Source organism: Streptomyces sp. NPDC005438 (genome assembly GCF_040606315.1).
Lineage (GTDB): Bacteria > Actinomycetota > Actinomycetes > Streptomycetales > Streptomycetaceae > Streptomyces.
The window spans coordinates 57,672-100,616 of sequence record NZ_JBEXEP010000016.1; the positions used below are offsets into that span (position 1 = coordinate 57,672).

Genomic DNA, 42,945 nt, shown 5'->3' on the forward strand with positions numbered 1-42,945 from the left:
CTGGACCCGGGGGAGCGCGCCCGTACCCTCGCCGCGCTGATCCAGACCGACCCCGAGGGGCGGGCGCTGGTCGCGGAACTGGTGCGCCGGTCGGGGCTGGACCCGGCCGAGTGGCTCCGCCAGCTGTTCTCCGCCCTGCTGCCGCCGCTGCTGCACTTCCTCTACCGCTACGGCACGGTCTTCTCCCCCCACGGGGAGAACGCGATCGTGGTCTTCGACCAGCACGACGTACCGACCAGGCTGGCCGTCAAGGACTTCGTGGACGACGTGAACGTCAGCGCGGATCCGGTGCCCGAGCAGCAGTCCATGCCCCAGGAGGTACGGGAGGTCCTGCTGACGGAGCCCTCCGCCTTCCTGCCGCAGTTCATCCACTCCGGCCTGTTCATCGGCGTCTTCCGCTACCTCGCACCTCTGTACGAGGAGCAACTCGACCTGCCGGAACGCGAGTTCTGGGACCTGCTGCGGGCCGAGGTCCTCCGCTACCAGCAGCGGTTCCCCGAGCTGAAGGAGCGGTTCGAGACCTTCGACCTGCTGGCGCCCCGGATCGAGCGGCTCTGCCTCAACCGCAACCGGCTGCACCTGGACGGGTACCGCGACCGACCGGAGCGGCCCCACGCCGCCGTACACGGCACGGTGGACAACCCCCTGCACCACTCCTGACGGGGTCGTTGTCAGTGGCGGCACGTAGGGTCGCCGCATGAGCGAGACCGCCCTCACCGAGCTGCTGCACTCCGCCGTGACCGCCGTGGGCGGCACCGAACGGCCCGGACAGGTCGCCATGGCGGAGGCCGTGGCCGAGGCGATCGACGAGGGGAGACACCTGCTCGTCCAGGCGGGGACCGGCACCGGCAAGTCGCTGGGGTACCTGGTCCCCGCCCTCGCCCACGGGCTGGAGGGCACCGCGGGCCAGTCCGACGGCCGGGTGGTGATCGCCACCGCCACCCTCGCCCTCCAACGGCAGCTGGTCGAGCGCGACCTCCCGCGTACGGTCGCCGCGCTCCAGGAACCCCTGGGCAGCCGTGCCGAGTTCGCCATGCTCAAGGGCCGGTCCAACTACCTGTGCCTGCACCGCCTGCACGAGGGGACGCCGCAGGAGGAGGAGACCGGCCTGTTCGACGTCTTCGAGTCGGTGGACAGCGGGCCCACCAGCAAGCTCGGCAAGGACCTGCTGCGACTGCGGGACTGGGCGGACGAGACGGACACTGGTGACCGGGACGACCTGACCCCGGGGATTTCCGACCGCGCCTGGTCCCAGGTGTCGGTCTCCTCCCGCGAGTGCCTGGGGGCCAGCCGCTGTGCCTACGGAGCCGAGTGCTTCGCCGAGGCTGCCCGGGAGCGGGCCAAGCTCGCCCAGGTGATCGTCACCAACCACGCCCTGCTCGCCATCGACGCCATCGAGGGCGCCCCGGTGCTGCCCCCGCACGAGGTGCTGGTGGTGGACGAGGCCCACGAGCTGGTCTCCCGGGTCACCGGCGTCGCCACCGGCGAACTCACCCCGGGCGCGGTCAACCGCGCCGTGCGCCGGGCCGCCAAGCTGGCCGACGAGAAGGCGGCGGACTCGCTGATGACCGCCGCCGAGACCTTCGAGCGGCTGATGGAGCTGGCCCTGCCCGGCCGGCTGGAGGAGCTGCCCGACGACCTGGGGTACGCGCTGATGGCCCTCCGGGACTCCTGCCGCACCGTGATCACCGCCCTGGGCAACACCAAGGACCGCTCCGTGCAGGAGGAGGACGCGGTCCGCAGACAGGCCCTGGCCTCGGTGGAGAACGTGCACCAGGTCGCCGAACGGATCCTGGAGGGCGACGAGTTCGACGTGGTGTGGTACGAGCGGCACGACCGCTTCGGAGCCTCACTACGGGTCGCCCCGCTGTCCGTCTCCGGGCTGCTGAGGGAGAAGCTCTTCACCGAACGCGCGGTGGTCCTCACCTCCGCCACCCTCAAGCTGGGGGGCGACTTCAACGGGGTGGCCGCCTCCCTGGGGCTCGCTCCCGAGGGGCAGCGGGAGGAGGACGTCCCACCCTGGCGCGGCCTGGACGTCGGTTCCCCCTTCGACTACCGCAAGCAGGGCATCCTCTATGTGGCGGCCCACCTGGCCCCGCCCGGCCGCGAGGGGCAACGGGAGGACATGCTGGGGGAGTTGACCGAGCTGGTGGAGGCCGCCGGTGGCCGGACGCTGGGGCTGTTCTCCTCGATGCGGGGTGCCCAGTCCGCCGCCGAGGAACTCCGGGGCCGGCTGGACGTGCCGGTGCTGCTCCAGGGGGAGGAGACCCTGGGGGAGCTGATCAGACAGTTCCGGGACGACCCGGGTGCCTGTCTGTTCGGCACCCTGTCCCTGTGGCAGGGCGTGGACGTGCCGGGGCCCAGCTGCCAGCTGGTGGTGATGGACCGCATCCCCTTCCCCCGTCCCGACGACCCGCTGCGCAACGCGCGGCAGAAGGCGGTGGAGCAGGCCGGTGGCAACGGCTTCATGGCGGTGGCCGCCAGCCACGCGGCCCTGTTGATGGCGCAGGGGGCCGGGCGCCTGGTGCGGGCGACCGGCGACCGGGGAGTGGTGGCGGTCCTGGACTCCCGGCTCGCCCGGGCCAGGTACGGCAGCTTCCTCCGCGCCTCCATGCCGGACTTCTGGTACACCAGCGACCCCGCCCAGGTGCGCCGCTCCCTGGCGGCGATCGACGCGGCGGCCCGGGCCGAGTCGCGGTAGCGCTGGTCCACGCGGGGAGCCACCCACGGAGGGGCTCACGGAGTACGGGTCGCCCGGTGCCCGGAGTCGCCGGGCGACAGAGCACGGCCCCGGAACCGATGGTCGGTCCCGGGGCCGTCAGGGAGAGCCGGCGTGCTCAGATCCGCCGCAGCACGGCCACGACCTTGCCGAGGATGGTGGCCTCGTCGCCGGGGATCGGCTGGTACGCCGAGTTGTGCGGGAGCAGCCAGACGTGGCCGTCCTCCCGCTTGAAGCGCTTCACGGTGGCCTCGCCGTCGAGCATGGCGGCGACGATGTCACCGTTCTCGGCGACCGGCTGACGGCGGACGGTGACCCAGTCACCGTCACAGATCGCCGCCTCCACCATCGAGTCGCCGACCACCTTCAGCACGAACAGCTCGCCGTCGCCCACGAGTTGGCGGGGCAGGGGGAAGACGTCCTCCACCGACTCCTCCGCCAGGATCGGGCCACCGGCGGCGATCCGACCCACCAGGGGGACGTAGGAGGCGGAGGGCTGGCCGGAGGTGTCGGTCGGCACCTGGGTGCTGGGGGCGTCCGAGCCGCGTACCTCGTAGGCGCGGGGGCGGTGCGGGTCCCGACGCAGGAAGCCCTTGCGCTCCAGGGCCATCAGCTGGTGGGCCACCGATGAGGTGCTGGACAGCCCGACGGCCTGGCCGATCTCCCGCATGGACGGTGGGTATCCGCGTCGCTGCACGGAGTCGCGGATCACCTCGATCACCCTGCGCTGCCGCTCGGTGAGCCCCGAGCTGTCCGCGCGGATCCCCGGGGGGCGTCCGGGAAGGGAGCGGCCCGTACGGTCGCCGGCTCCGTCGGTCGCGGCGTCCGCCGTGGTGTCGTCCAGTGCCACCCCGCCGTCCTCTCGTCCTGTCGAAAGATGCGGATCAGCGGTGATGGTGGTGTCGGCGGTGGTGCTCATCGTGGCGGCCCCTCTCAAACGGTTCTCCCTAGGGGACAACGGTAGTTGCTTTCGAAAGGTTGCGCCAAACACACGTTCGAGTGAAAATCTCCGGTTCTCCTGGCTGAGGAGTAATGCGCGGTGTATTGGCCTTCCTGTAAAGGGAGTTGGGGTTCATGATCGCCTTTTCCGGGTGGCTTCGCGACTCCGGGTCGGCGGTGTCTACGCTCCGGTATGGCGGCGGTGTGGTGTGGGATGGACCCCGGTGGCGACCGCCCCTGTCGGGGCGGCACCAGATCTAGTGGTTAGGTTGGGGTCGGCCACCACAAGTTGTGGTCCCGCGGGCTCTCTTGGGCTCCGAGTCCCTTATGCTGGTGGTGACTTCGGGAGTGACGTCGTTCGACTCCTGGGGTTGGTGAGTCATGCTCGGCGAAGCGTCAGAAGGGTGGTTAGCGATGCACTGTCCCTTCTGTCGGCATCCCGACAGCCGGGTCGTCGACAGTCGCACGACCGACGACGGAAGCTCGATCCGTCGTCGTCGTCAGTGCCCGGACTGTTCGCGTCGTTTCACCACCATCGAGAACGCCTCACTGGTGGTGATCAAGCGCAGTGGTGTCACCGAGTCCTTCAGTCGGGACAAGGTGATCGCCGGCGTGCGCAAGGCCTGTCAGGGGCGTCCGGTCTCCGAGGACGCGCTCGCCCAGCTCGGCCAGCAGGTCGAGGAGGCGGTGCGTGCCAGTGGGGCCGCCGAGCTGTCCACCCACGATGTCGGCCTCGCGATACTGGGCCCGTTGCGGGATCTGGATCTGGTGGCCTATCTGAGGTTCGCCTCGGTCTACCGGGCCTTCGAGTCCCTGGAGGACTTCGAGGCCGCGGTCGCGGAGTTGCGTGCGCACCAGGCGGACCGGGGCCTCGCGCCCGACGGCGCCGGAGAGCCCGGGGCGGAGCCTCGGGCCGTAGCCGGAGAGTAGCCCGGCCAGTCAGAGTCGACGGCCGTGCTGGGTGCGTGACCGTCACGGATACACAACACACCTCGGGAAGAGTTTGGGGTGCTTGGGGCGTTATGCCCGCTAAGGGAGGCGGAATGACAGAGACGACGAGTGGCCCGGCACGTGGTGCGCGTGCCAAGGGCGGCGGTAAGGCGAACAAGGGCCTGCGGATCGAGCGCATCCACACCACCCCTGGGGTCCACCCCTACGACGAGGTGGTCTGGGAGCGGCGCGATGTCGTCATGACCAACTGGCGGGACGGCTCGGTCAACTTCGAGCAGCACGGCGTCGAGTTCCCCGAGTTCTGGTCGGTCAACGCCACCAACATCGTCACCAGCAAGTACTTCCGTGGTGCCGTCGGCACCCCCGAGCGGGAGCACAGCCTCAAGCAGCTGATCGACCGGGTGGTGAAGACCTACCGCCGGGCCGGCGAGGAGTACGGGTACTTCGCCGGGCCGGAGGACGCCGAGATCTTCGAGCACGAACTGGCCTACGCGGTGCTCCACCAGGTCTTCGCCTTCAACTCCCCGGTCTGGTTCAACGTCGGGACCCAGCAGCCCCAGCAGGTCTCGGCCTGCTTCATCCTCTCCGTCGACGACTCCATGGAGTCGATCCTCGACTGGTACAAGGAAGAGGGGATGATCTTCAAGGGCGGTTCCGGCGCCGGTCTGAACCTGTCCCGCATCCGCTCCTCCAAGGAACTGCTCTCCTCCGGTGGCAACGCCTCCGGTCCGGTGTCCTTCATGCGGGGTGCCGACGCCTCCGCCGGCACCATCAAGTCCGGTGGCGCCACCCGCCGCGCGGCCAAGATGGTCGTGCTGGACGTCGACCACCCGGACGTCGAGGCGTTCATCGACACCAAGGTCAAGGAGGAGGAGAAGATCCGCGCCCTGCGGGACGCGGGCTTCGACATGGACCTGGGTGGGGACGACATCACCTCCGTCCAGTACCAGAACGCCAACAACTCCGTGCGGGTCAACGACGAGTTCATGCGTGCCGTCGAGTCCAACGCGCGCTACGCCCTGCGGGCCCGCAAGACCGGCGAGGTCGTCGAGGAGGTGGAGGCCCGCGCCCTCTTCCGCAAGATGGCCGAGGCCGCCCACGCCTGCGCCGACCCCGGCATCCAGTACGACGACACCATCAACCGCTGGCACACCTCCCCCGAGAGCGGCCGGATCAGCGCCTCCAACCCGTGCAGCGAGTACATGCACCTGGACAACTCCTCGTGCAACCTGGCTTCGCTGAACCTGATGAAGTTCCTCCGCGACGACGACGAGGGCCACCAGTCCTTCGACGCCGTGGGCTTCACCAAGATCGTGGAGCTGGTCATCACCGCGATGGACATCTCCATCTGCTTCGCGGACTTCCCGACCCACAAGATCGGCGAGACCACCCGCGCCTTCCGCCAGTTGGGCATCGGCTACGCCAACCTCGGCGCCCTGCTGATGGCCACCGGCCACGCCTACGACAGTGACGGCGGCCGTGCCCTGGCGGGGGCCATCACCTCCCTGATGACCGGTACCTCCTACCGCCGCAGCGCGGAACTCGCCGCGGTGGTGGGCCCGTACGAAGGGTTCGCCCGGAACGCGGACGCCCACCGTCGGGTGATGACGCAGCACGCCGAGGCCAACGACGTGGCCCGACGGGCGGACGACCTGGACACCCCGGTGTGGGACGCGGCCACCAGGGAGTGGCGGGAGGTGCTGAAGCTCGGCAAGAAGGCGGGCTTCCGTAACGCCCAGGCCTCGGTGCTCGCCCCCACCGGAACCATCGGCCTGATGATGGACTGCGACACCACCGGCGTCGAACCCGACCTGGCCCTGGTCAAGTTCAAGAAGCTGGTCGGCGGCGGCTCGATGCAGATCGTCAACAACACCGTGCCCAAGGCCCTCAAGAGGCTCGGGTACCCGGCCGAGCAGGTCGAGGCGATCGTCGAGCACATCGCCGAGCAGGGCAACGTGGTGGACGCCCCCGGGCTGCGCCCCGAGCACTACGAGGTGTTCGACTGCGCCATGGGGGAGCGCTCCATCTCCCCGATGGGGCACGTGCGGATGATGGCCGCCGCCCAGCCCTTCCTGTCCGGGGCGATCTCCAAGACGGTCAACATGCCCGCCTCCAGCACCGTGGAGGACGTGGAGGAGATCTACCTCCAGGGCTGGAAGCTGGGCACCAAGGCGCTGGCCGTGTACGTGGAGAACAGCAAGGTCGGTCAGCCGCTGTCGGCCAAGCAGCGGGACAAGGACGCCAAGCAGGAGCCGGAGACGGTGGTCGAGTACCGCCCGGTCCGCCGGCGTCTGCCCAAGGGCCGGCCCGGGATCACCACCTCGTTCACCGTGGGTGGGGCCGAGGGGTACATGACCGCCAACTCCTACCCGGACGACGGGCTGGGAGAGGTCTTCCTGAAGATGTCCAAGCAGGGGTCGACCCTGGCCGGCATGATGGACGCCTTCTCCATCGCGGTCTCGGTGGGCCTGCAGTACGGCGTCCCGCTGGAGACCTACGTCTCGAAGTTCACCAACATGCGCTTCGAACCGGCCGGTATGACGGACGACCGTGACGTGCGGATGGCGCAGTCCATCGTGGACTACATCTTCCGCCGGCTGGCCCTGGACTTCCTGCCCTTCGAGACGCGTTCCGCCCTGGGCATCCACTCGGCCGAGGAACGTCAGCGTCACCTGGAGACCGGCTCCTACGAGCAGTCCGAGGACGAGGTGGACGTCGAGGGGCTGGCGCAGTCAGCTCCCCTTACCCCGGAGACCTCCGGGGAGTCCTCCGGCCAGGCCCACAACTCGACCGAACTGGCCGAGATGCAGCTGGGCTTGAGCGCGGACGCCCCGCTGTGCTTCTCCTGCGGCACCAAGATGCGCAGGGCCGGCAGTTGCTACCTGTGCGAGGGCTGCGGCTCCACCAGCGGTTGCAGCTGACACCCGTCTCCCGTCACACCGAGGGGCACCGACCCACTGGTCGGTGCCCCTCGGCACGTCAGTGCGCGGTGGAGGGGCCTCGTCCCACGCGTCGCGGCACGTGGGTACTACGGGAGGCCATGCCCCGGGTCCCGGCGTCGGTGGGTGAGGGGGACCGTATCCCGCGTGGTGCCGTTAACGGTGCGTCGCTTCTCGCGGCCATGAGTGGGTCGGGCCCTCGTGGCTCGGGGGCTGACGGTTCTCACCTGCCGGGTTCGGGGTGAGGCCCCTCCACGGGGTGCAGGCGGGCGAACTCGTCGGCGAGGAGGCCCATGAGGACGAGGTCACGGTGCCGACCGGCGAAGAACACGTGCTCGCGCAGCCGGCCCTCCTCGGTGAAACCGAGCTGACGGTGCAGCTTGAGTGACGCCTCGTTGTGAGCGAGGATCCGCGCCTCGCACTTGTGGTAGCGGCGCTCGGTGAACAGGAAGCGCAACAGCATCGCCACGGCCTCTGTCGCGTACCCCATACGCCGGTGATCAGCGGCGATGGTGACTCCGTACTCGAACCAGCCCGCCTGCGGGTCCGCCTGGTTCGAGCTGACGGCACCGACCGTCGCTCCGGTGTCGACGGCTTCGATCACCAACCGGAAGCGGTCGTCGTGGGATTCGGCGACAGCCTGTTCCCTCGCCCAGGCGCGGAAGCTCTCCGCGGAACGGGGCGGCTGCGGAAGGTCGCCCATGCCCTCCTCGTCCACGGCGAACTGCGCGAACGCGGTCCAGTCATCGGGTTCGACGCCGCGAAGGCGAACTCTCTTGCCGCTCCAGAACAGGGTCATCCCGTATTCGACCATGGGAGACAGGAGGACGGCGGGTCCCTTCACCCCCGGCTGGAGCCGCCTGCTCCTCCAACTGATCGTCACCGTGGTGCCCTTCGGTACGTCAGTGCGCGACGGCACTGTTGAGTACGGTGTCGACCGCGCGGGGCACGAAGTCCTCGTCCAGGGGCAGTTGCCGGAACACCACCAGGTGCAGCCACGCGACTCCGACGAGTGGGTCCACCACGAGGGTGGGGGCGACGTCGGTGGGCGAGTTCGCCTCGGGCCACCGCGCGGTCGAGGAGGGGCTGCCCCGCGCCAGCCGGTCCCGAAGGGCCGGCCTGGCGTTGGGTGACGGTGCCCAGCTGGGTGACGGCGATGTCGCGGGCCGGTGGGTGGTGAGCGGGCCCACCACGGAGTTCAGCGGCTCCTCCAGGCCGCCGCAGGTTGCCGGTGTCGGTGGGCGTGAGTTCCAGGGGGCCGCCGCTGATGAGCGCGGTGACCAGGAGGGCGCCCTTGGACGGTCACCACTGGGCCGGCCCGCGTTGGTGGTGGGGCTCTCCCTGGGCGGGTACGAGTCCCCCGCCCTGGCCGCGCGGCACCCGGACCAGGTCGCCGGGGTCGACGCCCCCGGTTGCGGCGCCCGTCCCCGTGGGCCCCTGGCCTTCGCCTACCGAGGAGCGGGGCGGCTCGCCTCCTGGAACCCCGAACGGGTCGACCGCCTGACCGCAGGCGCCTTCGCTCGGACCATGCCGCCCCAGGTGGCCCGCGCCCTGGTCGCCGGCGGGGTCAGCTGCGAGGTGGTCCCGCAGGTGGTGCGCGAGGCCCTCGTCAGGGACCCTGCTGGCCTCCCTTCGCGCGTACCCGGGCCGGTGTGGCTGGTCAACGGCACCTGGGACCCCTTCGGCACGGACGGTGCCCGTTTCCTCGCCGCCTGTCGGAACGGCTGGTCGATCGCCTGGCCTCGAAGTGGGCCCCCTGGGCCCCTCGCCCAGCCCGGCCGGCTGCCCCAGCTGGTCCGTGACGCGGCCACCGTCGTCTCGTCCGACACCGGTGGGTGGGCCCGGGGGTGGGTGACCCGTCGGCCGGGGCGGCCCCCGCGTGTCGTACTCCCAACCGGCCCTGGGGACGGGTGGGTTGGAGGTATCAAGAGACGGCGGATGTCACACCCGGTGGCCCTGTCCCGTCACATCGGTGAAGTCCCACCACATCTTGAGGGAGCGAGTACATGAGCGGTCTGATCCTGGTGACCGGAGGTACCGGAACTCTGGGCAGAGCTGTCGTACGGGAACTGCTGGAACGCGGAGAACGGGTGCGGGTACTCAGCCGCAACCCCCGACCCACCGGGGACGACCGCGACTGCGAGTGGGCCACCGGTGACCTGGACAGCGGTGTCGGCATCGAGGCGGCGGTCGCCGGAGCCGATGTCGTCGTCCACTGCGCCACCTCCTTCACCAAGGGTGACGAGGCGGGGGCGCGGCGGGTGATCGAGTGCGCGCGGCAGGCTGACCGGAAACCGCACCTGGTCTACATCTCCATCGTGGGCATCGACCGGGTGCCGATGCCCTACTACAAGATGAAGCGCCGTGTGGAGGAGCTGTTCGAGGAATCCGGGCTCGCCTGGACCATCCTGCGCACCACCCAGTTCCACAACCTGCTCGCCCGGATCACCCTCTCCCAGCGGTGGCTGCCCTTCGCCCTCGCCTTCCGGGCGCCGTTCCAGCCGATCGAGGTCGACGAAGTGGCCGCGCGGCTCGCCGAGTTGGCGGTGGCCGCGCCCGCCGGCAGGGTGGCGGACATGGGAGGCCCACAGGTGGTTTCCGGTTCGGAACTGGCCCGGCGGACGCTGCGTGCCGCCGGGCGTCGGCGTCTGGTCGTACCGCTGCGGCTTCCGGGGCGGGCCTTCCGGGCGGTGCGTGACGGTGCCCTGCTGGCGCCGGAGCAGACGCGGGGGAGCGGCACCTTCGAGGAGTTCCTCTCCGAGACCGTACGGGTCTGAGGGGAGGGGCGGCCCGCACCTTCGGGGGCCGGAACCTCCCCGTTCCGGCCCCGGTTGTCCGACGCTCGCCAGCCCGCTGGCCGGCCCTTGCCCTTACGATGGCGCGGTGCTGGTCAAGTGGATGCGCTGCACGGTGGCGGACAGGCGAGGGTTCGAGAGGGGTCAGCGGAAGTGGGCGGGGCTGCTGGGTGAGCCCGGGTTCCGGGGGCAGGGTGGTGGATGGAGCCGTGCCCGGCCCGGGGTGGCGCACATCTTCGGCTTCTGGGAGAGCCGCGCCTTCTACGACTCCTTCATGGCCCGCTCCCATGATCGTCTGGCCGCGTCCCAGGTCGGCACCTTCAAGGACCCCGAGGTCCGGCTGTTCGAGTACCGCTTCGACGTGAAGGTGGGCTTCCGGCCCACCTTCGCCGACGCCGACCTGCTGCGGGTGGCCCACTGCCAGGTCCGGCCGGATCGGGTCGAGCACTACATGCTGATGCAGGAGAAGGTCTGGAACCCGGCGATGGCCGGGTCCCCCGGGATGCTGCGCGGGGTCTTCGCCCAGGCGGGCAGCGAGGACGAGTTCCTGGTGCTGTCGATGTGGGACTCCCGGGCCGAACACGGCAAGTACCGCACCGAGCGCGTGGAGCGGCTGGCACTTCGGGCCCAGACCGGAGCGGACATCACCGGTATCGCCGGGGACGTGATCGACCTGGAGTCCCTCTGGACGGTCTGAGCCCCGCCGTCCTCGCTCCCGCCGCCCGGCTCGGCCGTCAGCGAGGGGCCGACCTAGGGTGGTGCCATGGCACGTCCCCGACGCATCGTTCTGATCCGACACGGCGAGTCGGAGGGCAACGTGGACGACACGGTGTACGAGAGAGTCCCCGACCACGCCCTCGCCCTCACCGAGCGCGGTCTGAAGCAGGCCCAGGAAGCCGGTGCGAGGTTGCGCGGCGACTTCCGGGACGAGCGCGTGTCGGCCTATGTCTCGCCGTACCGCCGCACCCACGAGACCTTCACCGCGCTGGGCCTGGATCCGTCCCTGGTACGGGTGCGGGAGGAACCCCGGCTGAGGGAGCAGGACTGGGGCAACTGGCAGGATCCGGCCGACGTGCGCCGGCAGAAGTCGCGGCGTGACGCCTACGGCCACTTCTTCTACCGCTTCGCCCAGGGCGAGTCGGGGGCGGACGTGTACGACCGGGTGGGGGCCTTCCTGGAGAGCCTCTGGCGCAGCTTCGAGTCCGCCGACCACCCGCCGAACGTGCTGTTGGTGACGCACGGATTGACCATGCGGCTGTTCTGTATGCGGTGGCTGCACTGGAGCGTCGCCGAGTTCGAGTCGCTGTCCAACCCGGACAACGGCTCCATCCATTCCCTGGTGTTGGGTACCGATGGGAAGTACCACCTGGACCGTCCCTTCGAGAAGTGGTGCACCCCCGAGTCGTACGGCGTCTGTTGAGGGGGTGCCGCTGTGGAGCGCGACGGCGAGGAGCCCCAACCGCTCGGACCGTGGGGCTCGTTGGCGCCCGGGGAAGCGGGTGTCGGGGACGAGGTGGAGGCGGCTAGGCTGGGCGCCGCCATGGCCTACGAACCCCCCACTCACCGCGTCGAACGTTCCCTGCGTGCCACCCTCGGGGCCAAGGTGGTCGCCGGGGTGGACGAGGTGGGGCGAGGCGCCTGGGCCGGCCCGGTCACGGTGTGCGCCGCGATCACCGGTCTGCGTCGCCCCCCGGAAGGGCTCACCGACTCCAAGCTGATCGCCCCCAAGCGCCGTGGGGAGTTGGCCGAGGTCCTCCGCGACTGGGTCACCTCACACGCCATCGGTCACTCCAGCCCCGAGGAGATCGACCAGATGGGCATGACCGCCGCGTTGAGGTTGGCCGCCAGCAGGGCGCTGACCCAACTCCCGGTTCGTCCAGACGCGGTGATACTGGACGGCAAGCACGACTACCTGGGGGCACCCTGGCGGGTGCGTACGGTCATCAAGGGCGACATCTCCTGTGTGGCGGTGGCGGCGGCCTCGGTGCTCGCCAAGGTGCACCGCGACAACCTGATGGCCGAACTCGGAGAAGGGCACCGGGAGTTCGCCTTCGACAGCAACGCCGGCTACCCCTCGCCCGTCCATCGTGCGGCCCTGCGCGAGCTGGGGCCCACGCCCTACCACCGGCTGTCCTGGAGCTACCTGGACGAGCTTCCCGCCTGGCGCCACCTCAAGCGTCAGCGGACCGTGGAGGCCCAGGAGAGCACCCTGTTCTGACCGGCCCCGGCGGGTGGCTTGGGACGGCCCCCCGCCTACATGGATGACCTTGGAGTTTGATAGACATCATCCATGCCTCTCAACCGCGAGGAGACCATGGCTCCGCAGGGGGCGCCAACCCCCGGCGTGGTGGCGGAAGTTCACCCAGAGCCCGAGGTCACGCGACCACAACCCGCCGTTCCCGGCCCTCGTCAGTCCAGCCCCGCCACACCCCGGCCGAAGTCGCCGGGTGAGGAAGCCGGTGGCTCCCCTTCCACCCAGATCCGTCTGGTCCCGGCCACCGATGACAGCGCCGTTGAAGTGGCGGACGAGACTGTCGACGGGCTGCTGGAAGGCGGCTGCGCGCCAGGTGAGGTCCTGGTGCTGACCACCGGCGAACCGCACCCCTGGGCACGGCACGAACTCTCCTTCGGCGAGCAGTCCTACTGGGCCCAACTCACCGAGGGCACGGACGTGTTCTGCGCCGCCGCCACCGACTCCCTGGCGGGAACCCGTCGGGACACGGTCGTGGTGGCCGTGAACGGTGGCACGGACGAGGAGGTCGCCGAGGCCCTGCCCCGGGCGATGGCGGCGGCCGAGCGGGAACTGGTGGTCTGCGGAGACCCCGGGCGGCTACGCACCCTCTTCTAGTACGCCCTCTCCCGGCGAAGCCTCCTCGGCACCCCCGCGGACCTCCCCGTTCTCCCGAGGCGGCGCCACGGCCAGGGGAGACAGTGGCCCCTCGCGTACCGAGGGGCGCCTGCCAGTCCTCCCCTCGCCGAGCACCTGCCAGCCGCCCTCGCCGAGGGTCACGTAGGCGCCGCAACGCAGCCCGTGAAGAGTGCAGGCGTCGCGCAGCCCCCACAACCACGCCCCGTCCTCCGGCGTCCACCCCAGGTCGCCGGCCCGCGCGCAGAGCAGGATCGCCGTGTGGCTGGGGGAGCGCCGCCGCAGGTCGTGCGGGATGACGCGGCGCAGTTGGTGGAGGAGGGCGTTGCGGTACACCCAGCCGTCGCACTCCAACTCCCCGTAGGAGAAGGAGGCGCTGGCCACCGGCCGCTGGTCCTGGCGCAGGACGGCCACCACCACGTCGCCCCCACGCGGGCGGTGCAGCGCGTGGAGTTCGGTGATGACCCTTCGCGGGTCCCGCAGCAGGGGGATCTCGGTGGACGCCCACTCCGCCGGCTCCAGGATGCGGCCACGGTGGGGGGATTCGGGGTGTGGGGGAGCGGCGAATTCGAAGGTCAACCGAACTCTCCCTTCGTACTACGGCTTCCATTCTCGCCGGGTGGCCAGGACGCGGCAACGGTGCCTCAGGGGCTGGAGGTGCTCCATGTCGTGGCCTGGGCGCCGGTTCCCGGACGGGGTGGACGGGACGCGGTGAGCGGTCGGAAGGGGGCAGAGGCGTGCGGAACGGGGTGGGATGAGGCATGGGCGTCATGTCACCACGGGAGACCGACATGCCGCTCCAGCCTGTGGACAGCCCGTTTCCGGTGTGATGATCGATCGCTCCTGTGGACAACGCGCAGCACGACATGGCGGTCATGAGGCACGGTTCCCGACATGAACCCACACCGTGCTGAAGAAGCACCCCGAACCGACGCCGTTCAACTCGAAGTCCACGGTCCTCGTCAACTCGCGGAGGTGCTGCCGTACCTCCTCGGCTACTACCCCGACGACTCACTGGTGCTGATCGCGGTGTACGACAGCGGTCGTCGCTTCGGCTGGCGGCTGCGGCTCGACATCCCCGACTCCCCCGAACGCTGGGACGAGGCCTCCCGCGAGGTCGCCGAGTGCCTGGCCGACGCGGGAAGCGCGGGGGAGCGGCCACCGGACGGCGCGGTGCTCTACTGCTGCCGGGAACCCAAGGGCGGCGGGACCGGACGTCAGGTCATGGAACGGTTGCGTCCGCTGGTCGATCACCTGCGTGTCAGCTGCGGCATGTTGGACGTGCCGATCTACGAGGCGGTGTGCCTGTCCCAGGGGCTTTGCTGGTCCTACACCTGCTCCGACCGGGAGTGCTGCCCTGCGGAGGGCGTTCCCCAGGGGCGCTCGGGCCACTCGGTGGTGGCCGCCGTCGCCGCTTCCGCCGGTGTGCGGGTACGCGGTTCCCTGAGGGAGTTGGAGGCGCGCCTCGCCCCGTTCCGGCACGAGCTGGTGGCCTCCCAGGAGCTGGCGCTGGTCCAGGCGCAGAACGCGTGGATGCGGAAGATGATCCCCGAGGGCGGTTCCGAGTCCGTCAAACAGGAGACGCTCGCCCTCGTCCGCGAACTGTTGGACCGCTTCCGCAGCAGCTCCCCCTGGAAGGACGAGGCGCGGTCAGCTCCCGAAGCGTCGCCCACCTCCGGGTCCCGGTACCGGGCGGACGACTCCTACGACGATGGCCTGCTCTCCTGCGAGGAGGCCGCACGCCTGATCGTCGGGTTGCAGGACCAGCCGGTTCGCGACGCGGCCGGCACCTGGGTCGGCCCCGGTGACGCCCCCGCCGCGCTGCGCCTCTGGCGGGCGCTGGCCCGCCGCTGTGTCGGGGGATTCACCTCGCACGCGCCGACCCTGCTGTCCCTCGCGGGGTGGGTGAGCTGGAACCTGGGGGACATTCCGGCCGCGCAGGTCGCCGTGCAGTACGCCCTGCGACGTGACCCCGGGCATCGGCTCGCGCGTCTCGTGCACCTCGCGTGCAACACCGGGGCGCCGCCCACCGCCGAGATGACCCTTCCCGCTCCTCGCGACGGTGCGGAAAGGGAGCGGTTGTGAGAAGGCGGGTCCGCGCCCCTCGACCGATGCCGGGCGCCGGCAACATCCGACGTCAGTGGCTGGGGCAGAGGCTGAAGATCCCCCTTCTTATCGTCAGGGAGACGACTATGATCACGCTATGCCCTACGATCCGTCGGCCTTTCCTCCGTTCGCTGTCACCGTCGACCTGGTGGTCCTTACCGTCCGCAAGCACGCGCTCTGCGCGCTCGTGGTGCGCAGAGGCGAACCACCCTTCGAGGGGCAGTGGGCTCTTCCCGGCGGCTTCGTCCGGGCTGACGAGGATCTGGAAGCTGCGGCGGGACGGGAGTTGGGGGAGGAGACGGGGCTTCGGAGTCAGGAGCCGGCGGACGACGCGGCCAGTGTTCGGGATCCCGGGGCGCACCTGGAGCAACTGGCGACCTACGGCACCCCTGACCGGGACCCCCGTATGCGGGTCGTCAGCGTCGCGCACCTGGTGCTGGCGCCCGACCTTCCCACGCCGACCCCTGGTGGGGACGCCAGGGGGGCGCGTTGGGCCTCGGTCACCTCGTTGCTGGCCTCGGAGGACCAGGGACCGGAGGACGTCGAGGTGGGGCCGCTGGCTTTCGACCACGACCGCATTCTGGCGGACGGTGTGGAACGGGCTCGCTCCAAGATCGAGTACTCCTCCCTGGCGACCGCGTTCTGCCCGCCGGAGTTCACCGTCGGCGAGCTGCGACGGGTCTACGAGGCGGTCTGGGGCGTGGCGCTCGACCCCCGCAACTTCCACCGCAAGGTCACCGGCACCCCGGGATTCCTCGTGCCCACCGGTGGTACGACGACCCGTCAGGGAGGTCGTCCCGCCCAACTGTTCCGGGCCGGTGGGGCAACGCTCCTCAACCCGCCGATGCTCCGCCCCGAGGTCTGACCGTCTCGGATCCGGCAGCAGTCGCCCTGCGCGCGCCGCACAGAAAATCGGACATATCGCGCTACCTTCGTCGAGTGCGTCCCCCAGGCGTTCCTCGGGAGAAGCGATGATCCAGGCCATTGGGCTGACCAGCGAGAGAGGTCGGCGGCGTGCCCGCCCCTCAGTGGAGGACCTTACTTTCGACGCCCGCCCGGGCCAGGTGACGGTTCTCCTCGGCCCCGACGGCGCGGGAAAGACCACCGCGCTCCGGCTCGTCCTGCAACTGCAGGCGGGCAGGGGAGTGGCCCTGATCCGGGGGCGCCCCCTACACCGGGTGCCCCACCCGGCCCGCGAGGTCGGGGTGCTGATGGGAGACGTCCCCGGACATCCGTGGCGTACGGTCGCCGGCCACCTGAGAATGCTGGCTGCCGCCGCGGGGGTGCCGGCCACCAGGGTGGACGCGGTGATGGACACGGTGGGCATCAGCGGTCTGGCCGACCTCCGGTTGGAGCGGCTCTCCCGTGGCATGGACCGTCGACTGGGCCTCGCGGCGGCCCTGTTGGGGGATCCGCACACCCTGGTGCTCGACGAACCGACGCGGGACCTGTCCCACCGGGAGGCCCGCTGGCTGCACGGTCTGCTGCGGGCGCACGCCGAGGACGGCGGCACCGTTCTGGTGACCTCACGGTGCGGAAAGGAGGCCGGTCGTTGCGGCGATCGCGTGGTCACCTTGGACCAGGGGCGACTCGTCGCCGACCAGGACGCGGAGGACTACCTCCGCACCCGGCTGCTTCCCCGTATCGCGGTGCGCTCGCCGCACGCGGAACGGTTGGCCGAGGTCATCAGAAGACAGGCCGTGACAGCTCCTCCTCGGCCCCCACAGCCGGCCGCGAAGGACGACCTTCAGGTGCGTGTGGTCCCCGAGGGAGGCGGGCGCCTGTCGATCTACGGCAGCAGCAGGGCCGCCGTGGGGGAACTCGCTCACCAGAACGGGATCATGGTCCACCAACTCGCCGACGAGACGGGAACCCAGGGGGACCGCAGTCCGGTGGGCCCGCTGCTCCGCGCGGACGGGCGCCCACCCGCTCGGGAGAAGCCAACGCCTTCCCGACCGTCCCGTACGAGGAGCGGCGAGGGTACCCAGCCCTCCACCGTTCGTCCGTCCCCCAAGTCCAGGGGAGCCGCCGAGGCTCCGGCCCGAAACGCCTCTCCACGGAGCGCTGACAAGGGCGGCGCGACCGCTGGCCCGTCACCCCGCAAGGCTCCGTCGGCCGGGCCCCGTTCCTCGTCGCTGCCCCCACACCTGCCGGTGGTCTCCCGGCCCGGACCGGTCTTCCCTGTCCGGTACGAGCTGCGGCGACTGTTCTCCGTCCCCACCGGGTGGGTGATCATGCTGCTCGCGGTGGGGCTCTCGGGGTTCACCGCCTTCGCGATGGCCTGGGTCCAGTCGGCCACCTCCGTCGAAGTGGCCTCCTCCAACGTCGAGTTGGTGATGGGCTGGCCGGACAGCTGGCTGTGCCCACTTCCTCCGGTGGCGCTGGCGGCGGGCGTGCTGGGTGCGTTGGCGTTCGGCGAGGAGTTCCGGTACCCGGCGCTTGCCCCGGCACAGGCACCGGTCCCGCGAAGACTGGGGCTGCTGATCGCCAAGCTGGCCGTTTCCGCCGGGATCTCCCTGCTGCTGTGCCTGGTGACGGCGGTCGCCAACATGCTCGCCCTGCGGTTGTTCTTCGGGCCGGAGTCCACGGTAATGCCCACGGGATGGGGGGTCGCCGCCACGGCGATAGCGGCACTCACCGTGGGGTGTGGCTGGGCCGGGGTGCTCGCGTCGGGCATCTTCCGTTCAGTCGGGATGGGAGTGCTGGCCGTTCTGGCGGTGCCGACCGTGGTGGCTCCGGCCGTACGGGGCCTGACCGACGGGCCGGGGGCTCGGGCGTTCGACGAGTTGCCCGATCGGTTGATGGAGTGGGCGCCGTTCCCCTCTGGAACGGATCCCTGGGTGGCCGTGGCGGTGCGGTTCCTGTCCCAACCCATGGGGCAGGCGATGGCGTTGTCGTTGACGGCGTTGCTGTGCCTCTACGCCCTCGTGGTCCTTCGGCGGGGGGTGGGTTGACCAGGGGTGACTGTTCTGGTGGCGGCCCCGCTTCCCCTTTTCGGCGCTCGGTGGCGGCCCACCCCGGACTGGTGATGGAAGGGTGTTCGCCGCCCTTTCGGAAGGTGGGCCAGGCGCCTCAGGCGCCCCGTCAAGGCCGAGATCATCGCCGATCACCCTTTCGTGTGCTTTTCACGAAAGCCCTCAAGGTGTTTGGCGGCAGGGCCGACAAAGGTGGCGTGACTACCCTTGCGCACCACTCCACGACGTCCAACGCTCGCTCCGACGCCTCCTCCGCTTCGGAGGAGCGCAACCGCTACTCGTATGGCGACCCCGCCGGGCCCCGCCCCGGCGGAGCCCTGGTCTGGGGAGGATCGGATACCGATCTGGGTCGCGCGGCCCGGCGTCCCTCGGGCAACCGAGGCCGGGGGCTGCACGGTCAACTCGTCCAGCAGCTCGGACAGATGATCGTCTCCGGGGACCTGGGGGCGGACCGTCCGTTGGTGCCGGAGGAGATCGGTCAGCGCTTCGAGGTGTCCCGCACCGTCGTGCGTGAGTCGCTGCGGGTGCTGGAGGCCAAGGGGCTGGTCAGTGCCCGCCCCAACGTCGGCACCAGGGTCCGTCCGGTCAGCGACTGGAACCTGCTGGACCCCGACATCATCGAGTGGCGCGCCTTCGGGCCCCAACGGGAGGACCAGCGGCGGGAGTTGATCGAACTCCGCCTCACCATCGAACCCCGGGCCGCCCGTCACGCGACCCGTCTGGCCAAGGAGGACGTACGGCAGCGGCTCGCCGAGATGGTCGACATCATGGGACAGGCCCTGGCCCACGGTGACGGGCTCACCTTCTCCCGGGCCGACGCGGAGTTCCACGGCGTACTGCTCCAGGCGGCCGGGAACCGGATGCTGGAGCACCTGTCGGGAATCGTCGCCTCCGCGCTCCAGGTGTCCGGTGGCGGTGACTGCGCCTGCGAGCACCCCAACGACGTCACCGTCGCTCTGCACGGGCGCATCGTCGAGGCGATGGGTGAGGGTGACGCGGCGGCGGCCGAGGAGGCGGCCCGTCAGCTCCTCCAGCCGCAGCGCGAGCCGGTCCCCGCTCAGCAGGGGGCGCCCACCGACCACGCCGTCCCCTCTCCTCGGGAGCACTGAGAGCCGGGCCGCTGTCGAAGCGCCCCCATGGTCGCTGCTGTCCGGTGACTGATGGGGGCGTTCGCTTTCCCCGAAGCCCCCGTGGCGAAAACCTCCTCCGTACCGGACTTACGCTTGAGGGCGGTGGTAGCCGCCAAGCGGCTCCGCCACGGGACGGCGATCGGTCTTCCGGGTAGCCGCCCTCGCTCGTTGGCGCCTTTTGCCCCGTTCTGGATGTGACCCGGGACACGGGAATTGGGCGTAACACTTCGCGCTCAGACGCGATGACTCAAGAGGTGGAGCTGGAAGAGGGAATACCAGGGGCGTTCATCGCGCTGTAGCCCTCCCCCGTGACACCCGCTCCGTCGGTTCACTCACCGACGGTCCGCCATTCCCATCGTTCCGAGAGGTTGTTCGTGTCGGCCAGCACTTCCCGTACGCTCCCAGCGGAGATCGCCGAGTCCGAGTCCGTGATGGCGCTCATTGAGCGGGGTAAGGCTGAGGGGCAGATCGCCGGCGACGACGTGCGTCGGGCCTTCGAGGCTGACCAGATTCCGCCAACCCAGTGGAAGAACGTTCTCCGCAGCCTCAACCAGATCCTCGACGAGGAGGGTGTGACGCTGATGGTGAGTGCCGCCGAAGCCCCCAAGCGCGCACGCAAGAACGTCGCCGCCAAGACCTCGACCAAGCGCACCGCCACCAAGGCGGTCGCCGCCAAGGCGCCAGCCAAGAAGACGGTGGCGAAGAAGGTGGCCGAGGCCGAACCCGTTGCCACCGAGGTCGGAGCGGAGGAAGCCGCCCCGGCCGCCAAGAAGGCCGCCACCGCGAAGAAGGCCGCCAAGAAGGCACCGGCGAAGAAGGCGACGGCCAAGAAGACCGCCGCCAAGAAGTCGGTGGTGGACGAGATCCTGGAGACGCCGGAGGAGGCCGAGGAGGCCCCCGCCAAGCCGGTCAAGCCCGGCCCGGAGGACGGCCCGGCGGCAGAGGCCAAGCCCGAGAACGAGGGTTTCGTCCTGTCCGACGAGGACGAGGACGACGCCCCCGCCCAGCAGGTCGCCGCGGCCGGAGCCACCGCCGACCCGGTCAAGGACTACCTCAAGCAGATCGGCAAGGTCCCCCTGCTCAACGCGGAGCAGGAGGTGGAACTGGCCAAGCGGATCGAGGCCGGCCTCTTCGCCGAGGACAAGCTGGCCACCGAGGACAAGCTGGCGCCCAAGCTCCGGCGCGAGTTGGAGATCATCGCCGAGGACGGGCGCCGGGCCAAGAACCACCTGCTGGAGGCGAACCTGCGTCTGGTGGTGTCGCTGGCCAAGCGGTACACCGGGCGCGGAATGCTCTTCCTGGACCTCATCCAGGAGGGCAACCTCGGTCTGATCCGCGCGGTGGAGAAGTTCGACTACACCAAGGGCTACAAGTTCTCGACCTACGCGACCTGGTGGATCCGGCAGGCCATCACCCGTGCCATGGCCGACCAGGCGCGGACCATCCGCATCCCCGTGCACATGGTCGAGGTCATCAACAAGCTGGCCCGTGTGCAGCGGCAGATGCTCCAGGACCTGGGCCGGGAGCCCACCCCGGAGGAGCTGGCCAAGGAACTCGACATGACCCCCGAGAAGGTCGTCGAGGTCCAGAAGTACGGCCGTGAGCCGATCTCGCTGCACACCCCGCTGGGCGAGGACGGCGACAGCGAGTTCGGTGACCTGATCGAGGACTCCGAGGCCGTCGTGCCAGCGGACGCGGTCAGCTTCACCCTGCTCCAGGAACAGCTGCACTCGGTGCTGGACACCCTCAGCGAGCGGGAGGCCGGCGTGGTCTCCATGCGCTTCGGCCTCACCGACGGACAGCCCAAGACCCTGGACGAGATCGGCAAGGTTTACGGGGTGACCCGTGAGCGCATCCGTCAGATCGAGTCCAAGACCATGTCCAAGCTGAGGCACCCCTCGCGCTCCCAGGTGCTGCGCGACTATCTGGACTGATCCCGGCGACCGTGCCCCGTGGGGGAGGCGGTCCCGGCCCTGGCACAGGTGACGGCGGGTGCCCGACTGGAAGACCAGTCGGGCACCCGCCGTTCTGTGGTCGTACCGACAGTGAGCCGGCGAGGTTCACCCCATTCGCAGACCCGGGGGACGCGGTCCAAAAACGGCTCCTCGCCCGTCAGCACCGGTCCCTCACCACACGGCACGGCCACACCCCCCTCCGCTCGGAATGCGTGCATGGCCCAAGCGGCTCACCCTGGGTTGCCTCGGAGCCCCGCTCGGTCAGGAGGACTCATGCGCCGTCTCATAGCCCCGTTCGTTGGAGGACTGTCTCTGGCTCTGCTCACCCCTCTCGCTCCCCAGGCGTCAGCCGGGGACCGACAGGTGGTGGGCGGGCACACGGTGAACGCGATCGACCACCCCTGGACGGTCGCTCTCGCCAGTCGTGAGCGTTTCGGGGAGGAGCGCTCCGGCCAGTTCTGCGGAGGGGCGCTGGTGGACAAGCGGACGGTGGTCACCGCCGCGCACTGTCTGGGCCGCGAGGTGCTCGGGGTCGACCTGGACCAGGTCCGGGACCTCAAGGTGATCACCGGACGCAGTGACCTGGACAGTGACGAGGGGCAGGAGACCCAGGTACGCCACAGCTGGGTCAACCCCGACCACGACTCGGAGACCAACTCCGGTGACCTGGCTGTCCTCACACTCGCCAAGTCCCCGAAGGGGGCCAAGCCGATCGGACTGTCGAAGGACCGTGAACCCAGGGCGGGGGCGGAGGCATCTGTCTACGGCTGGGGTGACACCACGGGTCAGGGCACCTACCCGGGGACGCTGCACGAGGCGGAGGTGAACCTGGTCGGCGACGAGGAGTGCGCCCGCGCCTACCCGGACGACGAGGGGGGCCGCTTCGCCAAGGACTCGATGCTCTGCGCCGGTACGGACAACGGCGGCCGGGACGCCTGCCAGGGCGACAGTGGGGGACCGCTGGTGGTGCGGGGCTCCCTGGTGGGCCTGGTGTCCTGGGGGACGGGCTGTGGGGACGCGGAGCGCCCCGGCGTCTACACCCGGGTCTCCGCGTACGCGGACCTCATCCGGGAACGGTCAACGTAGGCCCCCACCCGGCAACCACTCCGGCAACGAGTGAGCGGGCGGTCTCCCGGTGGGGGACCGCCCGCTCGTCTCCGGCCTTCGCCGGTAGGGCTCGTCAACAGGGACGCGAGGGATCAGGTCTGCGGTTAGCGTTCATCTTCACTCGCGGTCGCGGGAGTGGCGGTCAGCCGCTCCGTCTCATCCTGTATCTCCGCGGCGATCTTCTTGAGTTCTGGCTCGAACTTGCGGCCGTGGTGGGCGCAGAACAGCAGCTCTCCACCGCTGATGAGCACTACACGCAGGTATGCCTGGGCACCGCAACGGTCGCAGCGGTCAGCGGCCGTCAGCGGGCTCGCGGGGGTCAGAACAGTAGTCACGTCGCCTCTTCTCTAGCTCGACGAGCTGTCGTACCAGGGTCAACATCCAGCCGGTCCGAAAACGTTCCCGCTCCCGGCAATTCCCCGAAGATTTCTCTCCGGGACGGCTGAGTGTCGCCGGTTGGCGGCGAAAGAGCCGTATTGCTGTGCTGTTGGGTGTTCGTCGCTATCGGGTGGTTGGTCGGTGTTGTTCCGGTGGTTGTCCTCGAACCCCGTGGGGTTCGCTGTGGAGGACGTGCCCGGAGCCTAAATGGTTCATGCCTCGAAGGGAACGTGATGTGGCTGTCACCTCAGTTCCGAATCGAACGCGCGGACGAATGTGAGCTAGCATGTGGCTTCCCTTGGGTGGCTGCACACCAGCTCTATTGGGCCTCGGTACCCTCTCACCGGCAGAACAGCCATCCCGTGCAGAATTCAGCGAGGAGCGAACCGCGTGACCGCCGAGACGTCCGTGCCGTCCACCGCATTGCTTTCCGGGGCAGACCGGGACGGAGGGGGCAACTACACCGCGCGGCATCTGCTGGTCCTTGAGGGACTGGAGGCGGTGCGGAAGCGCCCTGGCATGTACATCGGCTCGACGGACAGTCGTGGCCTGATGCACTGCCTGTGGGAGATCATCGACAACGCCGTGGACGAGGCCCTCGGCGGCTACTGCGACCACATCGAGGTGATCCTCCACGAGGACGGGTCCGTGGAGGTGCGGGACAACGGTCGCGGCATCCCCGTGGACATCGAGCCCAAGACCGGGCTGTCGGGCATCGAGGTGGTGATGACCAAGCTGCACGCCGGCGGCAAGTTCGGCGGCGGCTCGTACGCGGCCTCCGGCGGTCTGCACGGGGTCGGTGCCTCCGTGGTCAACGCCCTGTCCTCCCGGCTGGACGTGGAGGTCGACCGTTCCAGCCGCACCCACACCATCAGCTTCCGTCGTGGAGTGCCGGGCATCTTCACCGAGTCCGGCCCGGACGCGCCCTTCGACCCCAGCAGCGGACTGCTGAAGGGCAAGAAGATCCCCAAGACCCGTACCGGCACCCGGGTGCGCTACTGGGCCGACCGGCAGATCTTCCTCCGCGACGCCCGGCTGTCGTTGGACACCCTGCACGCCAGGGCCCGCCAGACCGCCTTCCTCGTCCCCGGGCTCACGCTGGTCGTCCGCGACGAGCGGGCCCTGGACGGGGCCCCGGCCCAGGTGGAGACCTTCCGCTACGACGGCGGGATCAGCGAGTTCTGCGAGTACCTCGCCCCCGACCGCCCGCTGTGCGACGTAATCCGCCTCCAGGGCAAGGGCACCTTCAAGGAGACGGTCCCGGTCCTGGACGAGCGGGGCCACATGATCCCCACCGAGGTGCAGCGGGAACTCGGCGTGGACATCGCCCTGCGCTGGGGCACCGGGTACGACAGCATGGTGCGCTCCTTCGTCAACATCATCGCCACCCCCAAGGGGGGCACCCATGTGTCCGGTTTCGAGCGCTCGCTGACCCGTACGGTCAACGAGGCGCTGCGCTCCACCAAGCTGTTGCGGGTCGCCGAGGACGACGTCGTCAAGGACGACGCCATGGAGGGCCTCACCGCCGTGGTGACCGTACGGCTGGCGGAGCCCCAGTTCGAGGGTCAGACCAAGGAGGTCCTCGGCACCTCGGCGGCCTCCCGGGTGGTGGGCCAGGTGGTGGCCAAGGAACTCAAGGCCTTCCTGACCTCCACCAAGCGGGACGCCAAGGCGCAGGCGCGGGCCGTGCTGGAGAAGACGGTGGCCGCCGCCCGGACACGTATCGCCGCCCGTCAGCACAAGGAGGCGCAGCGCCGTAAGACCGCGCTGGAGTCCTCCTCGCTGCCGGCGAAGCTCGCCGACTGCCGCAGTGACGACGTGGAGCGGGGCGAGCTGTTCATCGTCGAGGGGGACTCCGCGCTGGGCACCGCCAAGCTGGCGCGGAACTCCGAGTTCCAGGCGCTGCTGCCGATCCGGGGCAAGATCCTCAACGTCCAGAAGGCCTCGGTCTCGGACATGCTCAAGAACGCCGAGTGCGGGGCCATCATCCAGGTCATAGGAGCCGGTTCGGGCCGGACCTTCGACATCGACCAGGCGCGCTACGGCAAGGTGATCTTCCTCGCCGACGCCGACGTCGACGGCGCCCACATCCGCATCCTGCTGCTCACGCTGTTCCACCGGTACATGCGGCCGATGGTGGAGCAGGGGCGGGTCTTCTCCGCCGTACCGCCCCTGCACCGGATCGAGCTGGTCCAGCCGAAGAAGGGCCAGGACCGGTACATCTACACCTACTCGGACAACGAGCTGCGCCAGACCCTGCTGGAGCTCCAGGCCAAGGGCGTCCGCTTCAAGGACTCCATCCAGCGCTACAAGGGGCTGGGTGAGATGGACGCCGACCAGCTGGCCGAGACCACCATGGACCCCCGGTACCGGACCCTGCGCCGGATCAACATCGGCGACCTGGAGTCGGCCGAGCGCGCCTTCGACCTGCTGATGGGCAACGAGGTGGCCCCGCGCAAGGAGTTCATCACCGGCTCGGCGGCCACCCTCGACAGGTCCCGTATCGACGTCTGACGGGCCGGGGCTCCGACCGGTCGGAGCCCCGCACCGACCCGCTCTCCCGGCGGCTCAGGCGTGGGTGAGTACGCCTTCGACCTCGACCCGGTCCGGCAGCCCCGGGGCCGCCCCGCAGCTGGCCGGCGCGTCGCTGGCGGAGGGGGTGGCGCGTACCGTGACGGCCCACTGCCCGCCGTCGTGGTGGGCGACCTCCACCCGCCAGTGGCCGGGCTCCTCCTCGGTGGCGCCCAGCACGGTCAGCGCGTGCTCCCGGTCCTCCCCGGTCAGCCGGCGCACCGCGAGGTCGGCGGCCTGGCCGGGACGTTCCCAGGCGGAGCGGCCACGGCAGCCCTCGGTGAGCACCCGTCCCTCGGCGGCGAGAACCAGCGCCTCCTTGATCACGGGGGCGGAGGCCCGGCCGTAGGCGTAGCCGAACGGCAGGACCAGCAGGGTGGGGGCGAACCGGTGTCCGCCGATGTGGGTGATCTCCCAGACGCCCCCGACGCCCGCCGAGAGCAGTTCGGCGGCGAGGGGGCGCCCCAGGAGGGCGCAGCAGCGGTCTCGTTTGCCGTTGGTGCACACCAGGGCCAGTGGCTCCCCCTCGTAGGGCTCCCACAGGTCCAGGTGGTCGCCCCGGCCCAGGGCCTGGTAGTCCCGAGGGGTCAGGGCGGCCAACTCGTGGGGCTGGCCGTGGACTTCGGTGGTGCGCACCCAGGAGCGGCCGGGGTGGGTGTGGGCGAGGAACAGCCGGCGCCGGGCGCCGTCGTGGTGATCGGCGTGGGGCCCGTACCGTCGGATGAGGGCCAGGCGGATGCCGGTTCCCTCGGTGAGCCGTTGCAGTTCGGTGCCCAGGTCGGGGTCGAGGTGGCTCTGGGTCAGGGCGTCCCGACCCCAGGGGCCCGGTTGCTCGACCAGGAGCCAGGTGTCCGCCGTCGCCGCCGTTCCGGCCAGCGGCTCCTGGTCCCTGCGGGATGCTGCGGCGCACGTACTCAAGGGGGCTACCGTCCACTGTGCTGAGGGGCTCGACGCTGAGCCGGGAAGTGGCCGAAGGCCACGGCTGTACTGGTACGGAGAGCCTAACCTTTGTGCGGGGGACCAGCGCGTTGTGTGCGCCTGACGCGCTGACGGCGAGCCGAACGAGTCCGGTGGTGATCTACGATCGGCCACCACACCCGTCAGGAGGCGTCACCGTGACCACGCGGCCCATACCCGTCGTGCTGTTGGCCGGATTCCTGGGATCCGGCAAGACCACCGTGCTCAACCACCTGTTGCGCCACAGCGGTGGCACCCGTATCGGGGCCGTGGTGAACGACTTCGGCAGCATCGAGATCGACGCGATGAGTGTGGCCGGCCAGGTGGACTCCATGGTCTCCCTGGGCAACGGCTGTCTGTGCTGCGCGGTGGACGTCTCCGACCTGGACGAGGTGCTGGAGAAGCTCGCCCACCCCTCGGCGGGAATGGACCTGCTGGTGATCGAGGCCAGTGGACTGGCCGAACCCGAGACGCTGATCCGCATGATTCTGGCCAGCGAGAACCCCCACATCGTCTACGGGGGAATGGTGTTGGTGGTGGACGCCGCCGAGTACCGGCACACACGCCGGCGGCACCCGGAGATCGAGCGCCACCTGCCGTTGGCGGACCTGGTGGTGCTCAACAAGGTCGACCGGATCGAGGAGGAACAGCGGCTGGACCTGGCCCGGGAACTGCGCGTGCTCAGTGGCAGCGCCCTGGTGTCCGCGCGGTACGGCCGGGTCGACCCGGAGTTGCTGTTCGACGTACGCCCCGAGGAGACGGGTCGGGCGGTGCAGCTGTCCTTCGACCAGCTGTGGCGCGAGGACCCGTGCGAGGTGGGTGGCGAGCACGGGGAGCATCTGCACGAGGCGTACCAGAGCCTGTCCTACGAGTGCTCCCGGCCGCTGCACCCCGGTCGGCTGATGGCCTTCCTCGACGACCGCCCCGAGGGGCTGTACCGCCTCAAGGGCGAGGTGTGCCTGGGGGTGGCCGGCGGTCAGGAGCGGTACTCCGTGCACGCGGTGGGGGAGTTCCTGCGCTTCTACCCGTCGACCTCGCGCGGCGGCGAGCCGGGCACCCAACTGGTGCTGATCGGCACCGACTTCGCACCGGAGCGGACCCGGGAACGGTTGGAGGGGTGCCGTCTGGACGAGGGCGAGCGCCCCGGCCCGGAGAGCATGTGGGGGGTGCTGCGCTTCGTGGACGGACCGTCGGACGACGCCGACCTCACCGAGGACCCGCCGCCCGAGGAGAGCGTGCTCTCCTCGGGCGGCTGAGCCGCGTTCTGGTGGTCCGGCGTCACACCGGCCCGGCGACCACCGCTACCGGCTTGGCCAGCGGCGTACCGGAGCCGTCCCGGCGGGGGTCGATCTCGGGCAGCTCGACCGGTGTCCCCTTGGCGTTGGCCGCCCTGGCCGGCGTGGGACCCACCCAGGCCAGGGTCAGGCAGTCCTCGCCCTTCAGGAACCGCTGACAGCGCACCCCGCCGGTGGCCCGCCCCTTGCGGGGGTACTGGTCGAAGGGGGTCAGCTTGGCGGAGGCGAGCGAGTCGTCGAGCATGGTGTGCGAACCGGCCACGGTGAAGACCATCGCGTCCTCGGCCGGGTCGACCGCGTGGAAGGCCAGCACCCGGGCGCCCTCGCCCAGCTTGACGCCGGCCATCCCTCCGGCCCCCCTGCCCTGCGGGCGCACCTGGCTGGCCGGATAGCGCAGCAGCTGGGCCTCGTTGGTGATGAAGACCAAGTCCTCCTCGCCGGTCCGCAGCTCGACGGCACCGATCACCCGGTCCCCTTCCTTGAGGGAGATGACCTCCAGCTCGTCCTTGTTCGTCGGGTAGTCCGGGACCACGCGTTTCACCACGCCGCCCTCGGTGCCCAGCGCCAGACCGGGGGAGGACTCGTCGAGGGTGGTCAGGCAGACGAGGCGTTCCTCGGGCTCCAGGGACACGAACTCCGAGATCGGGGCGCCACCGGCGAGGTGGGGGGAGGTGGCCGACTCCGGCAGTTGCGGCAGGTCGATCACCGCCATCCGTAGCAGCCGTCCCTGGGAGGTGACCGCTCCGACCTCGCCCCGGGCGGTGGCCGGCACGGCGGAGATGATCACGTCGTGCTTGGCGCGCTTGGCGGTGCGGTCGAAGGGCGGGTCCGCGTCGAAGGTGCGGGCCAGCAGGCCGGTGGAGGACAGCAGCACTCGGCACGGGTCGTCGGCGACCTCCAGGGGCACCGAGGCCACCGGGGTCGCGTTCGCGTCCAGCAGCTCCGTACGCCGGGGGGTGGCGAACTTCTTGGCCACGGCGGCGAGTTCGGAGGAGACCAGCTTGCGCAGCTCGGCGTCGGACTCCAGGATGCGGGTGAGCTGGTCGATCTCCTCGTTGAGGGTGTCCCGCTCGGACTCCAGCTCCAGCCGGTCGAAGCGGGTCAGCCGGCGCAGCGGGGTGTCCAGGATGTACTGGGTCTGGATCTCGCTCAGTTCGAACCGCTCGATCAGGGACCGCTTGGCCGCCGCCGCGTTCTCGCTGGCGCGGATGATGCGGATGACCTCGTCGATGTCGAGCAGGGCGACCAGCAGCCCCTCCACCAGGTGGAGCCGGTCGCGCCGCTTGGTGCGACGGAACTCGCTGCGCCGGCGCACCACTTCGAAGCGGTGGTCGACGTAGACCTCCAGCAGCTCCTTCAGGCCCAGGGTCAGTGGCTGGCCGTCGACCAGGGCCACGTTGTTGATCCCGAAGGACTCCTCCATGGGGGTCAGCTTGTACAGCTGCTCCAGCACGGCCTCGGGGTGGAAGCCGTTCTTCAGCTCGATCACCAGCCGGAGCCCGTGCTCGCGGTCGGTGAGGTCCTTGACGTCGGCGATCCCCTGGAGCTTCTTGGCGTTCACCAGGTCCTTGATCTTGGAGATGACCTTCTCCGGGCCCACGGTGAAGGGGAGTTCGGTCACCACGATGCCCTTGCGGCGGGCCGTCACGGCCTCCACCGTCGCGGTGGCCCGGATCTTGAAGGTGCCCCGCCCCTTGGCGTAGGCGTCCTTGATGCCGGACAGCCCCACGATCCGACCCCCGGTGGGCAGGTCGGGACCGGGGACGTGGCGCATCAGCGTCTCCAGGTCGGCGCCCGGGTGCTTGATGAGGTGCCGTGCGGCGGCGATGACCTCGCCGAGGTTGTGCGGGGGCATGTTGGTGGCCATGCCGACCGCGATGCCCGAGGAGCCGTTCACCAGGAGGTTGGGGTACGCCGAGGGGAGGGCGACCGGTTCCTGTTCGCTGCCGTCGTAGTTCGGGGCGAAGTCGACGGTGTCCTCGTCGATGGACTCCGCCATGAGTCCGGCGGCGGGGGCGGAGCGGCACTCGGTGTACCGCATCGCCGCGGGCGGGTCGTCGTTGCCCAGGGAGCCGAAGTTGCCGTGTCCGTCGACCAGGGGCACCCGCATGGTGAACGACTGCGCCATACGCACCAGGGCGTCGTAGATCGCGCTGTCGCCGTGCGGGTGCAGCTTGCCCATCACCTCGCCCACGACGCGGGCGCACTTGACGTAGTTGCGGTCGGGGCGCAGACCCATCTCGTGCATCTGGTAGAGGATGCGGCGCTGCACGGGCTTCATGCCGTCGCGGGCGTCCGGCAGCGCGCGGGAGTAGATGACCGAGTAGGCGTACTCCAGGAAGGATCCCTGCATCTCGTCGACGACGTCGATGTCGAGGATGCGTTCCTCGAAGTCGTCCCCGGGTGGGGTCTTCGTACTACGGGGGGCCATCGCGGACGGGGCTCCTTCGTGCTGGGGTGGACACGTCCCCGCTCGCGGCGGGGCCGTACTGCTGGACTGCTGGGGCACCATTGTGGCCCGGGGCGCCGACAGCCGTGCCATCGACCTGTGTCGGGGCGTTCGAACCGGCCGACGCCACCCGATGGTGGCGTGTACGGTACGGGAACTTCCCACCCTGTCCCCGGGGTTGCCTAGAGTGAAGCAACCGATCCCACCGACCCGTACGAAGGGAATCCCTGCCCATGGGTGACACTGCCGCGCCCCCCAGCGAGGGGCTGACCGCGACCGAGCACCGACTGGCCAACGGCCTGCGGGTGGTGCTCTCTGAGGACCACCTCACCCCGGTCGCCGCGGTGTGCCTGTGGTACGACGTGGGCTCCCGCCACGAGGTGCGGGGCCGCACCGGCCTGGCCCACCTGTTCGAGCACCTGATGTTCCAGGGCTCCGCCCAGGTGCCGGGCAACGGCCACTTCGAGTGGGTGCAGGGTGCCGGCGGCTCGCTGAACGGCACCACCAGCTTCGAGCGCACCAACTACTTCGAGACCATGCCGACCCACGAGTTGGAGCTGGCCCTCTGGCTGGAGGCCGACCGCATGGGCTCGCTGCTGGACGCCCTGGACGAGGAGTCCATGGAGAACCAGCGTGACGTGGTGAAGAACGAGCGCCGTCAGCGGTACGACAACGTCCCCTACGGCACCGCCTTCGAGCGGCTGACCGCCATGGTGTTCCCCGAGGGCCACCCCTACCACCACACCCCCATCGGCTCGATGGCCGACCTGGACGCGGCGTCCCTGGAGGACGCCCGCCAGTTCTTCCGTACCTACTACGCCCCCAACAACGCGGTGCTCTCCGTGGTCGGCGACATCGACCCCGAGCAGACCCTGGCCTGGGTCGAGAAGTACTTCGGCTCCATCCCCGGGCACGACGGCAAGCAGGCCCCCAGGGACGGTTCGCTGCCGGAGCTGATCGGCGAGGAGAAGCGGCAGGTGCTGGAGGAGGACGTGCCAGCGCGCGCCCTGATGTCCTGCTACCGCCTCCCCCCTGACGGCACCCGTGAGTGTGACGCCGCCGACGTCGCCGTCACCGTCCTCGGCGGAGGCGAGTCCTCGCGGCTGCACAACCGCCTGGTGCGGCGCGACCGTACGGCGGTCACCGCCGGGATCGGCCTGCTGCGTCTGGCCGGCGCCCCCTCCATGGGCTGGCTGGACGTCAAGACCTCCGGCGACGCGGAGATCTCCCAGATCGAGGCCGCCGTGGACGAGGAGTTGGCCCGGTTCGCGGAGGAGGGGCCGACCCCGGAGGAGATGGAGCGCGCCCAGGCGCAACTGGAGCGGGAGTGGCTGGACCGGCTGGCCACCGTGGGTGGGCGCGCCGACGAACTCTGCCGTTACGCCGTCCTGTTCGGTGACCCGCAGCTGGCCCTCACCGCGGTGGACCGGGTGCTGGACGTGACCGCCGAGGAGGTCCGGGTGGCCGCCGCCAGGCTGCGCCCCGACAACCGCGCCGTGCTGGTGTACGAACCGGTGGAGCAGCCCGCCGAGACCGAGGACGACCAGGAAGGTGCCCAGCAGTGACCGAGGCGAAGTCCACCATGGAGTTCCACCCGCGTCCGGCGGGGGGAGAGCCGAGGCCCTGGGCCTTCCCGGCACCTGACCGCGGTCAACTCCCCAACGGCCTCACGGTGTTGACCTGCCATCGGCCCGGCCAGAAGGTCGTGGCGGTCGACGTCAACCTCGCCGTGCCGCTCCACGAGGAGCCGGAGGGGCTGGACGGTCTGTCGACCATCATGGCCCGGGCTTTGACGGAGGGCACCGACAAGTACGACGCCGAGGAGTTCGCCGCCGAACTGGAGCGTTGTGGCGCCACCCTGGACACCGACGCCGACCATCCGGGCGTCCGCGTGGCCCTGGAGGTTCCCGCCTCCCGGCTCTCCAAGGCGCTGGACCTGTTGGCCGACGCCCTGCGCGCGCCCGCCTTCCCGGAGGGGGAGGTGGAGCGGCTGGTGCGCAACCGACTGGACGAGATCCCCCACGAGTTGGCGAACCCCGCGCGTCGGGCGGCCAAGGAGCTGTTCCGGGAGCTGTTCCCGGTCGGTGACCGGATCTCCCGGCCGCGCCAGGGCACCGAGGAGACGGTCGAGCGGATCAACGCCACCGCGGTGCGCGCCTTCTACCAGGCCCATGTGCGGCCCTCCACGGCCACCGTGGTGGTGGTCGGCGACCTGACCGGAGTGGACCTCGACGCCGAACTGACCCGCACTCTGGGGCAGTGGACGGGCTCCGAGGCCAAGCCGGTGGAGCTGCCCGCGATCACGGCGGACGACCGGGGGCGGGTCGTGGTGGTGGACCGCCCGGGCGCGGTGCAGACCCAGCTGATGATCGGTCGGATCGGTGCCGACCGGCACGACCGGGTCTGGCCCGCCCAGGTGTTGGGCACCTACTGCCTGGGCGGCACCCTCACCTCCCGGCTGGACCGGGTGCTGCGTGAGGAGAAGGGCTACACCTACGGCGTGCGGGCCTTCGGCCAGGTGCTGTACTCCACGCCCGACCAGGGCGGCGCCGCCCTGATGGGCATCAGCGGCTCGGTGGCCACCGATGTGACCGGTCCCGCGCTGGCCGACCTCCGCCAGGTGCTCGTCACCCTGGCCGAGGAAGGGCTGACCGAGGAGGAGCGGGACACCGCCGTACGCAACCTCGTCGGTGTGGCTCCCCTGAGGTACGAGACGGCCAGTGCCGTCAGTTCCACCCTCGCGGACCAGGTGGAGCAGCACCTCCCCGACGACTTCCAGGCCCAGCTGTACGCCAGGCTCGCCGAGACCGGCACCGTGGAGGCCACCGCCGCGGTGGTCAACGCCTTCCCGGTGGACCGGTTGGTGACGGTTCTGGTGGGCGACGCGGAGCAGATCGTCGAGCCGGTGAAGTCCCTGGGCTGGGGCGAGGTGAAGGTGGTCAGCGGCTGATCCGGTCGAGGCTGACGAGACGTTTGCCGAGGTCAGCGGCGTGAGAGTGAGCTGACCCCGGAGAAGAACCCCTGGTGCGATCCAAGGCACCAGGGGTTCTTTATGTCTGCTTTGAAGGTCTTTGTCGGGCCTCCCGTGTGGCCTGCGTGACAAAAGCCCGGATCTGTTTGCCGATTCTCAGATGTCCCCTTTAGCGTCGTTCGCGTTGTCCGTCAGAAGTGACCGCAGGACGCGGCCGACGGCAGCGATCGCCGAGTCCCCGAGGTGTCGACCTGGGGAGCCGGGGACCCAACCGCCTGAGTCCCGCCGAGGGCCAGGGGGGCTGACTGAGGCCCCTGGGGTGAATCGGAACATCCTCCGTCGAGGTGCCCGTAGGAGACCTTCCTGCTCCGAACCCGACAGCTAACCCGGTAGGCGAGAAGGAGGGAAAGGAGCACGCCGCTCATGGCGTTCAGCCGTCTTGTTGAACAGTGCCGCCACAAGGTCACTACCCAACGTAAGCAGATGATGATTGTCGGTGGCAGCGCTCTCGCGGGGGTCGGGCTGGTGACCGGTATCGCCACCGCCTCGGTGAGCGACGAGGGGCAGTCCAGGTCGGCCACGGGTTCCGGCGCGGTCGACCGGCCCCTGTCCGGTTCGCTGGACGACCAGGCCGAGACCCAGCGTGAGGAGGCCGGGGGCAAGGGAGGCAGCGCGTCCGGCGAGGGGAAGGACACCGGCCGCAAGGACGGTGCCGAGGACTCGCACCAGAAGCGCGGCGACGCCGACGCCGGCGGGAAGAAGCCCGGGAAGCCCGAGGACTCCGGGAAGAAGCAGCAGGAGAAGAAGGCCGCCGAGAAGGCGCAGAAGGCCGAGGCGGAGAAGAAGGCCAAGGAGAAGGCCGACAAGGAGAAGGCCGACAAGGAGAAGGCGGACAAGGAGCGGAAGCAGAAGGCCGACCGTTCCCAGCGCTCCAAGCCGGCCCCCAAGCCCAAGGGCTGGGTCTCCCCGATCGACGGCGGCAAGGTGACCACCCCCTACAAGAGCGGTGGCGCCCTGTGGTCGTCCGGCAAGCACAGCGGGATCGACTTCGCGGCCGGCACCGGTACCAAGGTGCGGTCGGTGTCCGCCGGGACCGTGGTGGTGGCCGGCGACGGCGGCGCCTACGGCAACAACATCGTGGTCCGCCACAACGACGGGACCTTCACCCAGTACGGGCACCTGTCGAAGTTCAGTGTCTCGCTGGGCCAGTCCGTGAAGGCCGGACAGCAGATAGCCCTCTCCGGTTCCACCGGTAACTCCACCGGTCCGCACCTGCACTTCGAGGCCCGGACCACCCCCAACTACGGATCGGACATGGACCCGGTCAACTACCTGCGCCAGCACGAGGTGCACGTCTGAGCAGGGAGTACCGAACGGGCCGGCCCGCACTGCCGGACCGGGTCACCCACCCCACGGTGACCCGGCTCCGCGCAGTCAGCCGATGACCAACGAGGTCGGTCCGACCGCTCACCCCGAGGTCCCCGGAACCCGCTCGTTCCGGGGACCTCCCCTCGGTCGTACCGCGTGTTCGCGCTCGTGCGGGGCACCGAGCCGTCCCCGGACGGGCCCCCGCTCGTCAGGCCGGCCGGCTGCCGAAGGGGTACGGCCCTCCCGGCCGTATCCCTTCGGGGCGTTCCGTGCTGGTGCCCCGCCTCACCCCGGGGCCCCACCTCGGGGGCGCTGCCATGGAACGGGGCGCCACGCGAGTCCCGTAACACTCCGGGGCTCCACCAGGGGTGACCGGTGGGCTGACGCCTCGGCCCCGGGAACCCCGGCCGAGCCGAGGTTCACCACCGCGAGCCCGCCCGGGTCGGCCCGGGACGAGCCGGAACCGTACCGGGGTCGTCGCCGGTCAACGACCGGGCGGAGGCGGCGGGTTGGCGGACGCGGTGTCGGGGTGCCGGATCAGTCGGGCGCCGGCAGTTCGTCCAGCCCCCGCGAGACCAGCTGCGCCATCCGGTCCAGGGCCTGTTCGGCCCCCTCACCCTCGGCCGCCAGCACGATGGCCTGCCCGTGTTCGGCCCCCAGGGCCAGCACTCCCAGCATGGAGGCGGCGTTCACCGGGTCGCCGCCCTCCTTCCTGACGGTCACCGGAACTCCCACCCCGGCAGCCGCGCGGCAGAACACCGCCGCCGGGCGTGCGTGGAGTCCGTCCGGCCAACCGATGGTGACCTGGCGCTCTGCCATGGTGGTGCCCTTCCCTGTGGTGGCGTTGTCCGGGCCAGCTTGGCACGTCTCCCGAGGTGGGGACGTACCGCGTACCACCTGGCGGACACCCGGTCCCCAGCAGGGCGGACCGGCGCCCTCCGCAACCTCCCGGCGCGGAACGACCAGACCAGACCGGTCCGGGCTACCGCGAGGCCCCGGTCTCCCCGGGAGGGCCTCGCCCCCAGCCAGCCGTCCACCGGGGGAAGGGCGAACCGGCCCTCTCCGTACCGCCCCGGTGCCACCAGGCCGGTCCAGGCTCAGGGGCCCAGGGACGGCCGACCCCCTCGGCACGGGGCGGCGGGGTCTCCTCGTGAGGCGGGCGCGCACCCCTGTCACCGCCCGGCCCGCTCTACCCTGGGGCCATGGACACGCCCGTGGATCGCGCCTACCCCACCCACTGGGAAGCCGACGTGGTGCTGAGGGACGGTGGTACGGCCCGTATCCGCCCCATCACACCGGACGACGCCAAGCGACTGGTCGACTTCTACGAACAGGTCTCGGACGAGTCCAAGTACTTCCGCTTCTTCGCCCCCTACCCACGGTTGTCGGACCGCGACGTCCACCGCTTCACCCACCACGACTACGTGGACCGGGTCGGCCTGGCGGTGACCGTCGGAGGGGAGTTCATCGCCACGGTCCGCTACGACCGCATCGACGAGCGGGGCCTGCCCGCCTCCGCCCCGGCGGACATGGCCGAGGTGGCCTTCCTGGTGCAGGACGCCCACCAGGGCAGGGGAGTGGCGTCCACCCTGCTGGAACACATCGCGGCGGTGGCCAGGGAACGCGGTATCCGACGGTTCGTCGCCGAACTGCTGCCCGCCAACCGCAAGATGGCCAAGGTGTTCACCGACGCCGGCTACTCCCAGCAACGCAGCTTCGAGGACGGCTCCCTCCACCTCACCCTCGCCCTGGAACCCACCGAGAAGTCGCTGGCGGTCATGCACGGCCGTGAGCAGCGGGCCGAGGCCCGGTCGGTACACCGGCTGCTGGCACCCGGCTCGGTCGCCGTGGTGGGGGCCCGCCGTACGCCGGACGGTGCCGGCCGGACCGTACTGGAGAGCCTGCGCACCTCCCACTTCACCGGTCGGGTCTACGCGGTCAACCACCGGCTGCCCGAGGGCGAGGAACCGGCCCACCTGGGAGGGTTCCCCGCCTACCGCTCGGTGCGTGAGGTACCCGAACCGGTGGACCTGGTCGTCCTGGCCGTGCCCGCGGCCCGGGTGCCCGAACTGGTCGCCGAGTGCGGGGAGTGCGGGGTGTCCGGGCTGGTCATCCTGGCGGCCGACTTCGACCGGGACGAGCAGCGCCAACTGGTCCACCAGGCAAGGGCCCTGGGGATGCGCATCATCGGCCCCAACGCCTTCGGGCTGATCAACAACGCCGAGGACGTCCGCCTCAACGCCACCCTCTCCCCACGCGCCCCCGCACTGGGCCGGGTCGGCCTGTTCACCCAGTCGGGAGCGATCGGCATCGCGCTGCTGGAGGGGCTGCACCGGCGGGGTGCCGGGCTGTCCAGCTTCGTGTCCGCCGGCAACCGGGCCGACGTCTCCGGCAACGACGTGCTCCAGTACTGGGACGACGACCCCCACACCGACCTGGCCCTGATGTACCTCGAGTCCATCGGCAACCCCCGGAAGTTCACCCGCCTCACCAAGCGGACCGCCCGCCGCAAGCCGGTGGTCGTGGTGCGCGGCGCCCGACACAGCGGCAGCGCCCCGCCCCCCGGCCACGCCGCGCCACCCACCCGTACCCCGGACGCCACCGTCTCCTCGCTGCTGCGCCAGTCCGGGGTGATCCTGGTGGACACGGTGACCGAACTGGTCGACGTCGGGCTGCTGTTGGGCCACCAACCGGTACCGGAGGGACCCCGGGTGGGCATCGTCGGCAACAGCGAGTCGATGTGCCTGCTGACCTACGACGCCTGCCTGGCCCGCTCGCTGCGCCCCCGCCCCCCGGTGGACCTCACCCCCGCCGCCTCACCCGAGGACTTCCGCGCGGCCCTGTCCGAGGCGCTGGCCTCCGAGGAGGTGGACGCGGTGGTGGTGGCCGCCATCCCCTGGGTGGGCGACGTACCGGCCGCGCGGCTGGCCCGGGCACTGGGGGAGACCGCGCGGGAGTCGACCAAGCCGGTCGCGGTGACCCATCTGGCCATCGAGGGGTTGGAGGAGGAACTCGCCCACTGGGGCATCCCGGCCTATCCGGCTCCCGAACGGGTCGTCCACCCCCTGTCCGAGGCCGTGCGCTACGGGCAGTGGCTGCGGGAGGCCGAACACCCCGGCCGGGTACCGGAGTTCGAGGTCGACGAGCCGGGGGCCGCCGCCCTGCTGGACCGGGTCACCCCCCAGCCCCCTCAGGAGGCGGACGACCCGGTCGCGCGGGTCGGGGAGGCGGTACCGAGCCGGCCCCTGGACCCCTCCGACGCGGCGACCCTGCTCGGGGCCTACGGCATCCACCCGTTGTCGGCCCTGCCCGCCCTCGACGTGGAGGCGGCGGTACGGGCGGCCGACCAGCTCGGTTACCCGGTGGCGCTGAAGACCACCGCGCCCCACCTGAGGCACCGCGCCGACCTCGGCGGCGTACGGCTGGACATCCCCGACGCCACCGGGATGCGCCGCGCCTTCGAGGAGCTGACCGCCGCGTTCGGCGCACCGGAGGAACTGCGGCCGGTGGTCCAGGCCATGGCGCCCCGGGGAGTGGACACCCTGGTCCGGGCCTCGGTGGACCCCTCCATCGGCGCGGTGCTCTCCTTCGGACTGGCCGGCCCGCCCTCCCAGTTGCTGGGCGACGTCGCCCACCGGCTGATCCCGGCCACCGACCGTGAGGTCGCGGAACTGGTGCGGGACATCAGGTCGGCTCCGATCCTCTTCGGTTGGCGGGGCGCCCGCCCGGTGGACACCCCGGCCCTGGAGGACCTGCTGTGCCGGCTGTCCCTGCTGGTGGACCAGCACCCGCAGGTGGTGTCGGTGGAGCTGGAGCCGGTGGTGGTCGCCTCCCGGGGGCTGACGGTGCTGGGGGCCTCGGTGCGGGTCGCCCCTCCGCCGTCCAGACCCGACCTGGGAGCCCGTCGACTGCCCGACTACTGATCCTCTCCGGCCCCTTAGGATGGCTTCCATGGCGAAGACCGGCACGACGACCCAAGGGCTGCGCTCGGCGATCGAGCGCAGTGGCTACTACCCCGCCCTGGTGGCGGAGGCCGTGGAGACTGCGGTGGGTGGGGAGGCGGTGACCTCCTACCTGGTGCACCAGGAGACCACTTTCGACTCCAACGAGGTCCGTCGCCATGTGACGGTTCTGGCCCTGACCCCGACCCGGTTCGTGGTCAGCCACACCGACGAGCAGCCCGGGGACGGCAGCGGCGGCAACCACTCCTACGCCACCACCGCCACCGAGTCGGTGAAGCTGGAGCGGATCTCCTCGGTGGTGCTCTCCCGGGTGGTGGCCAACCCCGAGTCGTACACCCCGGGCACCCTGCCCCGTGAGGTGGTGCTGACCATCGGCTGGGGCGCCGTCAGCAGGCTGGACCTGGAGCCGGCCAACTGCGGGGACCCCAACTGCGAGGCGGACCACGGGTACACCGGTTCGGCCACCGCCGACGACCTGTCCCTGCGGGTCAGCGAGGCGGGCGACGGTGCCGACACCGTGCGCCAGGCCCTGGCGTTCGCCCAGGCGCTGTCCGAGGCCACCGCCGCGCTCGGCGTCGGGTCGCACCGTTGAGGGCGGAGGGCCACTCGTACGAGTCCGCCTCGGCGGAGCCCGTTCCCCTCGATCCGGCCACCCTGCCGGTGCCCAGGTACGGCGAGGCCGCGCTGGCCGACCTGTTGCCGGCGTTGGGGGCCCGGTTGGGGGTGCCGGGGCTCAGCACCGGCCTCGAACTGGCCCCCGCCGACCGGGTCTGCGTCTTCCTGGTGGACGGTCTGGGCTGGGAGGCGCTGCGGAACCACCCGGTGGAGGCGCCGTTCCTGCACTCCCTGTTGCCGTCCTCGCTGAACGGCGCGGGCGTTCCCCTCACCTCCGGTTTCCCCTCCACCACCGCCAGTTCGCTGGCCTCGGTGGGCACCGGACTGCCGCCGGGGCGGCACGGGTTGCCCGGGTACAGCGTCCGCAACCCCGACTCGGCGCAGCTGATGAACCAACTGCGCTGGCAGCCGTGGACCGACCCCCACCACTGGCAGCCCCACCCCACCGTCTTCCAGCTCGCCCACCAGGCGGGCATCTCCACTTCCCAGGTCACCGCACCGCACTTCGAGCACACCCCGCTGACCCAGGTGGCGCTGTCCGGGGGCACCTTCCTCGGGGTGCTCTCGGCGGAGGACCGGATGGACACCGCGGCGGCCCAACTGGCCGCCGCCGACCGGGCGTTGGTGTACACCTACTACGCCGAGCTGGACTCCAACGGCCACCGGTACGGCATGGACTCCGACGCCTGGCGCGGACAGCTCACCTACGTGGACCGGCTGGCCCAGCGGCTGGCGGAGCAACTGCCCCCGCGCTCCGTCCTCTACGTCACGGCGGACCACGGGATGGTGGACATCCCCCTGGACCCGGCCGCCCGGTACGACGTGGACGAGGACTGGGAACTGCGCGCGGGCGTCGCCCTGTTGGGCGGCGAGGGGCGGATGCGCCACCTGTACGCGGTTCCCGGGGCCGCCGGTGACGTGCTCACCGTCTGGCGGGAGGTGCTGGCGGACCAGGCCTGGGTGGCCAGCCGGGAGGAGGCCGTGGCCCTCGGCTGGTTCGGCCCCCGCGTCGAGGACCGGGTGCGCGAGAGGCTGGGTGACGTGGTGGTGGCGGCGCGGGAGGACATCGCGATCGTGGCGACCCGTACCGAGCCCAAGGAGTCCGCCCTGATCGGTATGCACGGTTCGGCTACCCCCGAGGAGCAGTTGGTGCCGCTCCTCGACGTACGAACCTGACCGCCGAGCCCCGAAAGGCCTTCCGTACCCGTGCCCGAACTCGCTCTCCCCGGCCGCCTCGTGGGCCGGGGGAACGGTTCACCGTGTCCACCCTCTCCCGAGCCGGACGCCGGACAGGGGCCCGGCCTCCGTGGCAGGCTGTTCCCGGAACCCCGACCGCCCCGAAAGGTCACTTTCCACTGATGTCCGAACTGGTGTTTTTCTCTGGAACCATGGATTGCGGGAAGAGTACGTTGGCGCTCCAGATCGGGCACAACCGTTCGGCCCGGGGGCTTCAGGGGGTCATCTTCACCCGGGACGACCGGGCCGGCGAGGGGAAGCTGTCCTCGCGGCTGGGCCTGGTGACCGAGGCCGTCGAGGCCACCGAGGGCATGGACCTGTACCGGTACTTGGTCGACCAGCTCTCCCGGGGCGCCAAGATCGACTACGTGATCGTGGACGAGGCGCAGTTCCTGGCCCCCGGGCAGATCGACCAACTGGCCCGCATCGTCGACGATCTGGGGCTCGACGTCTTCGCCTTCGGGATCACCACCGACTTCCGCACCAAGCTGTTCCCCGGTTCGCAGCGCCTGATCGAGCTGGCCGACCGGATCGAGGCCCTCCAGGTGGAGGCCCTGTGCTGGTGCGGGGCCCGCGCCACCCACAACGCCCGCACCGTGGGCGGACAGATGGTGGTCGAGGGCGCCCAGGTGGTCGTGGGCGACGTCAACCGCCCGGCCGAGGAGGTGGGGTACGAGGTCCTGTGCCGCCGCCACCACCTGCGCCGGATGACCAGCGCCTCCGCCCGGGCCGGTGCGCTGTCCCCCGACGTGCTGCCGGCCCCCTCGACCTGACGCGGGCCCCGCCCACCGTGTGGGAAACGGGCGAGCCCCGCGATACGGGTGCCCTACACCCGAGGAAGGCCCACGCTGAACGGTGACCCCTCGGGGTCGGCCAGGACGGCCTTCCTGTCCGGGCCCGTCTCCCGGGGTGGGCGGAGCACGCTGCCGCCCAGGTCCGAGGCCAGCCGTACCGTCTCGTCCACGTCCTCCACCGAGAAGCGCACCGTCCAGTGGGCGCCCCGTTCACCGGGCAGGTGGGGGCCGAGCCCCCGCACTCCGGCCACGGCCTCGCCCCCCGCCCGGAGGGTGAGCCGCTCGGGGTCGTCCGGGTCCGTCTCCTGCTCGTAGCCGAAGACCTCCTGGTAGAAGTGCTTCACCGTCCGGGTCTCCCAGGTGACCAGTTCCAGCCAGACCAGGTCACGCCGGACCTCACCCTCCGGCGCGGAGTGCTCCGTCGCCTGCCAGACCCCGAAGGGCGCGCCGGAGGGGTCCGAGGCGATCACCACCCGTCCCTGCCCGCGAACGGTGACCGGTCCGATGGCCACGGTGCCCCCGCACTGCTGGATCAGCCCGGCCGTGGCGTGCGCGTCCGGGACCCCCAGGTACGGCATCCAGCCGGGGTGCCTGCCCCTGTCCCGTACCCCGAGGCCCACCACCTCGCGGTCCCCGAGGAACCCCCGGACCTGGCAGCCGAGTTGGGCCGAACCGGGGCGGAAGTCCCAGCCGAACAGCTTGCCGTAGTAGGCCTGGATCAGGGGGAGGTCGTGTGCCATCAGGCTGACCCAGCGGGGGGTACCGGGATGGTGGCCGTACTCGTGGGCTGCCTTGGCCATCGGAACTCTCCTCCACACCTGCCGGGGAGCACTCAACGTGCTCGGCACGTCATCGTGCGTGCTCGTCCACGATATTCCCTTCGCGTCCTCGCCGAGCCCTGTCTCGCCGAAGAATCTCCCGTGGAACGGCGTGACTCCGCGAAGGACGCCTGGCACCTCCGGTCCCGCCGTCACGGGGCACCCCGGTCCACTGGCGCGGCCCGGTACGCCAGGATGTCCGTATGGCTGTCATCATCTCCGCATCCCAACTTCTCGGCGACCTGGACGACCCCGAGGCCCGGCCGGTGCTGCTGGACGTGCAGTACCAGATGGGCGGCCCACCCGGCCGCGAACTGTACGAGCGGGGCCACCTGCCCGGGGCGGCCTTCGTGGACCTGGAGACCGCGCTCGCCGGCCCGCCCGGGACGGGCGGGCGCCACCCCCTGCCCGACCCCGAGGTCCTCGGCGCCGCCCTGCGTACGGCCGGGGTGCGCTCGGACCGCCCGGTGGTCGTCTACGACGGGGGCCTGGGCTGGTCCGCCGCCCGGGCCTGGTGGCTGCTGCGATGGGCGGGGCACCCCCGGGTCCGGGTGCTCGACGGCGGGCTGGCCGCCTGGCCCGGCGAACCGGTCACCGAGGAACCCACCCCCGAGCCGGGCGACTTCGTCCCCCGCCCCGGCGGGATGCCCACGCTGGACGCCGACGAGGCCGGCGCCCTGGCACGGCGCGGAGTCCTGCTGGACGCCCGGGCGCCCGAGCGCTACCGGGGCGAGGTGGAACCGGTCGACCCGGTGGCCGGCCACATCCCCGGCGCCCTGTCCGCCCCCACCTCCGAGAACCTGGACGTCGACGGCCGGTTCCGGCCGGTCGGTGAACTCTCCCGCCGCTTCACCGAGTTGGGTGCCCAGCCCGGAGCGGAGGTGGGCGTCTACTGCGGTTCGGGGGTCTCGGCCGCCCAGCAGGTGCTGGCCCTGGAGCTGGCCGGCGTCCCGGCGCGGTCCACCGACTCGTAGGTCTGCCCCAGCGGGTTGTAGATCTTGGCCGAGGGGAAGAAGGAGTCCATTCCGAACGTGCGGTACTCGTCCGGG

The 42,945-nt window shown here is 70.7% G+C and carries 33 protein-coding genes and 1 riboswitch (1 of these 34 cut by a window edge); of the genes, 25 read left to right on the forward strand and 8 right to left on the reverse strand.

Annotated features, from left to right (window positions below; genetic code table 11):
• Both ABZT14_RS24775 and ABZT14_RS24780 read left to right on the forward strand, forming a co-directional pair.
• Positions 1–660: the end of an IucA/IucC family siderophore biosynthesis protein gene (locus tag ABZT14_RS24775; protein WP_356306468.1), read on the forward strand. 1,134 nt of this gene lie to the left of the window's left edge; the window shows 660 of its 1,794 coding nt (coding positions 1,135–1,794); its start codon lies beyond the left edge, outside the window; it ends in the stop codon at positions 658–660.
• Between the two features lie 37 nt (positions 661–697).
• Complete coding sequence (locus ABZT14_RS24780) at positions 698–2,701, forward strand: ATP-dependent DNA helicase (RefSeq protein WP_356306470.1); 2,004 nt, start codon at positions 698–700, stop codon at positions 2,699–2,701.
• 136 nt (positions 2,702–2,837) lie between these two features.
• On the opposite strand, the gene lexA is transcribed toward ABZT14_RS24780, so the two are convergent.
• Positions 2,838–3,638 (reverse strand): transcriptional repressor LexA, encoded by an 801-nt coding sequence (lexA, locus tag ABZT14_RS24785; RefSeq protein WP_356306472.1) that lies wholly within the window; start codon positions 3,636–3,638, stop codon positions 2,838–2,840.
• Positions 3,639–4,072: 434 nt separating this feature from the next.
• Between lexA and nrdR the strand changes: the two genes are divergently transcribed.
• Together nrdR and ABZT14_RS24795 are read left to right on the forward strand one after the other, a co-directional pair.
• Positions 4,073–4,588 carry a transcriptional regulator NrdR gene (gene nrdR, locus ABZT14_RS24790; RefSeq protein WP_356306474.1) on the forward strand — a complete coding sequence of 172 codons (516 nt, stop codon included), beginning with the start codon at positions 4,073–4,075 and terminating at the stop codon, positions 4,586–4,588.
• Between the two features lie 113 nt (positions 4,589–4,701).
• Complete coding sequence (locus ABZT14_RS24795; RefSeq protein ID WP_356306476.1) at positions 4,702–7,530, forward strand: vitamin B12-dependent ribonucleotide reductase; 2,829 nt, start codon at positions 4,702–4,704, stop codon at positions 7,528–7,530.
• Between the two features lie 241 nt (positions 7,531–7,771).
• On the opposite strand, the gene ABZT14_RS24800 is transcribed toward ABZT14_RS24795, so the two are convergent.
• Positions 7,772–8,347 (reverse strand): GNAT family protein, encoded by a 576-nt coding sequence (locus tag ABZT14_RS24800; protein ID WP_356306550.1) that lies wholly within the window; start codon positions 8,345–8,347, stop codon positions 7,772–7,774.
• Between the two features lie 1,207 nt (positions 8,348–9,554).
• On the opposite strand from ABZT14_RS24800, the gene ABZT14_RS24805 reads away from it, so the two are divergent.
• From ABZT14_RS24805 to ABZT14_RS24825, 5 genes are all read left to right on the forward strand, one after another.
• Entirely contained in the window at positions 9,555–10,325 is a 771-nt protein-coding gene (locus tag ABZT14_RS24805) for an NAD(P)H-binding protein (protein WP_356306478.1), read from the forward strand.
• 106 nt (positions 10,326–10,431) lie between these two features.
• Entirely contained in the window at positions 10,432–11,040 is a 609-nt protein-coding gene (locus ABZT14_RS24810; RefSeq protein WP_356306480.1) for a YdbC family protein, read from the forward strand.
• Between the two features lie 66 nt (positions 11,041–11,106).
• On the forward strand, positions 11,107–11,763 hold the full coding sequence (locus tag ABZT14_RS24815) for a histidine phosphatase family protein (RefSeq protein WP_356306482.1): 657 nt from the start codon (positions 11,107–11,109) through the stop codon (positions 11,761–11,763).
• A gap of 120 nt (positions 11,764–11,883) precedes the next feature.
• Entirely contained in the window at positions 11,884–12,561 is a 678-nt protein-coding gene (locus ABZT14_RS24820) for a ribonuclease HII (protein ID WP_356306484.1), read from the forward strand.
• 300 nt (positions 12,562–12,861) lie between these two features.
• Positions 12,862–13,191 carry a hypothetical protein gene (locus ABZT14_RS24825; RefSeq protein WP_356306486.1) on the forward strand — a complete coding sequence of 110 codons (330 nt, stop codon included), beginning with the start codon at positions 12,862–12,864 and terminating at the stop codon, positions 13,189–13,191.
• Here ABZT14_RS24825 and ABZT14_RS24830 read toward each other — a convergent pair.
• Complete coding sequence (locus ABZT14_RS24830) at positions 13,174–13,788, reverse strand: hypothetical protein (RefSeq protein ID WP_356306488.1); 615 nt, start codon at positions 13,786–13,788, stop codon at positions 13,174–13,176. The two genes, ABZT14_RS24825 and ABZT14_RS24830, sit on opposite strands and share 18 nt — an antisense overlap.
• 315 nt (positions 13,789–14,103) lie before the next feature.
• Here ABZT14_RS24830 and ABZT14_RS24835 point away from each other — a divergent pair, with 315 nt between their 5' ends.
• The 6 genes from ABZT14_RS24835 (at position 14,104) to ABZT14_RS24860 (ending at position 22,461) form a co-directional block, all read left to right on the forward strand.
• Positions 14,104–15,294 (forward strand): DUF4192 domain-containing protein, encoded by a 1,191-nt coding sequence (locus ABZT14_RS24835; protein ID WP_356306489.1) that lies wholly within the window; start codon positions 14,104–14,106, stop codon positions 15,292–15,294.
• A 118-nt stretch (positions 15,295–15,412) separates the two neighbouring features.
• The gene (locus ABZT14_RS24840) at positions 15,413–16,180 is read left to right on the forward strand and encodes an NUDIX domain-containing protein (protein ID WP_356306490.1); all 768 of its coding nucleotides are present in this window, start codon (positions 15,413–15,415) and stop codon (positions 16,178–16,180) included.
• A 106-nt stretch (positions 16,181–16,286) separates the two neighbouring features.
• Positions 16,287–18,269: an ATP-binding cassette domain-containing protein gene (locus tag ABZT14_RS24845; RefSeq protein ID WP_356306491.1), complete on the forward strand. Its 1,983-nt coding sequence runs from the start codon at positions 16,287–16,289 to the stop codon at positions 18,267–18,269.
• Between the two features lie 164 nt (positions 18,270–18,433).
• Entirely contained in the window at positions 18,434–19,399 is a 966-nt protein-coding gene (locus tag ABZT14_RS24850; RefSeq protein WP_356306493.1) for a FadR/GntR family transcriptional regulator, read from the forward strand.
• Positions 19,400–19,794: 395 nt separating this feature from the next.
• Positions 19,795–21,354: an RNA polymerase sigma factor gene (locus ABZT14_RS24855; RefSeq protein ID WP_356306495.1), complete on the forward strand. Its 1,560-nt coding sequence runs from the start codon at positions 19,795–19,797 to the stop codon at positions 21,352–21,354.
• Between the two features lie 294 nt (positions 21,355–21,648).
• A complete protein-coding gene (locus ABZT14_RS24860) occupies positions 21,649–22,461 on the forward strand; it encodes a serine protease (protein WP_356306497.1) in 813 nt (270 codons plus the stop codon).
• Positions 22,462–22,586: 125 nt separating this feature from the next.
• Here ABZT14_RS24860 and ABZT14_RS24865 read toward each other — a convergent pair whose 3' ends face one another.
• Positions 22,587–22,817, reverse strand: coding sequence for a hypothetical protein (locus tag ABZT14_RS24865; protein ID WP_356306499.1), 231 nt, complete (start codon positions 22,815–22,817; stop codon positions 22,587–22,589).
• Positions 22,818–23,250: 433 nt separating this feature from the next.
• Here ABZT14_RS24865 and ABZT14_RS24870 point away from each other — a divergent pair, with 433 nt between their 5' ends.
• Positions 23,251–25,374 (forward strand): DNA topoisomerase IV subunit B, encoded by a 2,124-nt coding sequence (locus ABZT14_RS24870; protein ID WP_356306501.1) that lies wholly within the window; start codon positions 23,251–23,253, stop codon positions 25,372–25,374.
• A gap of 54 nt (positions 25,375–25,428) precedes the next feature.
• Here ABZT14_RS24870 and ABZT14_RS24875 read toward each other — a convergent pair whose 3' ends face one another.
• Positions 25,429–26,349: a sucrase ferredoxin gene (locus ABZT14_RS24875; protein ID WP_356306503.1), complete on the reverse strand. Its 921-nt coding sequence runs from the start codon at positions 26,347–26,349 to the stop codon at positions 25,429–25,431.
• A 197-nt stretch (positions 26,350–26,546) separates the two neighbouring features.
• Here ABZT14_RS24875 and ABZT14_RS24880 point away from each other — a divergent pair, with 197 nt between their 5' ends.
• On the forward strand, positions 26,547–27,644 hold the full coding sequence (locus ABZT14_RS24880; RefSeq protein WP_356306505.1) for a CobW family GTP-binding protein: 1,098 nt from the start codon (positions 26,547–26,549) through the stop codon (positions 27,642–27,644).
• Positions 27,645–27,666: 22 nt separating this feature from the next.
• Here the strand turns inward: ABZT14_RS24880 and ABZT14_RS24885 are convergent, their stop codons facing one another.
• Positions 27,667–30,114 carry a DNA topoisomerase IV subunit A gene (locus tag ABZT14_RS24885; RefSeq protein ID WP_356306507.1) on the reverse strand — a complete coding sequence of 816 codons (2,448 nt, stop codon included), beginning with the start codon at positions 30,112–30,114 and terminating at the stop codon, positions 27,667–27,669.
• A gap of 251 nt (positions 30,115–30,365) precedes the next feature.
• On the opposite strand from ABZT14_RS24885, the gene ABZT14_RS24890 reads away from it, so the two are divergent.
• From ABZT14_RS24890 to ABZT14_RS24900, 3 genes are all read left to right on the forward strand, one after another.
• Positions 30,366–31,697 carry a pitrilysin family protein gene (locus ABZT14_RS24890; RefSeq protein WP_356306509.1) on the forward strand — a complete coding sequence of 444 codons (1,332 nt, stop codon included), beginning with the start codon at positions 30,366–30,368 and terminating at the stop codon, positions 31,695–31,697.
• Positions 31,694–33,082, forward strand: a complete 1,389-nt coding sequence (locus tag ABZT14_RS24895; RefSeq protein WP_356306511.1) for a pitrilysin family protein — start codon at positions 31,694–31,696, stop codon at positions 33,080–33,082. The genes ABZT14_RS24890 and ABZT14_RS24895 overlap by 4 nt, the downstream gene beginning before the upstream one ends.
• A gap of 239 nt (positions 33,083–33,321) precedes the next feature.
• A riboswitch (cyclic di-AMP (ydaO/yuaA leader) is annotated at positions 33,322–33,514 on the forward strand.
• Positions 33,515–33,586: 72 nt separating this feature from the next.
• The gene (locus tag ABZT14_RS24900; protein WP_356306514.1) at positions 33,587–34,462 is read left to right on the forward strand and encodes a M23 family metallopeptidase; all 876 of its coding nucleotides are present in this window, start codon (positions 33,587–33,589) and stop codon (positions 34,460–34,462) included.
• A gap of 546 nt (positions 34,463–35,008) precedes the next feature.
• Here ABZT14_RS24900 and ABZT14_RS24905 read toward each other — a convergent pair.
• Positions 35,009–35,290: an HPr family phosphocarrier protein gene (locus ABZT14_RS24905; protein WP_356306517.1), complete on the reverse strand. Its 282-nt coding sequence runs from the start codon at positions 35,288–35,290 to the stop codon at positions 35,009–35,011.
• A gap of 383 nt (positions 35,291–35,673) precedes the next feature.
• Between ABZT14_RS24905 and ABZT14_RS24910 the strand changes: the two genes are divergently transcribed.
• From ABZT14_RS24910 to ABZT14_RS24925, 4 genes are all read left to right on the forward strand, one after another.
• Positions 35,674–38,394: a GNAT family N-acetyltransferase gene (locus tag ABZT14_RS24910; RefSeq protein WP_356306520.1), complete on the forward strand. Its 2,721-nt coding sequence runs from the start codon at positions 35,674–35,676 to the stop codon at positions 38,392–38,394.
• A gap of 28 nt (positions 38,395–38,422) precedes the next feature.
• The gene (locus ABZT14_RS24915; RefSeq protein WP_356306523.1) at positions 38,423–39,025 is read left to right on the forward strand and encodes a DUF5998 family protein; all 603 of its coding nucleotides are present in this window, start codon (positions 38,423–38,425) and stop codon (positions 39,023–39,025) included.
• Complete coding sequence (locus ABZT14_RS24920; protein ID WP_356306526.1) at positions 39,022–40,224, forward strand: nucleotide pyrophosphatase/phosphodiesterase family protein; 1,203 nt, start codon at positions 39,022–39,024, stop codon at positions 40,222–40,224. The genes ABZT14_RS24915 and ABZT14_RS24920 overlap by 4 nt, the downstream gene beginning before the upstream one ends.
• A gap of 182 nt (positions 40,225–40,406) precedes the next feature.
• Entirely contained in the window at positions 40,407–41,057 is a 651-nt protein-coding gene (locus tag ABZT14_RS24925) for a thymidine kinase (protein ID WP_356306529.1), read from the forward strand.
• Positions 41,058–41,110: 53 nt separating this feature from the next.
• On the opposite strand, the gene ABZT14_RS24930 is transcribed toward ABZT14_RS24925, so the two are convergent.
• The gene (locus ABZT14_RS24930) at positions 41,111–41,878 is read right to left on the reverse strand and encodes a VOC family protein (protein ID WP_356306532.1); all 768 of its coding nucleotides are present in this window, start codon (positions 41,876–41,878) and stop codon (positions 41,111–41,113) included.
• Positions 41,879–42,099: 221 nt separating this feature from the next.
• Between ABZT14_RS24930 and ABZT14_RS24935 the strand changes: the two genes are divergently transcribed.
• Positions 42,100–42,870 (forward strand): sulfurtransferase, encoded by a 771-nt coding sequence (locus tag ABZT14_RS24935; RefSeq protein ID WP_356306535.1) that lies wholly within the window; start codon positions 42,100–42,102, stop codon positions 42,868–42,870.
• The last annotated feature ends 75 nt before the right edge of the window (positions 42,871–42,945 follow it).

Bases quoted from the DNA above. Each gene is read 5' to 3' on its own strand.
- ABZT14_RS24780 (WP_356306470.1), top strand. From the start codon at position 698: ATGAGCGAGACCGCCCTCACCGAGCTGCTGCACTCCGCCGTGACCGCC.
- lexA (WP_356306472.1), bottom strand. From the start codon at position 3,638: ATGAGCACCACCGCCGACACCACCATCACCGCTGATCCGCATCTTTCG.
- nrdR (WP_356306474.1), top strand. From the start codon at position 4,073: ATGCACTGTCCCTTCTGTCGGCATCCCGACAGCCGGGTCGTCGACAGT.
- ABZT14_RS24795 (WP_356306476.1), top strand. From the start codon at position 4,702: ATGACAGAGACGACGAGTGGCCCGGCACGTGGTGCGCGTGCCAAGGGC.
- ABZT14_RS24800 (WP_356306550.1), bottom strand. From the start codon at position 8,347: ATGACCCTGTTCTGGAGCGGCAAGAGAGTTCGCCTTCGCGGCGTCGAA.
- ABZT14_RS24805 (WP_356306478.1), top strand. From the start codon at position 9,555: ATGAGCGGTCTGATCCTGGTGACCGGAGGTACCGGAACTCTGGGCAGA.
- ABZT14_RS24815 (WP_356306482.1), top strand. From the start codon at position 11,107: ATGGCACGTCCCCGACGCATCGTTCTGATCCGACACGGCGAGTCGGAG.
- ABZT14_RS24820 (WP_356306484.1), top strand. From the start codon at position 11,884: ATGGCCTACGAACCCCCCACTCACCGCGTCGAACGTTCCCTGCGTGCC.
- ABZT14_RS24835 (WP_356306489.1), top strand. From the start codon at position 14,104: ATGAACCCACACCGTGCTGAAGAAGCACCCCGAACCGACGCCGTTCAA.
- ABZT14_RS24840 (WP_356306490.1), top strand. From the start codon at position 15,413: ATGCCCTACGATCCGTCGGCCTTTCCTCCGTTCGCTGTCACCGTCGAC.
- ABZT14_RS24845 (WP_356306491.1), top strand. From the start codon at position 16,287: ATGATCCAGGCCATTGGGCTGACCAGCGAGAGAGGTCGGCGGCGTGCC.
- ABZT14_RS24860 (WP_356306497.1), top strand. From the start codon at position 21,649: ATGCGCCGTCTCATAGCCCCGTTCGTTGGAGGACTGTCTCTGGCTCTG.
- ABZT14_RS24885 (WP_356306507.1), bottom strand. From the start codon at position 30,114: ATGGCCCCCCGTAGTACGAAGACCCCACCCGGGGACGACTTCGAGGAA.
- ABZT14_RS24890 (WP_356306509.1), top strand. From the start codon at position 30,366: ATGGGTGACACTGCCGCGCCCCCCAGCGAGGGGCTGACCGCGACCGAG.
- ABZT14_RS24900 (WP_356306514.1), top strand. From the start codon at position 33,587: ATGATGATTGTCGGTGGCAGCGCTCTCGCGGGGGTCGGGCTGGTGACC.
- ABZT14_RS24905 (WP_356306517.1), bottom strand. From the start codon at position 35,290: ATGGCAGAGCGCCAGGTCACCATCGGTTGGCCGGACGGACTCCACGCA.
- ABZT14_RS24910 (WP_356306520.1), top strand. From the start codon at position 35,674: ATGGACACGCCCGTGGATCGCGCCTACCCCACCCACTGGGAAGCCGAC.
- ABZT14_RS24915 (WP_356306523.1), top strand. From the start codon at position 38,423: ATGGCGAAGACCGGCACGACGACCCAAGGGCTGCGCTCGGCGATCGAG.
- ABZT14_RS24925 (WP_356306529.1), top strand. From the start codon at position 40,407: ATGTCCGAACTGGTGTTTTTCTCTGGAACCATGGATTGCGGGAAGAGT.
- ABZT14_RS24930 (WP_356306532.1), bottom strand. From the start codon at position 41,878: ATGGCCAAGGCAGCCCACGAGTACGGCCACCATCCCGGTACCCCCCGC.
- ABZT14_RS24935 (WP_356306535.1), top strand. From the start codon at position 42,100: ATGGCTGTCATCATCTCCGCATCCCAACTTCTCGGCGACCTGGACGAC.